Source organism: Marinicrinis lubricantis, assembly GCF_042658665.1.
GTDB classification, from domain to species: Bacteria; Bacillota; Bacilli; order Paenibacillales; family KCTC-33676; genus Marinicrinis; species Marinicrinis lubricantis.
The window spans coordinates 1-57671 of the sequence record NZ_JBHSQV010000028.1 but is presented as its reverse complement, the minus strand read 5'-3'; the positions used below and the strand labels follow the sequence as shown (position 1 = coordinate 57671).

The 57671-nt window shown below is 46.6% G+C and carries 53 protein-coding genes, 1 pseudogene and 1 other annotated feature (1 of these 55 running past the window's edge); of the genes and pseudogenes, 43 read left to right on the top strand and 11 right to left on the bottom strand.

Annotated elements, in window-relative coordinates; all coding sequences use genetic code 11:
* The 16 genes from ACFPXP_RS04090 to ACFPXP_RS04015 all read left to right on the top strand — a co-directional run.
* A protein-coding gene (locus tag ACFPXP_RS04090) for a sensor histidine kinase (RefSeq protein WP_379892636.1) crosses the window boundary here: on the top strand, window positions 1-680 show its 3' end. 1018 nt of this gene lie to the left of the window's left edge; only the last 680 of its 1698 coding nucleotides appear in the window; the start codon falls outside the window, past its left edge; its stop codon occupies window positions 678-680.
* 18 nt (window positions 681-698) lie between these two features.
* Window positions 699-2306 (top strand): helix-turn-helix domain-containing protein, encoded by a 1608-nt coding sequence (locus ACFPXP_RS04085; RefSeq protein WP_379892634.1) that lies wholly within the window; start codon window positions 699-701, stop codon window positions 2304-2306.
* A gap of 168 nt (window positions 2307-2474) precedes the next feature.
* Window positions 2475-4007, top strand: coding sequence for an ABC transporter substrate-binding protein (locus ACFPXP_RS04080; RefSeq protein ID WP_379892632.1), 1533 nt, complete (start codon window positions 2475-2477; stop codon window positions 4005-4007).
* Between the two features lie 62 nt (window positions 4008-4069).
* Entirely contained in the window at window positions 4070-4987 is a 918-nt protein-coding gene (locus tag ACFPXP_RS04075) for an ABC transporter permease (protein ID WP_379892630.1), read from the top strand.
* Between the two features lie 14 nt (window positions 4988-5001).
* Complete coding sequence (locus tag ACFPXP_RS04070; protein ID WP_379892628.1) at window positions 5002-5895, top strand: carbohydrate ABC transporter permease; 894 nt, start codon at window positions 5002-5004, stop codon at window positions 5893-5895.
* 20 nt (window positions 5896-5915) lie between these two features.
* Window positions 5916-6722: a Nif3-like dinuclear metal center hexameric protein gene (locus ACFPXP_RS04065; RefSeq protein WP_379892626.1), complete on the top strand. Its 807-nt coding sequence runs from the start codon at window positions 5916-5918 to the stop codon at window positions 6720-6722.
* A gap of 22 nt (window positions 6723-6744) precedes the next feature.
* The gene (locus ACFPXP_RS04060) at window positions 6745-7539 is read left to right on the top strand and encodes an alpha/beta hydrolase (RefSeq protein ID WP_379892624.1); all 795 of its coding nucleotides are present in this window, start codon (window positions 6745-6747) and stop codon (window positions 7537-7539) included.
* A 183-nt stretch (window positions 7540-7722) separates the two neighbouring features.
* Entirely contained in the window at window positions 7723-9060 is a 1338-nt protein-coding gene (locus ACFPXP_RS04055; protein ID WP_379892666.1) for an ABC transporter substrate-binding protein, read from the top strand.
* A 102-nt stretch (window positions 9061-9162) separates the two neighbouring features.
* Window positions 9163-10044, top strand: coding sequence for a carbohydrate ABC transporter permease (locus ACFPXP_RS04050; protein ID WP_379892622.1), 882 nt, complete (start codon window positions 9163-9165; stop codon window positions 10042-10044).
* Entirely contained in the window at window positions 10044-10868 is an 825-nt protein-coding gene (locus tag ACFPXP_RS04045; RefSeq protein WP_379892620.1) for a carbohydrate ABC transporter permease, read from the top strand. The genes ACFPXP_RS04050 and ACFPXP_RS04045 overlap by 1 nt, the downstream gene beginning before the upstream one ends.
* A gap of 74 nt (window positions 10869-10942) precedes the next feature.
* Window positions 10943-11932 (top strand): LacI family DNA-binding transcriptional regulator, encoded by a 990-nt coding sequence (locus ACFPXP_RS04040; protein WP_379892618.1) that lies wholly within the window; start codon window positions 10943-10945, stop codon window positions 11930-11932.
* Window positions 11933-12152: 220 nt separating this feature from the next.
* The gene (locus ACFPXP_RS04035; protein ID WP_379892616.1) at window positions 12153-13109 is read left to right on the top strand and encodes a carbohydrate kinase family protein; all 957 of its coding nucleotides are present in this window, start codon (window positions 12153-12155) and stop codon (window positions 13107-13109) included.
* 11 nt (window positions 13110-13120) lie between these two features.
* Window positions 13121-14590 (top strand): sucrose phosphorylase, encoded by a 1470-nt coding sequence (gene gtfA / locus ACFPXP_RS04030; protein ID WP_379892614.1) that lies wholly within the window; start codon window positions 13121-13123, stop codon window positions 14588-14590.
* Between the two features lie 14 nt (window positions 14591-14604).
* The gene (locus tag ACFPXP_RS04025) at window positions 14605-15537 is read left to right on the top strand and encodes an alpha/beta hydrolase (RefSeq protein ID WP_379892612.1); all 933 of its coding nucleotides are present in this window, start codon (window positions 14605-14607) and stop codon (window positions 15535-15537) included.
* Window positions 15538-15974: 437 nt separating this feature from the next.
* Window positions 15975-17219 carry an MFS transporter gene (locus ACFPXP_RS04020; protein WP_379892609.1) on the top strand — a complete coding sequence of 415 codons (1245 nt, stop codon included), beginning with the start codon at window positions 15975-15977 and terminating at the stop codon, window positions 17217-17219.
* A gap of 286 nt (window positions 17220-17505) precedes the next feature.
* Window positions 17506-18327 (top strand): methyltransferase domain-containing protein, encoded by an 822-nt coding sequence (locus ACFPXP_RS04015; protein WP_379892607.1) that lies wholly within the window; start codon window positions 17506-17508, stop codon window positions 18325-18327.
* A gap of 57 nt (window positions 18328-18384) precedes the next feature.
* Here the strand turns inward: ACFPXP_RS04015 and ACFPXP_RS04010 are convergent, their stop codons facing one another.
* Window positions 18385-19227 (bottom strand): serine/threonine protein kinase, encoded by an 843-nt coding sequence (locus ACFPXP_RS04010; RefSeq protein ID WP_379892605.1) that lies wholly within the window; start codon window positions 19225-19227, stop codon window positions 18385-18387.
* Between the two features lie 815 nt (window positions 19228-20042).
* Between ACFPXP_RS04010 and ACFPXP_RS04005 the strand changes: the two genes are divergently transcribed.
* Window positions 20043-22427 (top strand): polyprenyl synthetase family protein, encoded by a 2385-nt coding sequence (locus ACFPXP_RS04005; RefSeq protein WP_379892603.1) that lies wholly within the window; start codon window positions 20043-20045, stop codon window positions 22425-22427.
* 117 nt (window positions 22428-22544) lie between these two features.
* On the opposite strand, the gene ACFPXP_RS04000 is transcribed toward ACFPXP_RS04005, so the two are convergent.
* Together ACFPXP_RS04000 and ACFPXP_RS03995 are read right to left on the bottom strand one after the other, a co-directional pair.
* On the bottom strand, window positions 22545-23459 hold the full coding sequence (locus ACFPXP_RS04000; protein ID WP_379892601.1) for an NAD(P)/FAD-dependent oxidoreductase: 915 nt from the start codon (window positions 23457-23459) through the stop codon (window positions 22545-22547).
* Window positions 23460-23552: 93 nt separating this feature from the next.
* The gene (locus tag ACFPXP_RS03995; protein ID WP_379892599.1) at window positions 23553-23951 is read right to left on the bottom strand and encodes an RrF2 family transcriptional regulator; all 399 of its coding nucleotides are present in this window, start codon (window positions 23949-23951) and stop codon (window positions 23553-23555) included.
* A 340-nt stretch (window positions 23952-24291) separates the two neighbouring features.
* Between ACFPXP_RS03995 and ACFPXP_RS03990 the strand changes: the two genes are divergently transcribed.
* The 3 genes from ACFPXP_RS03990 to ACFPXP_RS03980 all read left to right on the top strand — a co-directional run bounded on the left by ACFPXP_RS03990 (window position 24292) and on the right by ACFPXP_RS03980 (window position 26164).
* Complete coding sequence (locus ACFPXP_RS03990) at window positions 24292-24912, top strand: hypothetical protein (RefSeq protein ID WP_379892597.1); 621 nt, start codon at window positions 24292-24294, stop codon at window positions 24910-24912.
* Between the two features lie 81 nt (window positions 24913-24993).
* A complete protein-coding gene (locus ACFPXP_RS03985; RefSeq protein ID WP_379892595.1) occupies window positions 24994-25650 on the top strand; it encodes a TetR/AcrR family transcriptional regulator in 657 nt (218 codons plus the stop codon).
* Window positions 25640-26164: a DinB family protein gene (locus tag ACFPXP_RS03980; protein WP_379892593.1), complete on the top strand. Its 525-nt coding sequence runs from the start codon at window positions 25640-25642 to the stop codon at window positions 26162-26164. Before ACFPXP_RS03985 ends, ACFPXP_RS03980 begins: the two co-directional genes overlap by 11 nt.
* Before the next feature lie 65 nt (window positions 26165-26229).
* Here ACFPXP_RS03980 and ACFPXP_RS03975 read toward each other — a convergent pair whose 3' ends face one another.
* On the bottom strand, window positions 26230-26697 hold the full coding sequence (locus tag ACFPXP_RS03975) for a MarR family winged helix-turn-helix transcriptional regulator (protein ID WP_379892591.1): 468 nt from the start codon (window positions 26695-26697) through the stop codon (window positions 26230-26232).
* A gap of 150 nt (window positions 26698-26847) precedes the next feature.
* On the opposite strand from ACFPXP_RS03975, the gene ACFPXP_RS03970 reads away from it, so the two are divergent.
* Window positions 26848-27474, top strand: a complete 627-nt coding sequence (locus tag ACFPXP_RS03970) for an FMN-dependent NADH-azoreductase (protein WP_379892589.1) — start codon at window positions 26848-26850, stop codon at window positions 27472-27474.
* 92 nt (window positions 27475-27566) lie between these two features.
* Here the strand turns inward: ACFPXP_RS03970 and ACFPXP_RS03965 are convergent.
* A pseudogene (locus tag ACFPXP_RS03965) lies at window positions 27567-27910 on the bottom strand (VOC family protein).
* Between the two features lie 240 nt (window positions 27911-28150).
* On the opposite strand from ACFPXP_RS03965, the gene ACFPXP_RS03960 reads away from it, so the two are divergent.
* The 3 genes from ACFPXP_RS03960 to ACFPXP_RS03950 all read left to right on the top strand — a co-directional run bounded on the left by ACFPXP_RS03960 (window position 28151) and on the right by ACFPXP_RS03950 (window position 32236).
* The gene (locus tag ACFPXP_RS03960) at window positions 28151-28774 is read left to right on the top strand and encodes a hypothetical protein (protein WP_379892587.1); all 624 of its coding nucleotides are present in this window, start codon (window positions 28151-28153) and stop codon (window positions 28772-28774) included.
* Window positions 28775-28864: 90 nt separating this feature from the next.
* On the top strand, window positions 28865-29800 hold the full coding sequence (locus ACFPXP_RS03955) for an aminoglycoside phosphotransferase family protein (RefSeq protein WP_379892585.1): 936 nt from the start codon (window positions 28865-28867) through the stop codon (window positions 29798-29800).
* Window positions 29801-29995: 195 nt separating this feature from the next.
* Window positions 29996-32236 carry an AraC family transcriptional regulator gene (locus tag ACFPXP_RS03950; protein WP_379892583.1) on the top strand — a complete coding sequence of 747 codons (2241 nt, stop codon included), beginning with the start codon at window positions 29996-29998 and terminating at the stop codon, window positions 32234-32236.
* A gap of 86 nt (window positions 32237-32322) precedes the next feature.
* Here ACFPXP_RS03950 and ACFPXP_RS03945 read toward each other — a convergent pair whose 3' ends face one another.
* Window positions 32323-33207 carry a carbohydrate ABC transporter permease gene (locus ACFPXP_RS03945; protein ID WP_379892581.1) on the bottom strand — a complete coding sequence of 295 codons (885 nt, stop codon included), beginning with the start codon at window positions 33205-33207 and terminating at the stop codon, window positions 32323-32325.
* Between the two features lie 343 nt (window positions 33208-33550).
* Here ACFPXP_RS03945 and ACFPXP_RS03940 point away from each other — a divergent pair, with 343 nt between their 5' ends.
* From ACFPXP_RS03940 to ACFPXP_RS03920, 5 genes are all read left to right on the top strand, one after another.
* Window positions 33551-34471 (top strand): ABC transporter permease, encoded by a 921-nt coding sequence (locus ACFPXP_RS03940; RefSeq protein WP_379892664.1) that lies wholly within the window; start codon window positions 33551-33553, stop codon window positions 34469-34471.
* A 113-nt stretch (window positions 34472-34584) separates the two neighbouring features.
* A complete protein-coding gene (locus ACFPXP_RS03935) occupies window positions 34585-36093 on the top strand; it encodes an extracellular solute-binding protein (RefSeq protein WP_379892578.1) in 1509 nt (502 codons plus the stop codon).
* A gap of 154 nt (window positions 36094-36247) precedes the next feature.
* On the top strand, window positions 36248-37588 hold the full coding sequence (locus ACFPXP_RS03930; RefSeq protein WP_379892576.1) for a glycoside hydrolase family 28 protein: 1341 nt from the start codon (window positions 36248-36250) through the stop codon (window positions 37586-37588).
* Window positions 37589-37869: 281 nt separating this feature from the next.
* Window positions 37870-38634 carry an HAD-IIB family hydrolase gene (locus tag ACFPXP_RS03925; protein WP_379892574.1) on the top strand — a complete coding sequence of 255 codons (765 nt, stop codon included), beginning with the start codon at window positions 37870-37872 and terminating at the stop codon, window positions 38632-38634.
* Window positions 38635-38740: 106 nt separating this feature from the next.
* Entirely contained in the window at window positions 38741-39547 is an 807-nt protein-coding gene (locus tag ACFPXP_RS03920; protein WP_379892571.1) for a Nif3-like dinuclear metal center hexameric protein, read from the top strand.
* Between the two features lie 205 nt (window positions 39548-39752).
* Here the strand turns inward: ACFPXP_RS03920 and ACFPXP_RS03915 are convergent, their stop codons facing one another.
* The 5 genes from ACFPXP_RS03915 to ACFPXP_RS03895 form a co-directional block, all read right to left on the bottom strand.
* Window positions 39753-40160 (bottom strand): helix-turn-helix domain-containing protein, encoded by a 408-nt coding sequence (locus ACFPXP_RS03915; RefSeq protein ID WP_379892569.1) that lies wholly within the window; start codon window positions 40158-40160, stop codon window positions 39753-39755.
* Between the two features lie 230 nt (window positions 40161-40390).
* Window positions 40391-41080: a hypothetical protein gene (locus tag ACFPXP_RS03910; protein ID WP_379892567.1), complete on the bottom strand. Its 690-nt coding sequence runs from the start codon at window positions 41078-41080 to the stop codon at window positions 40391-40393.
* Window positions 41073-41222: a hypothetical protein gene (locus ACFPXP_RS03905; protein WP_379892565.1), complete on the bottom strand. Its 150-nt coding sequence runs from the start codon at window positions 41220-41222 to the stop codon at window positions 41073-41075. The genes ACFPXP_RS03910 and ACFPXP_RS03905 overlap by 8 nt, the downstream gene beginning before the upstream one ends.
* On the bottom strand, window positions 41176-41874 hold the full coding sequence (locus ACFPXP_RS03900) for an ATP-binding cassette domain-containing protein (RefSeq protein WP_379892563.1): 699 nt from the start codon (window positions 41872-41874) through the stop codon (window positions 41176-41178). Before ACFPXP_RS03900 ends, ACFPXP_RS03905 begins: the two co-directional genes overlap by 47 nt.
* A gap of 77 nt (window positions 41875-41951) precedes the next feature.
* Complete coding sequence (locus ACFPXP_RS03895) at window positions 41952-42320, bottom strand: GntR family transcriptional regulator (protein ID WP_379892561.1); 369 nt, start codon at window positions 42318-42320, stop codon at window positions 41952-41954.
* Window positions 42321-42618: 298 nt separating this feature from the next.
* Between ACFPXP_RS03895 and ACFPXP_RS03890 the strand changes: the two genes are divergently transcribed.
* From ACFPXP_RS03890 to ACFPXP_RS03825, 14 genes are all read left to right on the top strand, one after another.
* On the top strand, window positions 42619-43815 hold the full coding sequence (locus ACFPXP_RS03890; protein WP_379892559.1) for a GTP-binding protein: 1197 nt from the start codon (window positions 42619-42621) through the stop codon (window positions 43813-43815).
* 153 nt (window positions 43816-43968) lie between these two features.
* Window positions 43969-44907, top strand: coding sequence for a carbohydrate ABC transporter permease (locus ACFPXP_RS03885; protein WP_379892557.1), 939 nt, complete (start codon window positions 43969-43971; stop codon window positions 44905-44907).
* Window positions 44904-45737 carry a carbohydrate ABC transporter permease gene (locus ACFPXP_RS03880; protein WP_379892555.1) on the top strand — a complete coding sequence of 278 codons (834 nt, stop codon included), beginning with the start codon at window positions 44904-44906 and terminating at the stop codon, window positions 45735-45737. The genes ACFPXP_RS03885 and ACFPXP_RS03880 overlap by 4 nt, the downstream gene beginning before the upstream one ends.
* 129 nt (window positions 45738-45866) lie before the next feature.
* Window positions 45867-47267 carry an ABC transporter substrate-binding protein gene (locus ACFPXP_RS03875; protein WP_379892553.1) on the top strand — a complete coding sequence of 467 codons (1401 nt, stop codon included), beginning with the start codon at window positions 45867-45869 and terminating at the stop codon, window positions 47265-47267.
* 174 nt (window positions 47268-47441) lie between these two features.
* Window positions 47442-48032 (top strand): hypothetical protein, encoded by a 591-nt coding sequence (locus ACFPXP_RS03870; RefSeq protein WP_379892551.1) that lies wholly within the window; start codon window positions 47442-47444, stop codon window positions 48030-48032.
* Complete coding sequence (locus ACFPXP_RS03865; RefSeq protein WP_379892549.1) at window positions 48017-49273, top strand: sensor histidine kinase; 1257 nt, start codon at window positions 48017-48019, stop codon at window positions 49271-49273. The genes ACFPXP_RS03870 and ACFPXP_RS03865 overlap by 16 nt, the downstream gene beginning before the upstream one ends.
* Window positions 49266-50888 (top strand): response regulator transcription factor, encoded by a 1623-nt coding sequence (locus tag ACFPXP_RS03860; RefSeq protein ID WP_379892547.1) that lies wholly within the window; start codon window positions 49266-49268, stop codon window positions 50886-50888. The genes ACFPXP_RS03865 and ACFPXP_RS03860 overlap by 8 nt, the downstream gene beginning before the upstream one ends.
* 289 nt (window positions 50889-51177) lie before the next feature.
* Window positions 51178-51465 (top strand): hypothetical protein, encoded by a 288-nt coding sequence (locus ACFPXP_RS03855; RefSeq protein WP_379892545.1) that lies wholly within the window; start codon window positions 51178-51180, stop codon window positions 51463-51465.
* Between the two features lie 162 nt (window positions 51466-51627).
* Window positions 51628-51893, top strand: a binding site (T-box leader).
* Window positions 51894-52047: 154 nt separating this feature from the next.
* Complete coding sequence (gene asd / locus ACFPXP_RS03850; protein WP_379892542.1) at window positions 52048-53136, top strand: aspartate-semialdehyde dehydrogenase; 1089 nt, start codon at window positions 52048-52050, stop codon at window positions 53134-53136.
* Window positions 53137-53279: 143 nt separating this feature from the next.
* A complete protein-coding gene (locus ACFPXP_RS03845; protein WP_379892540.1) occupies window positions 53280-54356 on the top strand; it encodes an acyl-CoA dehydrogenase family protein in 1077 nt (358 codons plus the stop codon).
* Window positions 54357-54512: 156 nt separating this feature from the next.
* Window positions 54513-55562, top strand: coding sequence for a sigma-70 family RNA polymerase sigma factor (locus ACFPXP_RS03840; protein WP_379892538.1), 1050 nt, complete (start codon window positions 54513-54515; stop codon window positions 55560-55562).
* Window positions 55563-55695: 133 nt separating this feature from the next.
* Complete coding sequence (locus ACFPXP_RS03835; protein ID WP_379892536.1) at window positions 55696-56592, top strand: aldo/keto reductase; 897 nt, start codon at window positions 55696-55698, stop codon at window positions 56590-56592.
* A gap of 119 nt (window positions 56593-56711) precedes the next feature.
* Entirely contained in the window at window positions 56712-57131 is a 420-nt protein-coding gene (locus ACFPXP_RS03830) for a GNAT family N-acetyltransferase (RefSeq protein ID WP_379892534.1), read from the top strand.
* Window positions 57132-57238: 107 nt separating this feature from the next.
* Window positions 57239-57559, top strand: a complete 321-nt coding sequence (locus tag ACFPXP_RS03825; RefSeq protein WP_379892532.1) for an NUDIX domain-containing protein — start codon at window positions 57239-57241, stop codon at window positions 57557-57559.
* Window positions 57560-57671: the final 112 nt, after the last annotated feature.

Here is a 57671-nt window from a genome sequence, read left to right as displayed (position 1 = left end):
AGATCAAAACGTATGAAGAGAAAATTGAGCGGAGTATCGCCGAATTGAAATATTTACAAATGCAAATTAGGCCGCATTTCTTCTTAAACGCCATCACTACCGTCTCGAGTCTCACCTACCACGGTAAAAACGAAGAGATTCGTCTGCTCATTGATCGGTTGTCGGTTCATTTACGGTATATGTTTCATGGTGGCTTAGTGAAAGTGCCCGTTAGTCAAGAGATTAAACATGTTGAGAACTACATTCGCATGCAGGAGATTCGATATCCTGACCAGGTATTCTATGTGACCGATATCGATCCAGAACTGTCGGATCTTCCTCTGCCGAAATACATGATACAAACCTTTGTGGAAAATTCATTTAAACATGCCTTGGCACATCGTGAAATGTTGACCATATTTATCAAGGTGGATCAGATGATGCTCAACAACCGCAAATGGTTGAGGATCACGATCGAAGACAACGGAGAAGGCTTCCCTCCAGAAGTCATCGAACTGGTTCAAAATTCTGAAATGATGACGAATGAAATGGGGGACAAAGTGGGCATTGGCAACATTCAAAGGACATTAAAGCTATTGTATAAGGAGGACGGACTGCTGAAGCTTTCAAATTGCCAACCTTCCGGTGCCCGGGTGGTTGTGGTTCTCCCTCTCGAAGAAACAGATTTTCAATCAGCCTAGAACAAGGAGATGGATCGTGTGCATTGCCTATTGATTGATGACGATATACCTACACTTAACGTGCTGCATGATTTTATTGACTGGCATTTATTTGGAATTACGGAGGTCATGATGGCTCATAACATTCATGACGCGGTCCTGCACTTTGATTCCTATGTTCCGGATATTATCATTTGCGATATTGAAATGCCGAAGGGCTCGGGGATGGACATGATCAAATGGGTAAGGGATCACAACCATGACAGCGCATTTATATTTTTCACCTGTCACGAGAACTTCGAGTTTGCAAAAACGGCGATCCAATTTAAAGCGGATGCCTATATCGTGAAGCCTTTTGACAAGGACAAGCTGGAAACCTCCTTGTTGAAGGCAGTGGAAGCCGTTAGACGCAGGCGGGAGCAAGATACTTTTAGCCAATACGGTCAAACTTGGTTAAAGAACCGCGATCTTGTTGAGCAGAGTTTTTGGCGCGATGTTTTGTTTGCAACCATTGTCCCCCGTAATGATCTGATACAAGCGGAAATGAACAAAAGGGGACTGGATATCGATCTGAACGAACACTATGCGTTAGTGCTATGCTCTGTTGATAAGGCAGATATGGAGATCGTCTGGAACGATGCTACTCTAAAATATGCACTGCATAATGTGAGTTCGGAAATCATGTTCGGAACGACAGATCACCCCCGCCTTGTAACTTATGAAGTGGATAATGTATTTTACGCGGCATTTATTATCACCTCCGATATGGCAGCAGAAACACTGGGAGAAAAGTGTCGAGTGCTCGTTGATAAATGCCGAAGATTATTTAGATGCACAGCGACCTGTTATATCTCAAAGGATGTGCCGGCTGCACAATTGGCGAAGGCGAAGAGCGATTTAGAGGAGCTGGATAAACAGAATGTTATCCACAAAGGGAAGGTACACTGCTCCAATCAACAATTTGTTCATGTTTCACCCGAATCGTATACGCTTCATGCGGATCAATTAAACTTATGGTTTGTCGAGGGTGAGAGAGTCAAGATCGTAAATCAATTGAAAAAGGAACTGGAAGTGCTAACGGCACAAAATAAGCTGGATTTACCGACAATGCGAGCTATACAGCAGGATTTTGTCCAAATCGCTTACTCACAGCTCTATAAAAACAACATTCAGGCTCGCCATTTGTTTTCCGATGATGTATCTCAGGAGCTGTTCACGAATGCTGAACACAGCGTGTTTCATTTTCTGAAATGGGCAACGTTCGTCACGAACAAAACAATTGATTGTCTGAAGGAAATTGTGGAATCAGAGAGTATCGTGGAAAAAGCGAAAAGATTTATTCATGATCATTATAACCGGGATTTAAGTAGAGAGGACATTGCTGCGGTCGTTTACTTAACCCCTGATTATTTAAATAAGCGATTTAAATCAGAAACAGGCTTGTCGATAAAAGAGTATCTGATAGAATACCGAATCAAGATGGCACAAGAGCTGCTGCTCCAAAGTCAATCAAGCGTGAGCCAGATTGCAGCGGAAACGGGATTTGACAGCGTATCTTATTTTTCCACGGTATTTAAGAAAGTAACGGGGGAAACACCTAACGCTTATCGAATGAAACATAAGTTAGGCGTACATCAAACAACATGATGATCTTACCGCAACTTTGTTCGCAAAGTTGCGTTTTTTTTCCACAGGGAATGTGATGTTAGGACGGATTATTAAAAAAACAGATCGGATTCCTTAAAGATTGTCGAAATAACGATGATTATAATGAACTTGTATCCACATAACACATGGAAATGGGGGCAATACACAGTGAGAAATAGAAAAAGCGTGTTGGCATTGGTCATGGTCATTGCGATGATCGGATCATTATTAGCTGCGTGTGGAAGCAACAACAATAAGGAATCAGGGAGTAATTCTTCCACTAAGCCGGAGAAGGTAACTTTTGCAACATTGTCATTTAATCGAATTCCGAACGATCTTAGTCGGATTACAGAAGCGGTCAATAAGATTACACGCGAAAAAATCAATGTTGAAGTGGACTTGAAAATTTTCGGCCCTGCAGATTACGCGCAAAGAGTCAACTTGGCCTTGCAGAGCGGCGAGAAGCTAGACTTGTTTACTGCTTGGGAACAGTTTCCTAATTTTGCTTCAAAAAATCAACTATATCCATTGAATGATTTGATCGATAAGTACGGCCAAGAAATGAAAGCGATTTTAGATAAGGATTTCGGTGAAGATCTTCTTACCGCGACGACAATTGACGGGAAAATATATGGCATTCCCGCCAATAGAGGAATGTCTATACCGGTAAACTTTGTTTATAACGCAGATATGCTAGCGGAGATCGGGTTTACAGCGGACGATATCCAATCGGTTGAGGATCTTCCAGCTATTTTCGATGCACTGCAGGAGAAGTATCCAGAGGTCGTGCCTTTCGGACCTATTAACGTAAACCCAAGCGACACAGCATTAATGCAATTGTTAAAAGGGGTCAATAAAATTGATTATTTAACGGATAGTTCGGGAGTTGGCGTCGTCCTTGGTGACAGCGGCGAAGTTGTCAATCTCTATGAGACGGAGGCTTTTAAAGAAGGCGTCGCAATGATGAGAGAATGGTATGAAAACGGGTACTTGCAAAAGGATGCCGTCGTCGCGACGAATCCATTCTCCGAAATGGTATCCTCCGGCCGTGGTTTCTCCTTTATGGGAGGCTATGGCGGTATGGCTGCAGGAGAAGCGCTAAGTGCCCAGACAGGGAAAAATGTGGACATGAAGCGAATTGCACCGTTTTACTTCGATACGAATGCGGTCATCGCGGTAACCTGGATGATGTCCAGTACAACCGACGTGCCCGAAGCTTCCATGAAGTTCTTAAATTTGCTTTTTTCCGATGAGGAGCTTCTCAACACACTTCTTTATGGAATTGAGGGTGAAGACTACATCAAAGTAGACGAACATCATGTCAAATTCCCAGAGGGTAAGGATGCATCGACAGTTGAGTATACAGCACACTTAAGCTCCGGCCTTCTCGGTTCCGAATCGCTGCAGTATCAATTAGAAGGTATGGACTGGTCGGATATTGAGCTGAAGCTAAGGGAAAACAAAGAAACCGAAAGATCGCCTTATTTTGGATTTATTTTTAATCAGAACGAGGTGAAAACGGAAGTGAGCTCCGTAAATAATGTCGTCAATCAATACCTTCCAGGATTGGTGACCGGTTCGTTGGATCCGGATAAGGCAATTCCACAATTCGTAGATGCGTTGAATGACGCAGGTGCGAAAACCATCATTAAAGCGAAGCAGGAGCAGTTAGATGCATGGCTGGCAAACCAAAATAAATAAGCAGCACAATGCAAAGTGGAGTGGCTGCCAGCGCTCCACTTTGCATTAAAGGAGAGATTTCATTGACACGAAAGCGCGGATGGTTCCAGAAATCGCTGCCCTTGTTCCTGCTCGCAGCACCGGGCTTGCTCTATTTGCTAATTAACAATTATATTCCGATGTTAGGTGTCTTTATTGCCTTTAAAGAAGTGGATTTTACAAAAGGAATTTTCGGCAGCGATTGGGTAGGCTTTGAGAATTTCAAGTTTTTATTTCAGACGAACGATGCCTACATTATGACGCGGAATACCTTATTATACAATCTGGCTTTTATCGTATTAGGAACGATCATGTCCATCTTTATCGCAGTGTTAATGTCAGAGCTGCTGAATAAAGTGTACTCGAAGTTTTTTCAATCGGGGCTGGTTTTGCCGAATCTCATATCGATGGTCGTCCTGTCCTACATCGTGTTTGCGTTTTTGAATGCGGACAGTGGATTTATTAATAACTCCATTTTGCGGCCATTAGGTCTGACCGAAATAAGTTGGTACTCCGAAGCGAAGTACTGGCCTTATATCTTAATTATTGTTCAGCTGTGGAAAACTGCGGGTTACGGGGCGATCGTATATTTTGCGTTCATTGCTGGAATTAACAAAAGTGTCTATGAAGCGGCAAAGATTGACGGTGCGGGAAAGCTAAGACAAATTTTTACGATTACCTTGCCCCTGCTTACACCAACGATCATCATCATGGTGCTGCTTTCGCTGGGAAGAATATTCAATTCCGACTTTGGCCTGTTTTACCAAGTTCCTATGAACTCCGGAGCGCTTTACAGCACCACGCAGACGATTGATACCTACGTATATCGTGCACTTACTCAGTTGAATGATATTGGGATGTCCGCAGCGGCCGGATTATATCAATCCTTGGTTGGACTTGTCCTGGTGTTAGTGGTGAACGCGATTGTAAGAAAATTCAACTCTGATAATGCACTATTCTAAAGGAGGAAATTGCGTTGATACAAACACGGGGAGAGCGAACGTTCGTCGTTTTTTCAGCAATCGTGATGGCCATATTGACCTTAGCAGCATTCCTGCCTTTTATATTAATTCTGATTGCATCGTTTACGGATGAGTCTGCCTTGATTCGTAACGGATACAGCTTTTTTCCTGAAAAATTAAGCTTAGACGCATACGTCTACATGTATTCCACAGTCTCTATATTCATCCGGGCCTACGGCGTCTCATTTTTCGTTACAATCGTAGGCACTGTAGTCAGTACATTAATAACGGCAATGCTCGCATATCCGATGGCTCGAAGAGATTTCAAACCGCACAACGTGTTGGCCTTTATCGTGTTTTTTACGATGCTGTTCAGCGGTGGCGTGGTCCCCTCTTACATGATGTGGACTAAGTTTTTCCACATTAAAGATACAATCTGGGCGTTAATTGTACCGAATTATTTGATGAGCGGGTTTAACGTACTCTTAGTGAGAAATTATTTTAAAAATAATGTCCCGGTTGACTTAATTGAATCATCTCAAATGGATGGTGCTTCAGAATTCAAAACATTCTTTAAAATCATGCTCCCTTTATCGATTCCGGTGCTCGCTACGATCGGACTATTTACGACTTTGTTATATTGGAACGATTGGATTAATGCACTGTACTACATTACGGAGCCGAAATATTATGGTATCCAAAACTTATTGATTCAGCTGTTGAACAACATTCAATTTTTGAAATCCAGTCAAGCCAGCAGTATGCTCGGCTCAGGTGCCGTTGAACTCCCTAGTACAGCGGTCCGAATGGCGATGGCGATTGTAGGGATATTACCGATTCTCATATTGCTTCCATTCCTTCAAAAGTACCTGACCAAGGGTGTTGTGATGGGAGCAGTTAAAGGATGACATATAGGGAGGGGTTATGAATGAAGGTCCAAGAGGTAATTGACCGCGTAATATTTGATACATGCGGTACGAATAAATTAGAAGTGACGGCGGACAAATTGATGAGCGGGAGCGCGGACATGGAAGTGAAAGGCATCGTTACGACGTTCATGGCAACGGTCGATGTCATCAAACAAGCGGTTGAGCTTGGGGCCAATATGATCATTACCCACGAACCGACGTTCTATACCGGGATGGATGACATCGAATGGCTCGAGAGGGATCCGGTTTACTTGGCCAAAAAGAAGTTGATCGAAGAAAACGGTATAGCGATTTGGAGATTTCACGATCACATGCATATGGGGCACACGGACCGAATCTATGACGGATTATTGAATGATATTGGTTGGGAGCCGTTCCTGATGAAGAAACATCCACCGCATACTTACACCATTGAAGAAACGACGTTAGGGGAACTGGCATCCTTTTTTAAGAAAAGGCTCAATATGCAGGTGATTCAAATCATTGGGGATCCTGCAATGAAGTGTTCCAAGGTAGGTATCTTGGTTGGCGGAGGCAGTTTAGGTCTTGGTAGGGAACAGATGCCGATGGAACTCATGCGAGATCAAGACCTCGACGTGATGGTTTGCGGTGAAATTCTGGAATGGACGCTGTGTGCTTATGTGAATGACGCTCAAATGCTCGGTATGAATAAAGCGATGTTAGTGCTGGGGCATGAGCGCAGTGAGGAATCGGGCATGAAACATATGGCACAATGGTTGTCCCCTTTGGTGAGCGGAATTCCTGTAACTTTTGTGGAAGCTGGGGAGCCCTTTACTTATCTATAACATCAGTTTGGAGGAAGGTAGTATGGCACTGGTCACCGTAGATTTCTTCGCAAAATCGTTGAAACGGACCGTATCGTTTCAGGCACTGATCCCTGGGGACACGCCCGGGTTGTTTGGTCATGAGGCTCAGGAGAGGGGCCCGCTGAAGTCATTATATTTATTGCACGGCTACTCTGGCAACTCTAGTGATTGGATGACCTTCACCAATATTAGGGAACTCTCTGATAAACATCGTATCGCCGTGTTCATGCCGTCCGGTGAGAACCACTTTTACTTGGATGATTCAGATTTAGGGGCATGTTACGGGGAATTTATAGGAAAAGAATTGGTCGAATATACGCGGGAGATGTTTCATATTTCGTGCGACAGGGATGATACTTTTATCGGTGGACTGTCTATGGGTGGATATGGCGCAATCCGCAATGGACTGAAATATGCAGAACAATTCGGCAAAATTATCGCATTGTCATCGGCCATATTACCTTATCGCATAGCGGGCGTATCGAAGGATTATAGTGACGGTGTTTCGGATTATAAATATTTGACCCGAGTGTTCGGTGACTTGAACCAATTAAAAGGGAGCGATAAGGACCCCGAGGCTTTGATAATAGGATTAAAAGAAACTAACCGCAAAATACCGGATCTGTATATCGCATGCGGAACCGAGGACTTCCTGCTGGATGTAAATCGGAAATTTCATGAGTTTCTAGCTGCTGAAAAGGTGAAATTCTCGTACCTAGAAAGTGCTGGGGCGCATACTTGGGAGTTTTGGAGAGAGAAGATCGAAGAAGCGATCCTATGGGCGACAGAGGATTAAGTTATATTTGAACTTCAAAAGGATCTGCATAAAAAAGGAGTTCAACGTTACGATGATGGACGAATCAAGAAAATATGGTAACCGGTTGACACATAATATGTAAACCGGTTATCATATACTTGAATTCAGTATGAATGCGCATTCAATATATGATGAGATTAGGGGGAAATGGATTTGAAAAAGATGAAAAGTTTGAGTATGCTGATTTGTTTGACGCTGATGATAGGCGTATTTGCTGCGTGTTCCAATAATAACAACGCTAAAAGCAGCGATGCCAATGCTGACTCTCAGGGATCCAAGGAGGTAAAGTTAACATTCTTTAACACTTCTGCTGAAGTCAACACGGTGTTTGAAGAGCTTTTCAAAACCTACAATGAACTCCATCCGAACGTCAAAATAGAATTGATTCCGACGCCGATCGGCGGTGCACAGCTGGAAAAGTTCCAATCGTTGTTAGCGTCGAATAATCCGGCCACTATCGCAAATCTGGATGCCGGCACCGTACTGCAGTACAGGGATTCGTTTCTGGATTTAGAATCGGAGAAAGCCAAATATGAACAACTGACGAAACCAGGCGCAGTAGAAGGAGCATTGCTGGATGGTCAATTTTTGGGCGTTCCATGGACTGCCCAAGGCTATGGTTTGCTGTATAACAAGCGGGTGGTCGAGGAATCTATCGGCGGTCCATTTGATCCGGCATCGGTGAAAACACGTGATGATTTGGAAGCGTTGTTCCAAAAAATCGAAGCAGCAGGAACTGCACCGGTAATGATTCACGGAGCAGATTGGTCCTTAGGATCGCATTATTTAGGATTAGCTTATTCGCTCCAGTCTGAGAATGATGTGGAAGCGAATCGAGCGTTTGTTGAAAGCCTTAAGGGTGGGGAGGTTGACCTTTCCGCGAATCCGCAATTTATGGGTCTAATGGATACGTTTGACCTGCTTAAGAAGTACAATGCTCGGAAGAATGACCCGCTTGTCGCTGATTACAACAAAGATAGTGCAGACTTTGCCAATGGGGAAGCGGCATTCTACTTCATGGGCGATTGGACGTGGGCCGTGATTGGCACGCTTGAAGGAAGAGACGAGGAATTCGGCATTTTACCTGTGCCGATCAGTAATAACCCTGATGATTTCGGCAATAGTCAAGTGGCGTACAGCGAACCGAAGCTGTTTGCGATTGATAATTCGGGTTCTACTCCAGAACAGCAGGAAGCGGCCAAGGCGTTCATCGAATGGTTGGTGACAAGCGAGCAGGGCCAGCGAGCAATCATTGAAGATATGGGGCTGTCTATGCCATATAAGGATTTAAAAGCGACAAGCACGAACGTCATATCTAACGCTGTTACCGAGTATGTCGATCAAGGCAAGTTCATTAATATTGGTGTGATCAATTATTTGCCGCAGGATTATTGGGCGAAGACAGGCGCTTCCATGCAGAAGTATTTGGTTGATCGAGTGGATCGAGAAGGTTTTATTCAGGAGGTTACAGATTACTGGAAGTCCCAAGCTGGAAAGTGATGGGGTAACTAGTGGTGAAAGATGGGTTTGGGGCCCTGCTTCTGCCCATCTTTTATTTCATTTACAGGCAAGCAAAATTGGTTGAATAAAGGGAGCAGCATCATGAATAAAAAGATGTTTTTGAAAAACGCTGGGACGTTTTTTCTATTTGCCGGTCCCTCCACGTTGGCGTTCGCAGCAGTTGTATTGGTTCCGTTTATCCTTGGGCTGTATTTGACGTTTACGAATTGGGATGTAAGGACGAATGATGGTACGCTTATTGGATTTTCCAACTATGTTGAAGTGTTTCAAGACAAAGCGTTCCTTACCCAGTTATGGTTTACGATCAAATACGTGTTTTTTACGGTCGCGATCTCCAACCTGATCGCTTTCTTCATTGCTTTGGTGTTGAGCAGCGGCTTAAAAGGGGAGAAATGGCTTCGAACGGGCTTTTTCACTCCGAATCTCATAGGCGGAATTGTACTCGGTTATTTGTGGCAAACCCTCTTCTCCCAAGTGATGCCTTTTCTAGGTCGAAAATATGGGTGGTCGTTGTTTGAAACGTCTTGGCTAACAGACACGAATACCGCATTTTGGGCGCTTGTTATCGCAACGGCTTGGCAGCTGGTAGGCTACTTAATGATTATTTATATCGCGGGTTTTTCTGGGGTCCCTGCCGATGTATTGGAAGCCGCGAGCATTGACGGTGCAGGCCGTTCCACCATTCTTCGGAGGATTATACTGCCGCTTAGTGTACCAGCAATCGTGATTTGTATTTTCATTTCTCTCTCGCGATCTTTCCTGACTTACGATATTAACCTGGCCTTGACGAAGGGCGGCCCGTTCAATTCGACAGAGCTGGCATCCTATCATATTGTCCAGAAGGCTTTCTTATCCAATGAGTACGGAATAGGTCAGGCTGAAGCCATTGTCCTCTTTGCTGTCGTGGCGCTGATTGCTCTGACGCAATCCTATCTGCTCAAGAGACTGGAGGTCGAATCGTAATGAACGCTAGGCAGCCCCTGTCTATACTGAAAACGGTCATTCTTTACTTGACTTTGATCGGCTTTTTATTTCCATTTATATTGGTCGTGATGAATTCGTTCAAGAAAACGCAGTACTTTGTAGAAAATCCTTTATCGCTGCCGAGAAGCCTTGATTTTGAAAACTATATCAACGCATTTAGAAATATGGGTTTTATGGATGCATTTTTCAACTCCATGCTGATTACGCTTATTTCGGTGTTTCTTATTCTCATTTTTTCTTCAATGACAGGATATTTGTTCGTTCGTTTTAAATGGAAGCTGAACGCCGCATTATTCTTTATTATGCTGGCGTCGATGGCGCTTCCGTTCCAGGTATTGATGATCCCGCTTGTGATGATGTACGGAAATATGGAACTGCTGAACATGAAATCGACTTTAATATTTATGTACATCGGTTTTGGTATTCCGTTCGGCGTATTTACATTCCATGGATTTATTAAAGGGGTGCCCTTGGAACTAGAGGAATCCGCGTTCCTTGAGGGAAGCTCAAGACTAAGAACCTTTTTCCAAATCATCCTGCCTTTGCTCAAACCGGTAATTGTGACATTAGTTGTGCTGGATGTGCTTTGGATTTGGAACGACTATTTGCTGCCTAGTCTAGTGCTGTTATCACCGGAGCACAAGACACTGCCGCTTTCAACATATTCATTTTTCTCAAGCTATTCGGTTGACTATGGACCGCTAATGGCAGGACTCGTAATGACGGTCATTCCTGTGTTGGTGCTCTATCTTTTACTGCAGAATCAAATCATTAAGGGGATCACGCAAGGCGCACTAAAATAGATTGAGTACGACTGCGGCTGAAATCGAGCAGGGATTGGTTTATAATGGGCTTAAAACATACAGGGTGGTAATTTATGCCTAAAATTGAAGACGTAGCAAAAAAGGCAGGGGTATCCGTTACCACGGTTTCACGCGTTCTGAACAACCGAGGGTATATTAGCCAGAAAACGCGCGAAAAGGTATCTCAAGCCATGAAAGAACTGAACTACCAGCCGAATGAAATGGCCCGCGCCTTGTTCAGGAGAAAATCGAATATGATCGGTCTGATTATTCCAACGGTAGCGCATCCGTTTTTTAGCGAATTAACGTACCATCTCGAGTATTATGCTGACCAAAACGGATATAAATTACTGCTATGCAATTCTAATCGCGATATTATCAAAGAACGTAAGTATATTGAAATGCTGAAGAAAAATCAAGTCGATGCTATTATTATGGGCAGCTCTGTATTAGATGTGGAGCATTATCTCGATCTAAATTTGCCTCTGGTCTCTTTTGACCGCATTTTGGGAGACAACGTTCCTCTGGTTACTTCCGATAATTTCATGGGAGGCAAGCTTGCAGGACAACTGTTGATTAAGAAAGGCTGCCGAAAGACGGCGATCCTATATCGAGGAATTGGCGGCCCCCATCATCAGGCGATGTTGGCGAGCAGCAGAGTACAGGGCTTTAAAGAGGAGATGATGGCAGCTGGGCTAGAACCGTTCTATGTGCAATTGGATGCATCTGACGAGGACGATTTAAAAACGAGGGAAGATATTGCTCAGTTCCTAAAGGAGTATCCTAATGTGGATGGTATATTTGCCAGCAGTGATGTGATTGCCGCTGAAGTACTTCAAGTTTGCCATCAGTTGAACAAGCAGATTCCAGACGATATTAAAATCATCGGTTATGACGATGTGAAGATCGCTTCTTTGTTATCTCCGAGTCTTAGTACAGTCAGGCAGCCCATAGAGGATATGAGTCGGTGCACGATTGAAATGATCGTGAAACAAGTTGAGGGAGAGGAAATTCCGAAACTGAGCTCTTTTCCTGTTACGCTTGTTGAACGAGGGACGACGTAATTGCAGAAAAATCCAATTGCGCGGCTTTGGCACTTACAGGCGGTACAAAAGACGGCCGCGCATAATGCCTGTTTATTTATAAATGGTTAAGTCCGTATTTTTTAAAACAAACTGTCAACCGGTTGACACTATAGATTTGGTTCGTCCGTATGATGGCTTTACAATACATTTCCGTTGCCCGAATTTTCTGCCCAAAATAAAAGCTCTAGGAGGAACTGATATGTTTGAATTTCAAAATGTCATTACCTTTCAAGATCGAGCCATTGATGTGTTAACGATCGGGGAACTGCTGATCGACCTGATTGCCGCCGAGTATGACGATGCCTTGGAGGATACAGCATATTACAGGTTTTTTGGGGGATCGCCTGCCAACATCGCTATGAATTTACGGAAATTGGGCATAAACTCACAAATTGCGGCGGCAGTTGGGAAAGATCGTCTTGGTGATTTTCTGATTCAACGTTTGCAATCAGTAGGCATTGAGCCTGATCTCATTGAGAAGGTCAGTGAATCAACAAGTATGGTCCTGCTAAATAAAAGCAAGTCCAGCCCGATCCCTATTTTTTATCGAAGTGCTGACTACCAGTTAACCTCTACTTCAAAGCTTGAAGAGGCGGTACGAGGTTCTAAAATATTGCATTTCTCTTGTTGGCCGATTTCGATGCCACCGGCGCGCCAAATGATTGAAACGATGATCGAGGTGGCTGCACAACATCATATTCGAGTCGGATTTGATCCGAATTACCACCCCATGTTATGGCCGAAGGATGACGACGGCGTCGCTTACGTCAAATCGATGGTTGGCAAAGTGGATTTCGTGAAGCCTTCCGATGATGATGCTGAGAGATTGTTTGGCAAAGACAAGCCGATGAATCAAGTCGAGAAGTTCCTAGAATTAGGTGCCAAACTAGTGATTTTGACAATGGGTAAGGACGGGGCTATTGCTTCCAATGGAAGTGAAACCGTGACATTCCAGACATTGGCTACGGAAGTGGCGGATACGACTGGAGCAGGAGATGCGTTTTGGTCCGGGTTTTATGCGTCACTCGTAAAAGGGAATTCCGTACAGGAATCTATATCTTTAGGGTTTGCAGTCAGTGCATATAAGCTGAGATATACTGGCGCGGTGGTGGATTTGCCTAGTTTGGAAACGATAAAAGGTATGTACTCAGTATAGGAGGTATCGTTATGGCGGTCAAAAATCAAGTGCAGCTCATCACTTATCCGGATTCTCTTGGAGGAAATTTACATACGCTGCATGAAGTGTTGAATACACACTTTTCGGATGTTTTTAAAGGAGGGGTGCATATTCTGCCTCCTTTTCCCTCCTCAGGAGATCGAGGATTTGCCCCCCTCACCTATCTGGAGATCGAACCAAGCTTCGGCACGTGGGAAGATATAAAAAAGATCGGTGAGGATTTTGATATTCTTGTCGATTTGATGGTCAATCATATTTCCCGGCAGTCTCCGTACTTTCAAGACTTCCTTGAAAAGGGGCGGGATTCAGAATATGCGGACTTATTCTTAACCTTGGACAAGATTTGGCCGAACGGTGAGCCTGTGCAGAAAGACATCGATCAAATGTTTTTACGCCGTCCTCGCCCATACTCGACCTTTAAGATAGAACAAACCGGCAAGGAAGAAAAGGTATGGACTACCTTCGGAAAGTCAGACCCGTCCGAACAGATCGATCTTGATGTGCATTCTGAAAAAGTGAAGCAGCTGTTTACAGACTTTTTTCTAAATTTCAAGAAAAACAACGTGAAGATCGTAAGGCTCGACGCCGTCGGTTATATCATTAAAAAGCTTGGCACCAGCTGTTTTTTTGTGGAACCTGAAATCTATGAGTTTCTGGATTGGATCATGAAGCTGGCTCAATCACTTGACATTGAACTGCTTCCGGAAGTGCATGCTCATTATACGACACAGTACAAGCTGGCTGAACGTGGTTTTTGGATCTATGATTTTATTTTGCCTTACCGGATTCTTGATACGATGCTGAATAAAAGTAGCAAAGCGTTGATTCAATATTTAAAGACCAGGCCGCATAACCAATTTACAATGCTCGACTGTCATGACGGCATCCCGGTAAAGCCGGACTTGGATGACTTGATCGACACGATTGAAGCCCGTAACGTAGTGGACGTATGCGTATCAAGAGGTTCTAATCTCAGCCTGATTTTGTCGGATGAACACAAGGCGGCTGACGGTTTCGACGTTCATCAAATCCGGTGCAGCTATTATTCAGTTTTGGATTGCGACGACGATGCATATATGGCAGCCCGTGCCATTCAGTTCTTTACCCCAGGTGTACCGCAAGTATATTATGTGGGACTGCTCTGTGGAGAAAACGATGATGATGCGGTGAAGAAGACTGGAGAAGGACGGGAAATCAACCGCCACAACTTTAGCTTGGAAGAAATCGAAACATCGCTGCAAAAAGCGGTGGTTCAAAGGCTCCTGAAGCTGATTCGCTTCCGAAATGATTACATAGCTTTTCAAGGGGAGTTTGAAGTGCTTGAATGTTCCGATACAGAAGTTCGCCTGAGATGGAAAAAGGGAGATAAGCAGTGTACGTTATTGGTGGACTTGCTCGCGAACCGATCGAGTATTGATTATATCGATTGCGATGGATCAATTGTTGAATATATCATCTAGAAGGGGACATGACAATGGATTTTATTAGCAGGATAAATCCAGAACTAAGACAAGGGTTAATGCAGCTGCCGCCTCTCCAATTGCCTGAGGATCTCCAATCCATACGGGAACAGGCTATTCCTCCAACGAGTATGGCTGAAGACGTTCGTACGAAGGAACGGATCATTAGCGGAGCCGATTCCCATGATATGCTGATCAAAATATATGAGCCTATCCATCGGGATGAGCGGAAATTGCCTGCGCTGCTCTGGATTCATGGCGGAGGGTACGTGTTAGGGCATCCGAACGGGGAGGATATGATCTGTGAAGGCTTCGTTCAAATCGCCGATTGTGTCGTGGTTTCGCCGGATTATCGCCTTGCGCCCGAGCACCCTTTCCCAGCAGCTATCGAGGATTGCTATGCTGCTTTACAATGGATGACCGATGCAGCTGCAGAGCTGAATATCGATCCAGCCCGTGTTGCGATCGGCGGGGCGAGCGCAGGAGGAGGGTTGACAGCGGCATTAGCATTAATGGCTCGAGATAAAGGAGGCCCTCCAATATGCTTTCAGCTGCCGCTGTATCCGATGATTGATGATCGCAATGTGCTCAGTTCCAGCTTCGAGATTATGGACAATCGGGTATGGAATCGAACGAACAATCTGGCTGCCTGGAGTATGTATCTAGGTGAACACGAACAGAGTAACATATCGCAATATGCAGCACCGAGCCGGGCGCGAGACTTAGTCGGACTCCCGCCTGCATATTCCTGTGTCGGTCAGATGGATTTGTTTCGCGATGAGACGATCGAATATGTTGCACGGCTTGCACAGGCAGGTGTCGATGTGGAGTTTCATTTGTATCCCGGAGGCTACCACGCCTTTGAACATGTCGTACCCGAAGCGGAGATCAGTCAGCGAGTCAAGAAAGGATATATGGAGGCGCTGAAGAGGGCTTTTGAGCGATAAGTGCTGCCTTATAAATATATAATTGCATATTGGATGATGTTGACCCACCTCTGCTGCTGGATCCTTCCGGTTGGCGGAGGTTTTTTCTTGTGACTTTTAAATGCAAAATGATCTGAAAGCCACTGTAAACAGATCTCCCTTTTTGCTATGATCAGATCAACGACAAAAGAAATGGAGGTTTCCCTTTTGACAGCATCGATGAGATTGAGATTCCCAAGTAATCATTCGTTAATTTAATACGTTTGAAGGCTCTGCCTACGTTCAGAGCATACGGGATAGGTCTGTCTATTTTAAGGGAACCAGCATTTATACGGTGATTTTAAAAGAGGGGATGAGACGCGCCCCTCTTTTTTTGGTGTCTTTAAACATAGGTATAGATCGAGTGAATGCAGATGAAGCGTACTTTACCAATTCATATAGAAAAGGGTTGTTAATAGATGAATATCGTAGAAACGAAGGAAAATTGGCTCAGGAACATCGTACTCTTTTTAAGCAGTCAGACGATATCCCTATTTGGGTCCTCTCTCGTGCAATATGCCATCATGTGGTATATCACGCTGGAGACGGAATCGGGTTTGATGATGACGCTGTATATTATTTGCGGGTTTATTCCGACCTTTATTTTGTCCCCCGTTGCAGGAGTATGGGCGGATCGCTACCATCGTAAAATGCTCATCATGCTGTCGGACGGACTTATCGCTACAGCCACCCTTATTCTTGCGATTCTCTTTTTCATGGGATACGATGCGACGTGGCTTCTGTTTGTGATGGCGGCGGTTCGCGCTTTTGGGACTGGAATTCAAACACCGGCGGTGGGAGCGATTTTGCCGCAAATCGTTCCGAAGGATAAACTGACGAAGGTGAACGGAGCGAATGGAAGTATCCAAGCGGTGATCATGTTCGTGTCCCCGATGGTCAGTGCAGCACTGCTCTCGATGGCCACGATTGAAATCATATTTTTGATCGATGTCATTACAGCGGCGATTGCGATCATCACGCTGCTGGCTTTTTTGAAAATTTCGGTACATCAGAAGGCGGCGGAACAACAAACGGCGAGCTATTTCAGCGACTTTAAGCAAGGCTTGATCTATGTGAAGAGCCATGCTTTTCTGAAAAGATTCTTCTTATTTTTTGCTGTTTTCTTTGTATTAATGGCGCCAGCAGCCTTTCTAACGCCGCTCCAGGTGACACGCAGCTTCGGCGATGACGTGTGGCGGCTGACCGCCATCGAAATTGCTTTTTCCATTGGTATGATGGCAGGGGGAGGATTAATCGCTTCCTGGGGAGGGTTTCAAAATAAAGTCAAAACGATGGTTATCGCAAGTCTTGTAATGGGAGCTTGTACATTCGCTCTTGGGATTGTGCCTGGCTTTTGGATTTATTTAGCCTTTATGGCTTTATTCGGCATTGCCATGCCGATGTTTAATACACCGACTACGGTTCTATTACAGGAGAAAGTCGAGGAAAACTATTTAGGAAGAGTCTTTGGTGTGATGGGGATGATATCTACCTCGATGATGCCTATTGGAATGCTCATCTTCGGTCCGATTTCCGATATCATTCGCATCGAATGGCTGCTCATCGGAACGGGTATGTTTATGATTGTGCTTACGTTCTTTTTAGCTAAAAATAAAGTTCTCATCGAAGCGGGAGAGCCTGAACCGGCGAGAAGCGCAGGTTAATGGTGCGGAGCAGTGAGAGCACCTCCCTAAAACAAGTCAGTTCTCCATTTATGCTAATTGAATAGAATAAGAAGGGACCGTTCACTTGAAAGAAGTGTTCGGTCCCATTTATGATATCGGTCTGATAGGGATGTTCCATTCAAGCAGCCCGTCAAAGAAGGGCTATTTGAAATTCCTATAAAGATCATCATTCCCATATATTGGACCGCCCTCTTTCCATGCGATATGATGACAAGGAAGAGTAGATGCGGGAAAGTTCCAATCGAAGTGAAGGGCAGGATGCGATATGATGGGGAAAGAGGCACGAAATCGGACTGAGTTGTCAGGGAAGCTAACCAACGTTCTGGATGCCAGGTCGTTAACGGGGTCTCATAAGAGGCTTGCGGCACTCCTTTCTGAAGGGATGCATGTTCTGGATGTAGGCTGCGGGACAGGAGCTATAACGCGGGGAATTGCCGAAGCCGTCGGTCCGAGCGGACGTGTTGTCGGCGTCGATCATAATTCTAGTTTGATCGAGAAGGCGCGTTCAGCTCATGGGGATGTACCCGGGCTAACGTTTGAAACAGGGGATGTTTATGCGCTCTGTTATGATGGGGAATTTGATATCGTCACCTCTGCCCGTGTGCTCATTTGGCTGTCAGATCCTCTAAAGGCATTACTAAATATGATTTCAGCCGCAAAAATAGGCGGACGAATCGTTGCAGCCGATTATAATCATGAAAAGATACAGTGGGAGCCGCAGCCTCCAGCCAGCATGCTGCATTTCTATGATGCTTATTTAAGATGGCGCTCCGATGCCGGGATCGATAATAGGGTGGCCGATCATCTTGCGGACATGTTTGAGCGTTGCGGGCTTCGTGAAATCTATGTAACTCCCCAACATGAGGTCATGAAACGAACAGATCCGGATTTTTCAGCACGCATCGGAATTTGGGCGGATACGGCGTCGAGCCGAGGACCGCAAATGGCAAGGGACGGGTACATTACGGAGCAGGAATATTTGAAGGCGGAGAATGAATACCGGGAGTGGATGGTACAAGATGCTGGCATGTTATCGATGTATATGCTGGCAGTAGAGGGACTTCGAAACAGTGAGTCGATCAAATAACAGCATCATCTCAGAATAAAAGGATAGTCCTGCTTAGGAGAAGGGCTATCCTTTTATTTACAGCGTGACTCCCTTTCTGTGAGCTAGTGCCTTTAATTCATAGAAGAATTCCAGCGAGCCTGAATACGGTGCTTGGATGCCTAACAGCCTTTCGATCATCGCCCTAAGCTCATCGGAGAGGGTCAATTCATCCTGCCAGCTGCGCTCCTCGCCGTTGGCGTTAGGATCTGGCTCATAGTTCGAATATAGGATGAACAGCATCCAGTGTCCGATGTCCTGCAGATCTGATTGTTCCTCCGCATCTTTACTCGGTCTGGAAGAGGAGGGCTTGTGTGGAAATCCTCTTCGTACAGGCTGATGAGGAAGAGTCTCACCCACCCTTCTGGCCAAACCGAAATCGATAATATATAGCCTCTCATCCTGAAAGATGACATTCGGAATACGCAGATCGAGATGGACAAAGCCTTTTTCATGGATATATGTAACGATATCGAGAAGCTGCAATGTCATATGAATACAATCGTCTTCTGCATACCGGCGACCCTTTTCAAAGATTAAATCTTCTAGCGTATCCCCGCTTAAATAAGACATGACCAGGTAATCACTTCGGCGTTCTGTGAAGAAATGATGAAAGGCGGGAATCTGGGCATGATCAAGGGATTGCAGAATCGAAGCTTCCCTTTCCAGCATTTTCCCGGCCTCATTGCCTTTGCTGGGCCGTGCTTGTTTTACCGCTACGAGGGTCCCATCCCTCTGATCGATACACTTGTAGGTTAAGCCATAGCTTCCTTCACCCAGCCACTCTTGAACGAGGTACCTCTTCCCAAGCACGGCGCCCACTTCGGCCGGATAATCCCGCCATGCTGCCGCAAAAGAGGCCAAAGCTGCAAATAAACGCATAGAGTGCATTCTCCTTTTATTATGGTCCCATCTATTATATCATGACGCGCATACAATAGGCTGCGATTCAGGTGAGACGATGCTTCAACGATGGATTCATTTTCTAGGAAGTCTATCAACGATTCTAGCCATATCCATGTTACAATGAGCCCATAGATTTTTTTGATATAATTTGAAACGAAAACAGAACTGAGTCGTATATGTTAATATCAGAGCAACAGATGTAATCATTACGAATAAGGTGGTTGATCACATGTTCAGGAAGCTGGTAAAAAAAATTCTTCATTCTTCGTCATCTCATCGAAGCGGCAGACACTACGGCAGCAGCTCCGCAAGGAAATACAGAAGATACAGCAGCAGCGCTCATCGACATTCTTATCGTAAGTACTCTTCATCTGATTACAAGCATAGACACGGACATCACGGTCACGGGTATTATAAAAGCAGAAAGTACAGCTCAAGCTAGCACATCCAAGCATGGTTTACACCGTACTTCAGGAATGCCCGAAGCGATTACTTTCGTTCAGTAAGAGTTTTTAATGACGCGGATCCTAGACCTAGGGCGGGTTCAAATCACGGGCTGGGGTCCGTATTCATTTATTTTCACGTATCATACACTATCTTAAAGTAGCCATGGATAATAGACCGTCAGGAACGTTTTCAAATCTTCGTATCAGCATGGTGTACATCATGGGTTATATATGGTTTATAATATCCCTTAGAACTAAGTCCTTTAGTCTAAGGGTGTTTTTGTAACACAGTCTATCTTGGTTCATGGAACTAGAGGTTAAATTGGAAATTGGGGTATTTCACACATGGGCATGAAGCTAACAGACCGTACAGAAGCATGGTATTCAATGGCTGAACAGAGAGCCGCACAATATTTTGCTGTACTTCAAGAGCAGGTCACAGGGAAGACCTATCTCCCAAAGCTGCTCGAAGATATTCAACAGTGGAAAAGAAAGCATATGCATCATGGTTCATGGCTCTCCTTCTTTTCCCGGAGAAAGGAAGCCCCTGATGCATCGGATTATTATAAGTATATAGGTTGGCTGAAGTATACCGGCAAGCTGGATGACTACTTGGAACGAAGCATATCGTACCTTTATTTGAGGGATTTAGGCCAAGACCTGCGTTCCCCCCATACACAGATCCGAATGAAGAGAATGATGGGGGATATGAAAAAACTTCTCATTCGGCCGGATCAATCCAGCGGCGGGAGTGGACCGGAGTTTCTGAGCCTGGCTGCCCTATACAGGTGGGCGCAGAGTGAAGGGGTGGAGAAGGACGCGATTTGGGTCATTCATAAGCTGCAGCGGGTCAACGCTCATATTCCGAGCGGAATGAATGGGGCGGAAGCGCAGAGAAAGCTGATCAAAATTATTGCCGGCGTGGTTCTGCACGTTGTAGATGAGATGGATGACAATGTATCGCATGAGATACGTGCCCGCAGACTTGGCGAAGCGATCCGTTTAGGATATTACTACGGTCTGACCTATCCGTTTATTGACGATCTTCTGGATTCGAACGTACTGGATCCGAAGGAAAAGGAAGCTTACTCCGAGCTGATTCGTACCGTACTGGTCCAGGGGACGGTACCCGAATTTGGCCATTGGAACGGAAATCATGCGGAGATGATTCAGTTTGTATACCATGAGCTGGGGGAAGCTTATGAGTACATTAAGAATTATCAGAGCTTGGAAACACAGCTGACCTTTTTCGAGCAATCCTATGTTTTCTTTCATTCGCAGGACGTGGATCGATTCAAGGATCTAAATAACCCGAACTACACGAATGATGAGCTCTACTTGCCGATTATCATTAAGTCTTCTTCCTCGCGGCTGATTGTCCGGTCTGTCATTCGTGCCAATAAGAATGAAGGCTTCGATCAGCGGGTGTTTTATTTTGGATTATATAATCAGCTGGCCGATGATTTTGCCGATCTGTTTGAAGATATGAAGGATGGAGCGGTAACGCCGTATACGTATTACTGGACATACCGTAACGAACGCCCAGATTTGATCAACCCTTTCGAATTGTACTGGGCCGTGATCGGACATTTGATCTATCATGTCTATCAATCGGATGCGGAAATCCGTGAGATTATGCTGGGTCGTGCTGCGAACGGGCTGAAACGTTTGAAAAAGCGGTTAGGGGCGGAAAAGTTCAATGAGATGATGGAGGTCTTTTCAGTCGGCAGCCCGGAATTGAATGGGCTGATCGAACAAATGGCTCATAAAGCAGAGAATGTGGATTTCTTCGATAAACTGCTTCGCGATCAGCTGCTGATCTCGATGCAAAAACAGCGTGAAGAGAAGCAGCAGTTTGAACGGATCGTTCAAAACGCGCGGGAAGAAATCAATCAGCTGCTGGAGATTCAAAAGCCTGAACATATGCCTTCTATGAAAGAGTTGCTGATCGATACGGCGAATTACAGTCTCGCCGGAAGCGGGAAGCGAATTCGACCCGTGCTCGCTTGGATCATGGGGGTAAGCGGATATGGGCTGCAGGCTTCATCACTTACTCCGCTGTTTCGAACGCTGGAATATATGCATACGGCGTCCCTCATCTTTGATGACCTGCCTTCACAGGATAATTCATCCTTTCGCAGAGGACGACCTACGCTTCATCAGGTGCATGACAGTGCGATTGCAGAACTAACAGGGCTTTATCTGATCCAAAAGGCCATGGAAGAATTGGCGTCTATTCAAGGCTTTGATCGAGGAGCGGTTCTTGAACTATTGCGCTACACGTCACAAAAGGCGGGAGAAATATGTATGGGGCAGGCCATGGATTTGCAGTCCAAGGGCAAAGTGATGACGCCTGAGCAGTTGAACATGCTTTGCTATTACAAAACCGGAATTGCCTTTGAGGTTTCCTTGGTGGCTCCCGCCATTCTTGCCCAGGTGAAAGAGTCGGAAATAGCGGTATTGAAAAAAATTGCCTACCATGCCGGAATTGCCTTTCAGATCAAAGACGATCTGCTGGATGCGGACGGAGATCTACAATTGCTCGGTAAACCGGCGGGCAAAGACGTGGAGAATAATCATTCCACCTTTGTGACGGTACTCGGTCAGGAAGGTGCCAGTATGGCGATGTGGGAGCATTACTGCCTTGCCATGGAGGCACTGAAGGAGCTGCCTCGTGAAGTTGGCTTTTTGAAGCACATACTCAGTTATTTGATCATTCGGGAAAATTAATAAGCTGCTGGGAAATGCCTCAGCGGAAAGACAACATCCCCTCACTGCAGAAAGTCTAGGGACTTTATTTTGCGGGAGGGGATTTTTCTTATTGGAGACGGCGGCAGATTGGAGCCGCTACAGAGAAATCTGCTTTGTCCATGCCTCTTCATTCAATTCATTATTTATCGCTGCTGCGGCAATGGATCCTAAGGAAGCGGCCGTTATGGCCTGATGAAAATGCGTAACGCTATCGCCAGCGCTGAATACGCCGGGTACGCTGGTTTTGCCGAATAAATCGACGTCGATGGTCCCGGATTCTGTCATTTGGCAGCCGATGGCCTGCGGCAGATCCGATCCGATAGTAAGCTTCGGTCTAAAAAATATGCCTCTGCATGAAATAGGAGTACCATCATCGAGCAGGATTTGCTGGACGATCCCTCCCTTCGATTGGATCGATTGAATCGGTGAATCATATACGGGGATCTGATGCTGTTTCAGTTCCTCACGCTGTGGTTCCGTCATTTCATCCGGTCCATTCGTACAGATCGTGAACTGCTTCGTCCACCCCGATATGATTTTGGCCATATGCAGTGCGTCCGCTCCTTTGTAGATTAAGACCAGGTGCTGATCCTGAAGCTCCCACCCGTCACAGTACGGACAGACGAAGGCACTTGAGCCATATACCTCCGTAAGTCCCGGAATATCCAGTGGAAAATCCTTCATGCCAACGGCAAAGAGCACTTTTTTACTTTGGTAAGTCTGCCCCTGTGATGTCTTGATGTGAAATTGTCCATTCGTACCTGAAATCGCGGTCGCTGTATCCTCAGTGAACGAGACGGAAGGGTATAAGGAAATTTGCTCCTTTGCAATACGCTTTAGTTCACTGGGATGAATTCGATCCCTTGTCAGGAAGCCGTGTGCTTCGTGCGTGACTCGGTTGCGCGGATGTCCTTCATCGATCACGATTACATTTTTTCTTGCTCTGCCTAATACAAGCGCTGCATTCATGCCTGCCGGCCCTCCGCCGATAATGACACAATCGTAAGACATTGGAATGCTCCCTTCATTTGTAAAAGTAAGTTTATATTAAAGATATTATAGACTTTCAATATCCTTAATGATGCCGAAAGAACAGACGGAACGTCATTCCGTCTTCAGCTGAGGAACTAGATCTGCTAATTTTTTGTTCTGCAAATATTGCTCCATGTGATGCTCTGCGTCTAAGACCACCTTTTGAATTAAGCATTCGCTTTCATGCTCTAAGCTGCATTCGAACAAGGAAGCATTCCCTTCAATGGCTTGAATAACATCAAGAAAGGAGATTTCCTCCTGCTTCCGTCTAAGGCGATAACCGCCACCTGAGCCGGGAACGGATTGAATTAATCCGGCCTTTACCAGCTTCGTCATCATCTTGGACAGGTAGGTTGGCGAAACCCCCAGCTTCTCTGCCAATAATTGCACCCCAACAGGCTTATCAGGCACCGCTGATATTAGATAGAGCATCGCATGAAGCGCATAGTCGGTTGCCTGGGAATATTTCATGCTGTACCTCCATTAAAGACTTTATGGGTCTATAATAGATTTAATTCGTCAAAAATGCAAGGGGGATTTTCGTCTCTCTGGAGGTTATGCATCATTTGTCAAATTTGCGCGCAGCCGTTTGCTTTAGGTGTGCTAATCCCTTACGGCGTTAATGTTCTGAAGTGGTGAGAATAGCAATTCATGATCGTATTTCTTGGATAGCCGAACCTCCGTATTCAAGGTATACTAAAAATATGAGTAAACTCATTTATTGGAGCGAATGGATCCATGCGTGAAATGCGTCTGAAGCGGAGAAAGCATGAACGAAGTGTTGCAAATATAGGAGTAAACTCATAGTTCGATGGAAACGGAGCTGATTCTGTATATGAAACGCGAAGTCCGTATTGAATGGGAGTATGATGGAAAGCCGGATTTCTCTTCGGGAACGGGAGCTTATGCTTCCGAAAAAGCACTGGGACTGTTGTCCGCTCTCGTTGTTCCACTGATCCTACTGTATGTCCTGTGGCAAAAAGATCCAGGCTGGAGTGTAGTGGAGTGGATCGTCGCGATGGTGATTGCACTCGATATAAGTGGAGGACTGGTATCCAATGCATTAAATTCATGCAAAAGGTTCTACCATACGCCCCCGAAACGGGAGGAAGGCAAGCTCGGCGTGTGGCTGAAGCATCCCGTCCTGTTCACGGTATGCCATGTTCACCCGATCATCGTCTACTGGGTGTTCGATGACAAGAATTGGCTGCTTGGCTTGCTGTGGTACGGGCTGTTATTAGGTTCTGCAGCAATGGTGTTATCCGTCCCTCTGTATTTGCGGCGTCCTGTTTCCATGCTCCTCATCATGATTTGTATACTGACGAATTTTTACGGGATCGAACCGGTCCCCCTCTTTGAGTGGCTCATGCCACTGCTATTTATAAAAATCGTTTATGGACATCTTGTTCGGGAAGAGCCTTACCGGAAATGAGCAGTTTCATTGCGATCGCTTTAAAAATGAGTGTACTATAACAATAAATGGATGATTTCAAGCGGATAGCAGGTGAAGCGATTGGGATGGCGTGAACAGAAGAAAGAAGAGACGAGAAGAACGTTATTGAATAAAGCAGCGGAATTGTTTGGGACGAAGGGATATCAAGCCGTGACGACAGCCGAAATTGCACGCGCCGCCGGGATCGCAGAAGGAACCTTGTTTAACTATTTTCGGGGAAAAGGGGAGCTGTTTATCGCAGCGATGATGCCGGAGTCGTCCATTGAAGAACCGCCGGAAATACAGATAGAAGAGATCAGTCCATCTGATTTGGCCGCTGTGATGGTGGAATTGCTCGATCGGCAGCTCTCTTCACTCATGCAAGTGAATAAGCGGCTGCTGCAGGATTATTTCTCCATTGTCTATGGAGGAGGCCTTGCGGAAGGGGCAGAGGCACGGGCTAGCCTGCTTACAGCGGATGAACGCATGCTTTCCCTCATCAGCCGTTTCCTCGTCCAACAGAAAGAAAGGCATCCTGCACCATTTGCGAATTTCGATGTGGATGTGGCCGCGTCATGCATCTTCGGCTGTACAGTGACGTTATTGAATCAATATGTAATTGCAGAGGACTGGACCTACGAACAGCTTAAACAATCCTTATATGATCAAATCTTATTTGTGTTGACGGGGCATGTAAAATCATGGAACGAAGAAGGGAGTGGTCAGGATGAACTTTGATATGGGAGAAGCTGCCGAGGTGCTGCAGCGAACGCCTTACAGTCTTAAAGCTTTATTATCGGGTCTATCTGAAAGCTGGCTCCATTGCAACGAGGGCGAAGGAACATGGACCGCAGCTGAGGTGATCGATCATCTGATAGAGTCTGAGCGAACGAATTGGATACCGAGACTGGAAATGATTCTTCGAGAAGGGGAGAAGAGGCCGTTTCCGATATTCGATCGTTTTACACACTTGCAGCATGCGCCCGATGTATCGATGGATCAAAAACTTAAGGATTTCATTAGGTTTCGCACTGAAAATATAGCTAAGCTGAAGCAGCTGATTGATCCGGCCCTGCACTTGGAATTAACGGGAGTTCATCCCGCATTTGGAGTCGTAAAGCTGAGGGAATTGCTTTCCGCATGGGTCGTCCATGATTTTACGCATATGGCTCAAATCGTTCGCGTAATGGCCAAGCGCTATACAGAGGACACGGGGCCTTGGATTGAATACTTAAGTATATTGAAAAAGTAAAAGCTGCACGGAGGCAGCTGATGGAATAACAGGAGCTCTGGAACGTATTCCAGAGCTCCTGTTGTTTAACAAACAAAATCGAAGTCATGATCTTGGACGATGTGAGTAAGCAATTCATACAGCTGCTCCCGCTGGCTTGCCGGAAGATGCGCAAGCAGCTTCTCGGAGATGTCCTGCTGAATCGCTTTCACCTTTTCCATCTGACACTTGGCTGTATCCGTCAACAGAAGAAGGGTAGCTCTGCGGTCCTCCGGATCCGGCCGTCTCACAATAAGTCCGTCCCGCTCGAGTGCATCGACAAAATCCGTAACGGTCCTCGGTTTAATCCCAAGCTTATGTGCCAATTCGTTCATACGGATTTGCTCAGCTTGCCATACGGTCAGCAGCAGTCGAAGGCGCGGACCGGATAGATGAAAGGGCAGCTCTAATGCTGATAATTGGTTTTCATAGGCTTGCTGTACAAAATGCGTCGTTCGCAGCAGCATTTGGATGATTTCCGCAGCCTGCGGCTGTTTCGGTGGGACGGTCGTCATGAGTTACATGCTCCTCCTTGACAGGCACAATTTTGCAGAGTAAACTCTTAAAGAGTATACTCACTATATTATATCTTAGTAAATTGTTTTTATGAACATTTTACTATTTGCACTAAATAAAAACAAAGAGAAAAGATGGAGGGAATCATCATGAGTACTGTTTTATTTGTTAAAGCGAATAACCGTCCGATGGAGCAGGCGGTTAGCGTGAAATTGTATGAGGCGTTCTTGGGAAGCTATAAGGAAAGTCATCCGGAAGACACCATTATCGAATTGGATTTATTCCAAGTGGAACTTCCTTATATGAATGCAGACCTCATTAATGGGAAATTCAAAGCCGGCCGCGGCATGGAATTGACTCCAGAGGAAGCAGCAGCATTTGAAATTTCCAGCAAATACTTGAATCAGTTTTTAGCTGCGGATAAAGTGGTTTTTGCGTTCCCATTGTGGAACATGACCATTCCTGCTGTGCTGCACACCTATATTGACTATATCTATGAAGCAGGAAAAACGTTCAAATACACGGAACAAGGACCAGTAGGCTTGATTCCGGACAAGAAAATCGCTCTGCTTAATGCAAGAGGCGGGGTTTATTCCGAAGGACCGGCTGCCGCTGCTGAAATGTCCTTGAATTTTGTTCGCAACATTATGATGTTCTTCGGCGTAACGGACATCACGACGGTCGTGGTTGAAGGTCATAATCAAATGCCGGATCAGGCGGAAGCGATTATTGGACAAGGTATTGAGAACGCGAAGAAAGCGGCAGTAAGCTTCTAATTGGCAGACAAGCTTAACTTTGTGTAAAGTAAGAAGAGGCGGATCTTCCCTGGCGTACTCCGGGAGATGCCGCCTTTATACATAAGTAATGGTTAACTGCTTTTCTCCATGACAGCAAAGTAATTTTCTTCATCATCCGCAAAGTTAAATACTTTTCCAGAAGACAACCTTTTACTCCTTTGTTGGAAAAGTCGTTGTATAGTTCATCTAGATTGTTTGTGAAAAACATTAATGAGGGTGTGCCGAGATTTAGATCTGTTTCCATCTTCGCCACGAATTCCTTATTGTGCAGAATGATGCTTGTTTCCGCGCCGCTCGATGGAGCAATTTCAATCCATCTCATTCCTTGGCCGTTATCTTCCTCCGCAATGACTCGAAACCCTGCTTTTTCCGTCCAAAATTTCACTGCTTGATCTTGATCATTGACATACAGCATAATTTGACCGACTTGAGAGTAATCTTCGAATTATTCTTCCTGTATTCACATCATTTGCTTGAATTTTAGCATAAAAAATGGAATATATTTCTTTTGAATTTTGATTTAATGATTATATATATCATAAAACAAGGCATTAGAGCATGATTATATTAGGCATATATTGAATATGACGGAGAAGAAGGGATGGTATGATAGTAGAAGAGATGTTATCGTATGGAATAAAAAGGGGGAGATGTGGTGGAGCCAGTGAAAAGGAAGATTCCTGCCGCAGCGGTGCGGGCAACAGCATCTGGAGTTATTTTTATGGCTTTGTTCGGCAGTATTTGGGCATACACAGGAACGATGGGCTTACAAGGGTGGAATACACCATGGCTGCTTGTTGCAGCAGCTGTCATAGGACTTGCGCTAATTGCTGGTGCGATTGCATTAATCCGTGCTTCAAAAGCATTACAGCATGATCTTCCGCAGCAAGCTGCAGGTTACCGAAAACGTATACTTTTCTGGTTCAATGTCATTTTCGCCGCAGAAGGTTTAGCTATCGCCGCCACGGTGATGGCTTGTATCGCTGCCGAGCGTACCGATTGGATACCTATCTTCATCGCAATCATTGTTGGCATTCATTTTTTCCCGCTCGCTTCTCTTTTTCGAGTGGACATCTACCATTACACGGGTGCATTGCTCTGTGTGCTTGCCTTGATCACATGGCTGGCTGTGCCGGCTGAATTGAAGATTGGCGATCAAGAAATAATGGCCTATATGACTTTTGTCGGCTTTGGATCTGCTCTGATTTTGTGGGCAACCGCCCTCGTGATATGGAATGTGGGGAGAAGATTACTGCGTGATGGCCGGAAACAACAGTAATTTAATGTCTTCTTAAATGAATCGAAACCGTTTGAAGAACTGCTCTTCATAAGAGCAAGTTACGTATGTCGGGACGGGAGGATTTTGGTGATGGATGCGAAATTGAACATTTTAAAAAAATATAATATAAGCGAATTAAATATGTTGGGCATGGGTATGGAAGCGGAGGTGTATGCTTACGGAACTGACCGTGTTCTGAAAATATATAATGGTTTAACCAATACGCGTAAGCAGGAAACCTTAAAAGCATTTTACGACGCTCTTCGAAGGGAGGAAGCCGGCCCAGAACTTCCGCGCACATATTCGATCTTACAAGAAGAGGGCCGAGTCGTCACGATGGAGAAGCGGATCTCCGGCAAAAGCCTGCAGGATGCTCTACCGGCAATGACTAGGGAACAACAAGAAGCAGCCATGAAACATTATCTGATGGCACAACTTCAGCTGCAGAAGATCACCATATTTCCTCCACTTGAAGGGTATAAGCTGTTCAGCGATAACAAGCTGTCCACAACACGCCAGAAGGATTGGTATCACTTTCTTAAGCAATACATCATGATCAAGCATGAAGAAGCGGGATTCTATTTCGCAAGAGATGTGGAGCAGTATGAAGAGAAGCTGCAGCGATTGCTCAGTCTGCTTTCATCCGATTATGATGGGCCATATTCGTTGATTCATGGAGACTATTATCCGGGGAACGTGCTAGTGGATGATGAAGGTAAAGTGACCGGCGTGATCGATTTCGGCATTATGACGATGTACGGTGATCCTTTATTCGACATTGCTTGCGGCTGGCTCTATTTTGATATGTATAACGTACTAGAGGCTAATCTGACGGAAAGATACTTGAACGTAATAATGAATACGTTAGGAGAGGGAGTAAGAGGGAGGCTGTACCTTTACGTCTTGGTGAACAGCATCTTAACGGCGAATCTGTATTCCCAGCAGTGTAATGATGGGCACTATCTGTGGTGTGTAGGCCATTTAAACAATCCTCGCTACCTAGATGGAATGGCGAACTTTCGATAGATCATCATGTAAATCTAATCACAGATATCGGACACTTCCATTTATCTAAATGTAAGTGTTTTTTTATTCATTTTTTGAAAATATAAGCTGCAACTTGAAAGATGATGCTATACTAATATCTGTATATGAAGCAAGCTGCGAATTTTCTACAATTGATTAGGCTGGATACGACAATGCTTCTAAGGGAGTCTGGAAATGAGAAAGAGTAAAACCTTCTATAACATTTTTATTCCTATTCTAATCCTTGGGCTGGGATTAGTCGCGAGCTTTGGAAGCTATATTTACTATTCGACGACGCATTCGGTTGCGGACAGTGTCAGTGAAAGTCAGCAGAGCTTAATTACCCAAATTCGAAACACGATGGAGCAAAAAATACAGACGATTGAATACGCTTTCGATACTTACAGTACAACGAAGTCGTTCAGTGATGTCATCGGGCATCCTTTGACAGAACAGGACTTCGAGACGTATCGGGAATTGAATACACAGCTCAATTATATTGCCACCATGGGGCTGGAAGGGGTGCAGTATTCCTTAATCAGCCTCGATCAAAATTGGGAAATTACGAACGGAACGTTGACCCGATTAACCGAAGAAGAAAAGCAAATGCTTTATCAGGAATATATCGATGCGTCAGGCCGTGAGCTTTTTTGGGTGAAAATGGATGACGGCATACGAATGGTGCAAACGCTTCCGGTTTATTCGAAGAATAAACAAGCGATAGCCTTGTCCGATATTTCGCTCCATACCTTAAACCGTACACTTCAGGTGAAGCCGGGTACATCGGTCTACATCATCAATAAGCAGGGAGAATTGCTCTATGCCGCTGACGGTGAGGGACAAGCATTATCGAAGCAGCATATGGATGAACTCACCGCAAAGGCCGCCGATTTGCCGGAGAGCGGGGAAATTTCGATAGGCAAGGATGATGAAGCTGTTACCGCTTTGTATTCGAAATCATCCTACAATAATTGGTTGTATGTGACGGTGCTGGACGAAGGGAAAGTCAGCGAAGCGTTGACGACGACACGGATCGGTCTGATCGTGATGGCCGCTTTCATCATGCTCCTGATCGTTATTATGGCGTATTTCTTATCCGTCCATCTGGCGAAGCCGATTCGTAAAATTCAGAACAGTCTTGCTAAAGGTGCCGATCCGAAGCCGCGAGATGAAGTGAATTGGATTATCCAATCGATTGATTCGATCATGACAGAGAAGGAAAATCTAGAGAATCTCATCGAAGCGGAGAAGCCGAAGCTGGAAACTCAGTTTGTGCTGAATTTGCTGCACAGCCGGCTTAATCGAGCAGAAGTCCAAAGAAGCATGGAACGCTTTGGTTACCGAATTGATCCAAGTGCTTTGTTCGTCACGATGCTCATTCAATTGGACAGCTACGGTGATAAGCAGCCATCAGATAAGGATGTATTGCTGCTGACGATTAACAAAATGATGCAGGAAATCGTGCCAGCCTCTGCACGCATGCTTCCTGTTGTGCTGAACGAACGGACGCAAGCTACGCTTCTCATCTTTGAACAGGATAACGAAAATGAAATCCGCAAGCAGATACTGAATTATGGCAAGGCGATCATCAGGTCAGCCAGAGAGTATTTGAAATGCTCTGTCAGCATAGGGATCAGCAATCCGTACGAAGATATTATGAACAGCAAAAAGGCTTTTGAGATGAGCTTGGAGGCGCTGCATCAGCGGCTGAATTTAGGCAAGGAATCGATCATTTTCTTTGATGACATTTCAACCGTTATCGCAGGACCGACGATGCTGCATTACCCATCGGATCTGGAGGCGCAGCTGTTTGACGCGATTCGGCTTGGAGATGAGCAGGAGGTGTCGCGCTATCTGTATCCGCTGCTCGCCGAGATGATGAAGCACAGCAAGAAACCGATGGATCTTGAAGCGACGTTAATTCGCTTCGTTAATAACTTGATCCAACTGGAACAGCTGATTGGGGCAGAGGTGCTGCTGACACAAGACAATGCGGATTTATACCACAGGCTGCTCGACACACGCAATCCGGAAGAAATTGAACGCATCCTGATTCAAGAGGTTATTGAGCCGATGGTTCGGATGATGAAGGAAAAGACGAATCAGCAGTTCCGATCGATCGCCGATAAAATCGCAACCATTGTCCGCACAGAGTACGATCAGGATTTATCGCTGGATGTGATCAGCGAGCGGCTGCATTACAGTCCGAACTATTTGAGCAGCATTTTTAAGAAGGAGTACGGTACGACGTTCAGTGAATATGTGATGACCTATCGTCTTGAAATCGCGAAGAAATGGCTGATCGAAACAGATATGACGATCAAGGATATCGCGGAGCGTCTGCGATATCAGAATCCGCAGAACTTTATTCGATCGTTCCGAAAAAAAGAGCATGTTACGCCAGGCGCTTATCGAAAAATGAAGGTGGAGCTGTAAAACAAAAAAAGAAGTTCTGGATGATGCACGAGATGTGCACACCAGAACTTCTTTTCATTTCGCCAGGAATTGTTGCTCCCGCCCAATTAACCTTTCACCGCACCGAGCAAAGCACCCTTCGTAAAATGCTTTTGTACGAATGGATAAGCAATCAGCATTGGAACCGTCGCCACGACGATAACCACCATCTTGATCGTCTGTGCCGGAGGGATAATATCGACGGAAGAGTTATCTCCCTGCATGCCGCTGGAGACGAGCACGATTTGGCGCAGCAGGATTTGCAGCGGCCATTTCTCCGAATCGGTAAGGTAAAGAATAGCGCTCGTATACGTGTTCCAGTACGTGACGCCATAGAACAGCGAGATCGTCGCAACCGATGGGAGCGAGAGCGGGAGCATAATTTTCCAAAGAATACGGAAATCGTTCGCCCCATCGATCTTCGCGGATTCTTCCAGACTCTCCGGCAGCGCTTGGAAGAAGTTTCGCATGATGATCAGGTTAAAGGCATTGATCGCTGTCGGGATAATGAGTGACCAATAGGAATCGATGAGTCCGACGGATTTAACGATGAGGAACGTCGGAATCATGCCGCCGCTGAACAGCATCGAGAACACGATAATGAAGTTGATAAAGGTTCTTCCGAACAAATATTTACGGGACAAGGCATAGGCCATTAATATCGTAAGCGCCATACTGACGAAGGTACCTACCAGCGTCGTACCAATCGATACGGCAAGTCCTTTGAACAGCGTCGGCGTAGAGAAGATAAATGTGTAGGCGTCTAGTGAAAAGGTCGTTGGAAAAAGCAAAAATTTCTTCTCGACAACCTCCTGCGTGGATGCGAATGAAGTGGAGATGACATTCACGAAGGGCAGGAGACACGCCAATGCGAAAAGCAGAAGAAGTGTATAGTTTACTACATTAAATAGACGGCTTCCGAAAGATTCTCTTTTTAGTGCGGATCTAGTCATTTCGAGTACAGCCTCCTCAGGTACATTAATATGTAATCACCTTACCAAGCCAACCATCATTCCGTATATAATCATGTTTTACGACGTTCCAAATGGAATCGGCCGGAGTGGGAAGCAGGGATGAACACGGTATAATCCTCAAGGTGAAAAATAATCATCAGCCACAGCAAGTCCGGCGGAATCCCTTGATACAAAAGGGTTTCGGGCAGTGGGTATGGATAATGATTATATACGTAACGAGGAAGAAACGGCTATGCTTGGTTCAAGCAGACGATGTACATAAGGAGGTTCACGAGCCGTGAAGGAAGCCTATAAAACCGCTCTTCCTTCCCAGCCCAGATCGATGAAGAAAGAACAGCTGCTTCATGGATTGAGGAGCATGGGGAAAAATAAACTATTATATTTGATGATACTTCCCGGTTTTCTTTTTTTTGTAGTGTTTAAGTATTTGCCGATGGGCGGACTTATTATTTCATTTCAGGACTACCAGCCTTATTTAGGCATTAAGGATAGTCCGTGGGTGGGGCTCAAACACTTTATACGTTTGTTCACAGAGCCTACCTTTGGAATGCTGCTTCGCAACACACTCACATTCTTCGCGCTGGAGCTGATCTTCTTCTTCCCGCTGCCGATTATTCTAGCGTTGATGCTCAATGAAGTAAGGCATAAATTGTTTAAAAAATCGATCCAGACGATGATTTATATTCCGCATTTCATGTCATGGGTCATCATCGTTTCCATTACGTATGTGTTTCTGAATGTAGATGGAGGCGTCATGAATGAAATGCTGTCTGCGATGGGTTTCCAGAAAATCAGCTTCCTTACCGAGCCGGATTGGCTTCGTCCGATGTATATACTGCAAATCATATGGAAGGAAGCGGGCTGGTCGACGATTATTTATTTAGCGGCGATCACCGCCGTTGATCCGCAGCAGTATGAGGCAGCAGAGATGGATGGTGCAAGCCGTCTCCGGAAAATTTGGCACGTTACGCTGCCAACCATCCGCCCGGTCATTATTACGCTGCTAATTCTGAAAATCGGTAATACGCTGGAACTGGGCTTTGAACATATGTACCTGCTCCTGAACTCGCTTAATCGCGAGGTAGGTGAAATATTCGATACCTACATCTATACGGCCGGTTTGAAAAATGGTCAGCTCAGCTTTAGTACAGCGGTAGGTCTGTTTAAAGGATTAGTAGGACTTGTCCTCGTCATGCTCGCTAACAGGCTGGCAAAGAAATTCGGGGAAGACGGCGTCTATTAAGAGGTGTTCAACAAGTTGAACCGGGATGGGGTCGCCGCCCATCCTTTCTATGAATTCTTCCTTTCGTATTTACGGAAGAAGATATACTATTATAATAGAAGAGGGGTAATGATATGAAACGAAAGTCTATGTTGTTCTTAGTGCTTTTACTTAGCGTCAGTATGCTGCTCAGCGCATGCGGAAGCGGAAATAATGGGAATTCAGAAGCGTCTGGCAATAAGGAAGAAACGCCGACAATTACTTGGTTGAACATGCTTCACACCCCATCGCCGCCAACGGATACTGTGCTGAACAAGATCGAAGAGGCGACCGGTGTGAACATCGAGTTTTCCTGGATTCCCGACGCATCGAAAGAGGAACGTTTAAATACGTCTCTTGCGTCAGATTCCCTAGCGGATATCGTGACGATCACGATCCTGGACAATGCTTCGGTCCGCAACGCGTTGAAAGCGGGCGTATTCTGGGAGATAGAGTCGTACTTAGATGAGTTCCCGAACTTGGCTGCGATCTCGGATGATTTCCGCACTTCGGCTTCGATTGAAGGCAAGCTGTATGGAATCCCGATGCAGAAGCAGGTAGCAAGAAACGGCGTTGTCATTCGTAAGGATTGGCTCGATAAGCTGGGACTACCCGTACCGAAGACAACAGATGAGCTGATGGAAGTTGCGAAAGCGTTTACGGAGCAGGATCCAGACGGTAACGGTGTAGATGATACGACAGGCTTCATGGACCGCAGCGACCTCGTCTACGGTGCATTCAAGACCTTAAGCTCTTACTTCGGCACACCAAGCGTATGGGCCGTTGATGAAGATGGCAAAGTCACACCGGAATTTGAAACCGAAGGTTATATCAAGACGATGGATTACATGAAGCAGCTTTATGAATCCGGTTACATTAACCAGGATTTTGCGGTAACCGCAAAAACCGATCAACAGCAAAATTTTGCCCAAGGAAAAGCAGGCATCTATGTCGGCGCGCTGTTTGGCAGCAAAAACTTGAGAAACTTAGCTAAAGGCGTTCAAGACGATATGGAGCTGGTGCTGGTCAATGATATTACATCGACCGGCAATGAAAGCGATCGGGCGATTTGGTCGACGACAAACGGAGTCGGGGGCTTGCTCGCATTTCCGAAGTCCGAAGTGAAGGACGAAGAGGAGTTAAGACGCGTTCTGAAATTCGTCAACGATTTGATGTCTGAAGAGGTATACGCGCTGATGACATACGGAATCGAAGGTGTGCATTACACGCTCGATGAGAATAAGGCTGCCACCATTATGGATACAGACCTTTGGAAGCAGGAGGTTCAGCCGTTCGCAGGATCCCGTCCAAGTGAATTAGGCTATGAAATTCGCGAGAATGATCCGCTCAAAGCGGAAGCCGATCGATTAATTGAGGAAAATACGAAATATGCGGTGCTGAATCCGATGTTCTCGTTGGAATCTCCGACCTTCACAGCACAAGGCTCTGAGCTGCAAAAGATCATTACGGATGCAACGTATAAGTACATTCTTGGCAGAATCGATCTGGATGAATTCCAAGGTGCAGTCAACAATTGGAGAAAATCCGGCGGTGATAAAATCATCGAGGAGTACGAGGCAGCATATAAGCAGGTAAACGGCTAATCAACTCTATCATAGAACCGCGTTATGGCGCGGTTCTATGGCCATTTTTACCCCTGTGTTTACAAGTGTTGACATATTCAGTGTGGTCCAGCAGGCTTGAATCCAATACGAGATGCCGTAATTTCCGAATGGGATGATAAGGGAGGAAGGGAACATGTACTATAACATTGATGATTTTGGGGCGAATAGAAACAGTGAACAGCTTTCTACAGAAGCCATTGCCCGAGCTATTGATGCGGCTGCGAAAGCGGGAGGCGGAACGGTGTATGTGCCAGCAGGGCGGTACCGTACCGGTGCCATTTTGCTAAAGAGCAACATCGAGCTTCGCCTCGGCCCAGGGGCTGTGCTTTCCTTTACCGACAACCCGGATGACTATCCTGTGGTCGTATCGCGCTGGGAAGGTGTAAAGCGTGAGGTGCACGCTTCCTGTATCTATGGCGAGGGGTTGGAGAACGTGTCGGTGACAGGCTCCGGCCAGCTGGAAGGAAACGGGCAGACGTGGTGGGATAAGCAGAGGAACCGTCCTGAAGAGCTTCATTACCCGCGTCCGAAGCTGATCAGCTTCGACAGCTGCCGCCGCGTGACGCTGCGGGATTTGACCTTAACGAATTCGCCGAGCTGGACGGTGAATCCGATCCTGTGTCAGGATGTGACCGTTGAGAATGTATCGATTCTAAATCCGGCCGATTCGCCGAATACAGACGGAATTAATCCGGAATCGTGCAAAAACGTCCGCATCAGCAATTGCCATATCGATGTAGGGGATGACTGTATTGCCATTAAGGCCGGAACCGAAGATACGGCAGAACGGGTTCCTTGTGAGAATATTACGATCTCCAATTGCACGATGGTCCATGGTCACGGCGGTGTCGTCATTGGCAGCGAAATGAGCGGCGATGTTCGTCATGTTGTCATTACGAACTGCGTGTTTCAGCATACGGACCGAGGCATCCGCTTGAAATCGCGGCGCGGACGCGGCGGTACCGTGGAGGATATCCGCGTAAGCAACATCGTGATGGACAATGTCATCTGTCCATTCATTCTAAATCTGTACTATTTCTGTGGACCGCGGGGCAAAGACAAGTATGTATGGGATAAAAACCCGTATCCGGTCACAGAGGAGACGCCTTGCTTCAGACGCATTCATTTTAACAGCATCACCGCCCGCAACGTGCATGCTGCAGCTGGCTTCTTATATGGATTGGCCGAGCAGCATGTTTCGGAAATTACGTTCGATGACATTGATATTTCGATGGCGGAACAGGCCATTCCGGGACATCCTGCCATGATGACGGGCATTGAGGAGATGACAAATCGCGGCTTCTTTTTAGGAAATGTGCGGGATATCCGTTTCCGCGGCGTTACGATTGAGAACCATGAAGGTCCAGCCTTTTATGTGGAAAATGGCGAGCGGGTGACGGTCGAAAACTGCGAATCCAAAAATACGAAGAAAGCGGAGAAGCTGTTGGAGCAGGTGAATACGCAGGAGAGCTAAGGGATCGTTAATATCCCCTGATGGTAGTTGAATGGTCGTATCGTATATATATAACGCGCACGGAGCACTATTCCAGCCGGACCTATTTGCACGAATGTGCAGGGGGTCTGGCTTTTTATATGAAACCCAAAGAATGAAGCCCGATCTTTGCTTGAGGGGCCGGAACAGCACATCCGTATTTCCTATATTCCTTATACAGCTTAAAATAGAAGCAGCGCACGAGAAACACTTAGATCAGAAGCTGCCAACCATGAACTGATTATGAAAAGGAAGTGCTCGGATTGTATTTTATTTTTGATTTAGATGGAACGATTTGTTTTGGGGGAAAGCCGGTATCTGAAAAGATACTCCGAGCGTTAGACCATTTAAAGCGAGAAGGACACGAAGCCATATTCGCCTCTGCCCGGCCCATTCGAGATATGCTGCCGGTCATCCATGAACGTTTCCACCTTCACCGAATGATTGGCGGCAACGGTTCACTCATGAGCGAGAATGGAAAGGTGGTAGATGCGCAGTCGTTTTCCGAGAATGAACGTCATGCCTTGCTCGATTTGATCCATAAATACCATGCCACCTATTTAATCGATGGAGATTGGGATTATGCGTATACAGGTTCCAGTAATCATCCGATTCTGCGTAATGTAGATCCTGCAGGACGCGCTCGCTCTGTTAGCTTGGATCGTTTGGATGCCATGGTCAAAGCTTTAATACTCACCTCTGATGATCAGGAAAAACTGGCGAAAGAGATCGCTGTGTTAGGGGTTACGATTCACGAGCATCGCAACGAGGGTGTTCTTGACGTAAGTCCTGCGGGCATCCATAAATGGAGTGCTATAAAGCAGCTAGGTGTGGAACAGGGGAGCTTCATTGCCTTTGGAAATGATGCCAACGATGTCACCATGTTCGAGCATGCGGGGTACAGGGTCAGGATAGGTGATCATCCGCTGCTGTCGCAGGCCGCAGACGAAAGTATTTCATTAGAGGGGGATTTCGAACAGAGCATTGCAGAGCGAATCATGGAACTTTCCCGGACGTTTCGAGAGTAGAATGTCGTTGCGCCTAAGGCGTTGTTCCTTGCCATCATGTGGATGCTGCTCGCAAGCTCGAGCCGTTTAACATTTGGGCACGAAAGCAAAGGGAGGGGGAGCAGGAATGAGTGTCAAAGTACAGGATGTGATAGAGATATTATTAGCGCCATTAGCGCAGGTTGAGCGTTTGGAACAGACGGTCGATACACTGAAGTGTGGTGATCCCGCCATGGAAGTAACCGGTATTGTGACGACATTTATGCCTACGCAGCGGGTACTGGAGGAGGCGGCCTCGGTCGGAGCCAACCTCGTGATCGCTCATGAAGGGCTGTATTATCATCATGAGGACGCCACCGAGCAGAAGCTGAAGCACGATCCGGTGTATGAAATAAAGCAGCAGTTTCTTCATCGATCGGGTGTGGCTGTTTTCCGCTTTCATGATTATTTGCATCGGTACAGGCCTGACGGCATTATGGAAGGCTTGATCGACGCGCTTGGATGGAGAAGCTTCGTCGTCAAGCAGCAGTACGCATGGACGATCGTCGAGATGCCGGCCACAGCCGTGCAGGATATTGCCGCACACGTGAAGGCATCGATCGGAGCGCCTTTTGTCCGCATCGCAGGAAACGCATCAGCCCGCTGCAAGCGAATCGGTCTGCTTGCGGGGTACAGAGGAGGCGGAGAGCTGGCTATTCCTTTGTTTGAGCAGGAAAAAGTGGATTTAGTTGTGTACGGGGAAGGTCCGGAATGGGAGACGCCGGAATATGTACGTGATGCTGCTCATCAAGGCAGAGAGAGGGCAGCCATTGTACTCGGCCATGCGGAAAGTGAGATGGCGGGAATGAAATGGCTGGCAGAGCGAATAGAACAGAAATTTCCTAGTATCCCCGTAAGATTTATTCCGAATGAGCCTGTCTTTCGAATTTTGTAGGATATTAGGGGGGAAGCAACGAATTACAGGGTTTTCGTTCCGCTTCGTTTCATTGGAGAGGCTGCAGGGCATTTGTCGTGCGGTTCCCCTACAGCATAAGATGAAATAGTTGAGTCCCTTATTCGGTTTATCATGCTACTGCATTCGAGTCGGAGGGTGACAGCTCGTACCATTGACTTACGGTACCACGAAAATATGCCTTCGATTATTTAAGATTTTTTATAAATGATCGAATGGATTGGATGATATCTGTAAAAAACACCATGACCAGCATGCCGATGATCAAGAGGCCGCTGGAGTTATCAAACACGAATAAACCTAACAGAATGATGACGAGTCCAAGATAGAAACCGGGATCGCTGAGCTGCTCGAACGATTCTTCATCTTCGTCGATGGATATTTTATTCTGCAGATCATGATCCTCCCGAATCAATTCGTCGATCGTCACTTCGAAGAGGTCGCTGATCGCAATGAGATTTTGAATATCGGGATACCCCTTATTACTCTCCCATTTGTATACGGCCTGCCGAGATACGTTTAATCGCTGGGCCAAATCGTCCTGTGACCAACCTTGTTGTTCACGCAGATGTTTCAGTTTATTTCCGAATTCCATGATGTACCACTCCTTTAGATTCAGCTTACAACAACCGCATCAAAAACGAAATAAACGGTTTGTTGCATACGTAAACGGATGGTTTACACAGAGCGTGAGACGCGCAGCGGCAGCAAGTTCCGGTGAAAAGTAAAAGGCCGCGGTGGAAGCACAGTACGTTGAAGCTCATACCACGCAGACTGTTCGCGGCCTTATCCAACGAACTTTTTTGCTGACTGCAAACCGTTCGTTTACGCTATCGGACGTCTAACCGTGAACCACCAGCCTCCTGCAAACAGCAGGATAGATAAGATGATACTTATTGTGAAGCCTTGCAGCAGCGAATCGTTCAGAAGCAGCGCGGATAATCCGTCGGCTAAAATTTCCCGCAAGGAAGGGATCGACGTGAAAATCGGAATTGCCGCAATGAAGATGACCCATACGACCCATCCGGCGACCTGCTGCAGCCCGGAGAACAACAGGTTCAGCAGCGATAACAGCAGCAGATAAACGGCGAATTGGTACAGAAACGTGCCCGGTATACTAAAATCATCCCAATGAAATACAGTGAGTATGTTCAAATTTTCAGTATAAAGTTGACCGAGCACTCTGTCTTCAACTTGAAGCCAAATCACATTGATGAATGCGAATACGGCGGATAAGACCATGTAAATAGATAATAACCCAAGATAGTATTCTTTTCGGGAAGCTCCAAGGTTGATCACTCGTTTGAAAAAGAGAGAAGGAAGTACACTGCCTGCGAAGAGAAGGAAAATGGATAGAAAATTGGCATAAGAAACATTGCTCGACTCCCCCTCACCTAACGCGAGGCTGACGATCGTATTGGAAATAACGGAGACCGCGATCGCCCCTAGAATAACCCAAAGATAGATTCTCATTTGTATAAATGACGCTTTAATCAGCACAGTAGTCTTATTCAACCTGCTCGCCTCCTTCGATCAAATAGGAGAAAAACTTCTGCAGCGGCAGGCTGTCCATCGAAATGCCCAGTTCGCCGGCTTCAATTCGGTCCGCTTCATCGATTGAGCCGTAAATGGCGGCTATGTTTACCGAAGGATTCACGGTAAATGACGCGCTTATTGTGCGTATACTGCTTTATCGCATCCTGACTTCCGGACAGCAGGTGGGACTGGAGGCGAATATGTTCGACATGATCATGCAGAAGAATGCTGCCCGATTCGATAATATAGACCTGCTCAATGACGTTCGCGATTTCGTCGATGAGATGGGTGGAAAGCAGAATCGTTCGGGGATGATCAGCATAATCCTCTAATAAAACACGGTAGAACTTCTCCCGCATGAGCACATCCAAACCAAGGACAGGTTCATCAAAGATCGTAATCGGCGCGCGGCTGGCTAAACCGATAATGTTGCCGACGAGCGACTCCATGCCTCTGGATAACTGACGTATTTTTTTATTCGCATTGAGCTTGAACTTTTGGATTAGCTCATGGGCGAGCGGCCAATCCCAGTTTTCGTGGAAGGCAGAGGAAAATTGCAAAATTTCGATGACTCGTGCGCCTCCGAAGAATAAGTTCTTCTCTCTAACAAAGCAGACGCCTTTAGGTGTCTCGCCTTTAGAGAGCTTGGATCCGTGAGCAATAATATCTCCATAGCTTGGAAAAATTCCGCCCGTGATCATATTCAGCAGCGTTGTTTTTCCCGCGCCGTTTCTGCCAAGCAGCCCGCAAATTGTATTTTCCTCCAGCCGCATATTAAGCTTCGGACGGCTTCGCTTCTGCCATAATGCTTGGTTAAATTAGAACATTCCAGCACCGCATTCATCGGTTTTCATCCCCTATCCTTTTGTTTAATCATTTCAATCACATCTTGTGTCGTAATATCCAGCTTTTTCGCTTCTTCCAGCAGCTTCGTGACCAGCTCGTTATCGAACTTTTCCCGCCGCTTGCTCTTGATCATGTCTTTGGCACCTGCTGCAACGAACATCCCCAGCCCCCTTTTCTTGTATAAAATCCCTTCGTTCACGAGCAATCCGATGCCCTTTACGACCGTAGCCGGATTAATTTGGAAAGTACCGGAAAATTGCGCCACGGAAATAATCTGCTCATCTGAGTCATACGTTCCGTTCAAAATGTCGTCCTCGATCATCTCCGCGATTTGTTGAAAAATGGGCTGTGTGCTGTCAAAACGAATCTTCATCGAATCACCCTAATGGTATGTTAGTATTGTAACATACTATAATGGCATAGTCAGAATATGTCAATGCTCAACCGTCATATTTCCGCACTCTGAGAGAAAGAAATTCCCTTCGAATGGGAGGTGGATGATTTCGTCAAATAAAATTGAGCATGAAGCCGATATTTGATCTTGTTTTTCCTACACAGACGTGGTAATGTGTTGCTATCTCACATAATAGTAATTATTACGATTAAGTGATGAATACATATTCATCAATTCCAATCCGTTATGGAGGATTGGTTGGAAAGGAGAACAAGTCATGACGAACAAGGTTCCCGTCACGGTATTAAGCGGTTATTTAGGTTCTGGAAAGACGACCTTATTAAATTACATCTTGGCCAATCGGGAAGAGAAGAAGGTAGCTGTCATTGTCAATGACATGAGTGAAATCAATGTGGATGCTTCGTTGGTGAAACAAGGAGGCTTTACACGAACGGAAGAAAAGCTTGTTGAAATGCAGAATGGATGTATATGCTGCACACTGAGGGAGGATTTAATTCAAGAGGTAGAAAAGCTTGCTGCTTTAGGAGATATTGATTACATTGTGATTGAATCCACGGGCATTAGCGAGCCGATTCCTGTGGCCCAAACCTTCACGTATGTGGACGAGAATTTGGGGATCGATCTGTCTGCATTTTGCCGTCTCGATACGATGGTAACGGTTGTCGATGCATATCGGTTCTGGCATGATTTCTCTTCCGGAGAGAGCTTGCTTGATCGTAAAGAAGCTGTGAGTGAGGAGGATACACGGGAGGTTGTTGATCTGCTCGTGGACCAGATCGAATTTGCCAACGTAATTGTCCTGAATAAGATCGATTTGGTGGATCAAGAGGATGTGCAGGAACTGAAGGCTGTGATTCAAAGACTGAACCCGGAGGCACGTATGATCGAAGCAGACCATGCTCGCATTCCACTCTCCAACGTGTTGGATACGCATCTGTTTGATTTCGAGAAAGCGAGTCAGGCCGCGGGTTGGGTTAAAGAATTAAATCAAGAACATATCCCGGAAACCGAGGAGTATGGCATTTCCTCTTTTGTATACCGCAGAAGGATTCCGTTCCATCCGGAGAGGCTCATGCAGTGGCTTGAAAATTGGCCTGTGGATGTGGTTAGAGCCAAAGGATTTATATGGATTGCTACGCGGAACGATACAGCTGCGCTGCTTTCTCAAGCAGGTCCATCGATAACACTGCAGGGAGTTGGAGATTGGATCGATGCACTACCTGTAGAGGAGAAGCTGGAGCGACTGCAGGAGGAACCCGAGCTGGAGGCGCGATGGGACGAGGTATATGGAGATCGTATGACCGAACTGGTCCTGATTGGCATCGAAATGAATCAGGAGGACATCATTCGTTCATTGGACAGCTGCCTGCTAACACCGGAAGAACGAGTCCAAGCATGGTCATCCTTTCGCGATCCGCTGCCGCCATTTTTTATTGAAACCGTTGAAGCATAACCTGGAAGGTCGACTTATTGTCGGCCTTTTTGTTTTGGCTTCCTTTTTTTTGTAACAAGTCAAAATATTTTGGCAACGATCAAAATAACGTTACGAAAGCGATGTGGTTTTTCGGTACACTGGGTCACAGAAGCTTCATGAAGGAGGTGAAACGTGGTGCGAACCGTTCAGACAGCGGCTGTGCATAAACCAGGGTGTCGCCGTTCGAGCCGAATGCAGCGGAAGGAGACGCTTGCAGGCTGGCTGTTCACCATGCCTATGCTCATCGGTGTCAGCGTGATGGTGCTGCTGCCGATCTGCGCCGCTGTGTATTTAAGCTTTTCAGAATGGAGTATGGTGACCGGGGTGGAGGGAATTCGGTGGATTGGATTAGATAATTACGACAAGCTGCTGGAGGATACGAAGTTTCTGAAGGCGCTGCACAACAATGTCGTATTCCTGCTGACCGTTCCCGTATATATGGCGATCTCTCTGCTGCTGGCGATTGTCATTAACAAATTTGTATACTTCAAAAGCTTGTTTAAGGTCATTTACTTCTTGCCGTATATCTCCAGCGTGGTTGCGGTGGCCACGGTTTGGCGAGTGCTGTTTCACCCGTCGATGGGACCGGTCAATCAATTTCTCATGTCGCTCGGCTTCGAAGACCCGCCCAAATGGATCGCTGACCCAGACTATGCATTGTTATCCGTTATGATGATCTCGGTGTGGATTTCGATCGGCTACAACATGATCGTGTACATGGCAGGTCTGCAATCGATACCGAGGGACTTGTACGAAGCCGCTGAGATGGACGGCGCAGGCGGATGGACCCGTTTTTTTCGGATTACGCTGCCGCTGCTGTCGCCAACGACCTTTTTCCTCCTCATCACCGGCATCATTTACACGTTTAAGGTGTTCGATATCATCGCGGTGCTGACACAGGGAGGTCCGGCAGGTTCGACGAACGTGATGGTCTATTATTTGTACGATACCGCATTTCTGAATTTGAAGATCGGTTATGCATCCGCTCAGGCCATATTCCTCTTTTTATGCGTTCTCGTGATTACTTGGATTCAATGGATCGGACAGAAAAAGTGGGTGAATTACGGATGATGAGACGAGTGAGGTGGACCAAGCTGGCAGCAACATTGCTGTTGCTGATTACAGGAACCGTCTTTGTTCTGCCCTTTGCCTGGATGCTGTCCGCATCGTTCAAGCTCGAAGGGGAAGTATTCTCCTATCCGATTCGGTGGATTCCGGACGAATGGATCGGCCTCAGCAATTATGAACAGGTCTGGTTCGGAGACCACCCATTCTGGAAATATTATTGGAACACGATCAAGGTGACGGTCGCGACGACCGCGATCTCTTGCACCGTATCGGCACTAGCCGCTTATGGATTTTCGAAGGTTCGATTCGCGGCGGGAAAATGGCTGTTCTTCATCGTATTGGCTACATTCATGGTGCCCCAGCAGGCGATTCTCGTACCTCAATTCGTGCTTTACCGCATGATCGGATTGTTTGACAGTCATCTTGGACTCATCCTGCTGAACAGCTTCAGCGTGTTGGGGACGTTTATGCTGAGACAATTCTTCATGGGAATCCACAACGATTTTATCGAATCGGCCAAAATCGACGGTGCCGGGCATCCGCGCATTTTTGTATCGATTGCTCTTCCGCTCGTCGTACCTGCCGTCTCCACGTACGCGATTCTACGATTCATCTGGACATGGAACGATTATCAGAATCCGCTCATTTTCCTGCGTACCGATGGCTTGTATACGATTCAACTGGCGATGCAGAAATTCACATCGATTAACGGAGAATTCTGGTCTTTAATTATGGCGGCAGCCGTTTCAGCGATTTTCCCGCTGCTATTGATGTTTATCATCGGCCAAAAAAGAGTGATCGAAGGGATCGCTGTTGGCGGGGTGAAGGGATAGCGGAATGGAACATGGAAGTATACAGCATAACGGAACAGATGAAACTTGAACCGTGAAATCATAGGGGAACGTATTTTTGGGAATCCATTTCAAGTGAATATTAAGCGCTTTCATTATAGGAGGGATACGATGAGGAAAAATGTGTTAAGCATGTTTGCCGTATTCGGGCTGGCGTTCACCTTACTGGCTGGTTGTTCGGGAGGCGGGAATAACCCGGATCCGGAGCCAAATACTTCTGGAAATCAGCAGGATACGACGAATGAGACGCCTTCCGCGCCGGAAAAAGTGAAAATCATGTTCCATACGCATGGGACGGAGGCACAGTATAACTGGCAGGAAACGATCAGTGCCTTCGAAGAGGCGTATCCGAATATTGACGTGGAGCTTGTGACGTTAAGCGAGAAGGGGGATACGACGGAAGCGACACAAAAGCTCGACCTTGCGGCGGCATCGGGTGAGCAGCTGGACGTGCTGATGTTCAGCGATCCGGCATCGTATGCGCAGCGTGTCGGGCTAGGTATGGTGGCATCCATCGACTCCTTTATTGAGGAGGAAGGGTATACGGTCGCAGAGGATTATAAAGTGGATACGTTGATGGAAGGGAAGTATTATGCACTGCCGGGCAAGTTCAACCCGTGGTACGTCCTGCTGAACAAGGATCATTTGGATGAAGCGGGGCTGTCTGTACCGACAGACTGGACATGGGACGAATTTATGGAATATGCGAAGGCGCTGACGCAGGGGGAAGGGGCATCGAAGCGTTACGGAACGTATTTCCACGGGCCGCAAAGCGGCGGATGGATGGAGTTCCTGCGCCTGGCGATGGCGAACCGCGCGGAGAATACGGATTTCCTTCTAGAAGACGGCTCCTCGAATTTGGACGATCCGATGTTTCGACGGACGCTGGAGCTTCGTCTGAAGATGGAGCGTGAGGATCAATCGTCCACGCCGTATGCGGATATGCTATCTCAAAAACTGCACTACCGGACGCAGTTCTTCAACGAATCGGCGAGCATGATATTGATCGGCAGCTGGATGAACAGCGAGCTTGGAGGAACGGAGCAGTATCCGCTGAATTTCAATGTGGCCGTCGCTCCGTATCCGAAGAATGAAGCATCGGACGAAATCGGCTACACGCCGGTAACGACGGATTTCATGGCCGTCGCGGAGAAGTCGGAGCATAAGAAGGAGGCCTATCAATTTATTCGCTGGTATACGACCGAAGGCCTGTCCAAATACGGCCGCAACATTCCGTCATGGAATAACGTTTCGGAAGGAGATCTGGAGACGATCGTCGATTCAATACTCAGTGAAACGCTGAAGCCGGAGAACGTCGACAAAGAATCGCTCATCCATGTGCTGTCGCAATCCAAGTCTGGGAAAATGATCCCGCCGGTGACGTACCAAGCGGAAGTCTACAAAGCGCTCAATGAGCAGTATGAGCTTTTGATTTTAGGCTCACAGGATTTGAACGCGACGATCGAGAATATGAAAGCAGCGGTACAAGAAATTATCGATAATAATTCTTAACAGCTGGCATGGCGGAAGGGGCGTATGGGTTACGCCTCTTTTCGGCAGTTATGGCATATACCTTTCTTAAACATATCCTGATATTGGCCTTGCCCAAGGATGGGGAATGGGTTCGAAGCTTTACTTCACTTCGGCGGGTAAGTGGTCTACGTATCCAAAAGGAGTCGATCATTCGTGATGAAGAAGGCAATTCCATGGATCAGGCAGGGGTCGCTTCGAAACAAATTGTTTTCAGCTTCGATGATCTGCCTGTTAATTCCTACTTTAATCACCTTGTCGGCGACTCATGTATGGACGCGGGACGAAATGAGAGAACAGGCGGAGTCGAACGCCGATGAACAGCTCAAGCTGGTGGAGGGACATGTATCGAATTTGCTGTCATACATGCTTCATATTTCCAACTATATTATCGTAGAGCCGAATATGAATACGATCTTAAAGCAGCAGGCTGCAGGCAAAACCTATACGGGGGAAAACAGCGAATACCGGGAATTCGAGGATCGCAATGAGATTACAAGCCAAATAGATAATATCTCGATCATCGGAGAGAAAACTTATGTCACGATTTTGCTGCCGAACGGCAGGCATTTTACGAACTACCCGATAGATGAGTACGATCCGAGCCAAATGCTCGAACTTCCATGGTTTAAGGAGCTGGATCAACTGACAGGCATGGTGAAGCCTATTGGATTGAATCAGAACCGTCTCCCTTCTTCTATGAAAAGGCGGCAGGACGAAATCAAATCAGCTTGGCGCGAACGTTAAGACGGCCGAATTTTGAAATTTACGCATATGTGATTGTCACGATTCCGGATTATCAGATTTTAAAAATCTTCGAGCAGGTGGCTGGCGGTCAGGAAATGATGCTTGTGGATGGGAATGGCCGAATTATGGCCCATGCCCAACGTGAACGGATGGGGGAGCGTCCGACTTATTTGAAGGAGGGCAGCTTGAATGCACAAATCGTCAAGATTGGTGAGGACGAATATTTGGTTTCCAGCCGCAAGCTTTCTGTGAAGGATTGGAGGCTGGTGATGCTCACGCCGTATGAGGATGCGGTACATAAGTTGAAAACGATCTTTCAATCGGTTTTTGTTATTCAGTTGATCGCTTACGCCGTGTTCCTGCTGCTGCTCATTCTGCTTATACGTACCTTTACGAGACCGCTTGTCAGATTGGGCAAGCTTGCACATACTGTGCAGCGGGGAAATTTAGAGGTGCGTTCTTATATTCAAGGCAGCGACGAGATTGGCAGGCTCGGAAGCTCGTTCGACCAGATGCTGGATCGCATTAAGCAAATGATTCATGAAATCACGATGGAGCAATCACGGAAACGGAAGGCTGAGCTTGCCATGCTGCAGGCCCAGATTAATCCGCATTTTTTATTCAATGTGTTAAATTCGATTCGAATGAAGGTACATAGAAAGGGAGATCAGGAGAGCGCAGAGATGCTTTTATCGTTGTCGAGGCTGCTGCGCATGACGATCGGACATGAAGATGAATCGGTTACGCTTCACGAGGAAGTGAGCACCTTGATCGATTATGTGAATCTTATGAATCTGAGGCAGAAAGAGAAGGCGCAGCTGCATGTCGATATTGCTGCAGAAGCGATGTTCGCGCAGGTGCCGCGATTTTGTCTGCAGCCTTTTATCGAGAATGCGCTCATTCATGGTTTACGGCAGCAATCCGGTACGATATCCCTCTCTGCGCGGCAAGCGGCGCCTCGGACGCTGGAGATTGTGCTGCGGGATGACGGTGCGGGGATGGATGAGGAAACATTACGGAAGCTTCGAAGCAATCTGACGATGGCGGGGGCTTTTCAGGAAGAAGCAGACCTTACACCGAAGGGGTTACGCTTTACCGGTATCGGTACGGCGAATGTGTATGAACGTCTGCGTCTTCGATTCGGAGAAGCGTTCGTACTCATCATAGACAGTGAGGAGGGAGCGGGAACGACGATCACGATGCGTGTTCCGCTTCAGGAGGCAGGTGATCCGCATGTATAAAGTGATGCTGGTGGATGACGATTACCCGGTGATCGAGCTGCTGGAGGAGGCGGTCCGTTGGGAAGCGCTTGGATTGATGCTGATCGGCAGCTTTGAGAATGGTGCGAAGGCCCTCGAGGCGGCAGAGGCGGATATGCCGGACATTCTGATCACCGATATCGGCATGCCGAAGATGGATGGACTTACACTGATTCGGCGGTTGAAGGAAAGAAGTTCCAATCTTAGGGTTGCCATTCTTTCGTGTCACAGCGAGTTTGAATACGCGAAGCAGGCGATGCAGCTGCAGGTACAAGATTATATCGTAAAGGATACGCTCCATCCGGACGATTTAGTGCCCGTATTAGAGCGGATGGTGAAGAGCCTGAACGATGAACAAAGGCTCCATCTGGAGCAGCATCGTCTGCGTCATATGGTCGACCGCTCCAGGGATGCGATGCGGGAGAAATGGGTGCATGGCGCCATGCAGCAGCCTCTGCTGCGAGAGGAGATGTGGTCACAGGAGCTGGAGTCGTTCGGGCTTCCAGCCGTAGGCCGTGTCATTGTGCCCGTCGTCGGCCTTATGCACGATATTCGTAAGGCGCGCAGTCTATTTGTTTCTGATGAAAATTTGCGGTTTGCTGTCACGAACGTATTGGACGAGGTGATCCGGGAGAGTGAGGCGGAGGCGGTTCTATTCCCTTATCAAGTAAAGGAGTGGTTCATCCTTCATTCTTTTCGCCCAACACTGGCGATCAGCACCCAAGAGGAAGTCCGCCGTCTGTTGGAGCGCATCGGGTGGGCGCTGCGCCGTATCTTGAAGCTGCAGATGTCGTTCGTTATCGGAGAACGAAGCCAGGGCGGCAGGCAGATCAAACAGAATATGAGGGCGCTGCTTCACAATGACAGACAGCGGTTTTATATGAGCAGATCGCAGATTGTCCCGCTTTGTCCCGCGACCTATGGCAGTGAAGGGGATATCTTCGTTCATTATGACGAGGCCATCCGATCGCTGCACGAGTGTGTCCTTAAAGAAGAGACGGAGCAGCTGCAATCGCAGGCAGCCAGATGGATGCAGTGGATCGCCGCGGTGCAATATGCACCGGAGACGGTCAAGGACTGGACGCTGAAGCTGCTTCTCGACATTCGTCTGAAGCATCAAGCGGTAAATTCCTTTCGCGGTGTACCGTCGTTAAACAGTCTGCATAAGGAGGCGGCGGACATCGGCTCGCTGCATGAGCTTCAGGATTGGCTGACCAGCCATCTGTTGCATGCAGCCGCGGCATATAAAGAAAGCGGCGCAGGAAAGATGCGCCGAGAGGTGTTGGAGGCATATGAATATGTCGCTCTTCATATGGATCGGCGGATCGGTTTGGAGGATATTGCGGAGCATCTGCACTTGAATCCCAGTTATTTCAGCAGGCTCTTTAAGAAGGAAACCGGGGAGACATTTATTGAATACGTTACGCGAATGAAGATGGAGCGGGCGAAGGAGCTGCTCGATCAGACCGCCCGCTCTGTCGCTCAAATCTGCGAGCTTCTCGGATATGAGAATCAAAGCTATTTTATTAAGCTGTTTAAAAGCTTTGCCGGCATGACGCCGCTCGATTATCGGCATCGAGGCTTGAAGGTGAAATAATGGAGTACACGTAGGCAAAGTTGGAAACTTGATGGATGACGTGATGAATCTAGTAAATCGAGAATGAGCTTGTTCTTGAGCTGCGGGATCAGCTATCTGAGCACCGAATCTATTCGCGGGAACATTGCCGCAACCGCCTAATAGGTGGGTGAGGAATTTTCATATATTGCCGACTGAGCTTGTAAACGAGTATAGTTAAATCTAGACAACGATGAGGCGGCCGACACGAACGGTTCGCCTTTTTTGTTTTTTTACCATAAAATGTGATAAATCCAGCGGGAGGATGAAGATGATTTACTTTGAGAAACTGAATCGATTGGCGAACTGGTGTTTTGCTGCAACAGGTTTGTTATTTGTGATGACGATTATTTTTTTTGCGACGAGCCAGTTCTCCGAAATCATGGAATACAATTTCACGAATGATATGAGAGGCTCGTTTTTCACCGTGGTCTTTTTTGTGTTATCGGTTTTTTGTCTGTTTCTAGGAATCGTGCTGAAATGTTTGGTTAACGAGGCGAACGGTGAAATGCAGTTAATCGAAGCGCGTTTGAGTCAATTGGAAAAACAAATTTCATAAGGGTCGTTTTTTGACTGCGAAGTTGTGAGGGGCATCATAACTGGAATGAATCAGGTTCGTTCACGTTTTCGTATGGGCAGCCCAAACTTCATTTCCCACTTCAGGAATTTCCTGAAATGCTGTTTACGTTGCCGCTCATTTTTGTTAATATAATGGCAATAACCAAATGCGATGAAGAGAAGAGTAGATAAATGAGTTCTTTTACAGAGAGCCCCGTAAAGCTGAAAAGGGGTAAAGAGTTCTTTATTGAAAAAAGTCTCAGAGCTGCACATCGGAACCCGTGAAAGAGGGGATGGTGTGACAGGAGCTCCTGTTACAGAGCTAGAGTATAAGCATTCCTGTTCGAATGCCGTACTCGAAGAGGCTGGAATGGTGACATTTCGGCGAACCTAGGGTGGTACCACGAGCGCAGCAATCTCGTCCCTAAGACAGGAAGTCTTGGGGGTGGGATTTTTTTTTATTGTATACATCGTATAGCAGACGGTTCGCAGTTACTCGCCAAGAGATCATTGCATACATTTTTGCCGCCCGCGTACATCAAGAAAGTGATGAATAGACAACCTTGAAAGGATTTGATCCCTGATGACAGAAAAATTGAAAGTCGGTATTGTCGGTGGAACCGGAATGGTAGGTCAGCGGTTCGTACAGCTGCTGGAAGAGCATCCCTGGTTCTCGGTTACCGCAATCGCTGCTAGTGCCGGTTCGGCAGGTAAAACATACGAAGAATCCGTGCAAAACCGGTGGAAAATGTCCGGTCCGATTCCGGAAGCCGTCAAGAACATCGTCGTACAGGATGCTTCGAAGGTGGAGGAAGTTGCCGGTCAAGTTGATTTTATTTTTTGCGCCGTCGATATGAAGAAGAATGAAATTCAAGCGCTGGAAGAGGCCTATGCGAAAACAGGTACACCGGTCATTTCGAATAACTCTGCTCATCGCTGGACTCCGGATGTCCCTATGGTCATTCCAGAGATTAATCCGGGTCATATCGAGGTCATCGAATCACAGAGAAAACGTCTCGGAACGAGCACTGGATTTATTGCCGTGAAGCCGAACTGCTCGATCCAGAGCTATGTACCGGCCATTCATGCCCTGCAGGAATTCAATCCGACACAAGTGGTGGTATCGACATACCAAGCGATCTCCGGAGCGGGCAAGAACTTCTCCGATTGGCCGGAAATGCTGGATAATGTGATCCCATATATCGGCGGGGAAGAGGAAAAGAGCGAGCAGGAACCTCTGCGCATATGGGGCAGCATCCAAAACGGCGAGATTGTGAAAGCCAGCGGACCGATCATCACATCGCAGTGTATTCGTGTTCCGGTTACGGATGGACATTTGGCTACGGTATTTATTCATTTCGATAAAAAGCCTTCGAAGGAAGAAATCATTGCTCGCTGGCAGGCATTCCAAGGCAGACCGCAGGAGCTTGCCCTGCCAAGTGCGCCAAAGCAGTTTATCACCTATTTTGAAGAAGAGAATAGACCGCAGACGAAGCTGGACCGTGACATTGAACGTGGAATGGGCGTTTCCATAGGCAGATTGCGCGAGGACTCATTGTACGATTATAAATTTGTAGGACTGTCGCATAATACGCTGCGCGGGGCAGCGGGCGGCGCCGTTCTCATTGCCGAACTGCTGAAAGCGGAAGGGTACATTCAGCGTAAAGCTTAATCCGTGTTAAGGATAATAAGCGGGAATTGAAGACAGCAGGCTCTCGAACATGAGGGCTTGCTGTTTTTTTATGATGACCTATATTTTGATACAATCAGAGGAGGTTATTCATGATTCGTGTTGTCTCAAGGGAGGAGAAACTTATGATTTCGGAACAAACGGCGAGGGCTTATTCAGCAGAAATGGAACAGACGAGGAAACTGAACCCCGTGCTGCTGCAGGAAATCTATGAGCAGGGTTGGTTTAAATTATTTATACCCGAGGAACTGGGCGGCCGGATGATGGCGCTGCCGGAGGCTCTATGCATTTTCGAGGAGGTATCCAGGCTGGACGGGAATTTAGGATGGCTGGTTACCATCGGGGCCGGAGGCGGGATGTTCGCGGGGTATATGCAGCCGGAGGCTCGTGCCTTGTTCTCTCCGAAGGAGGCTGTAGTAGCGGGAAGCGGCAGTCCTTCGGGCTGGGCTCGAAAGGTGGACGGAGGTTATTTGGTTTCCGGTGAATGGACATATTGCAGCGGTTCTTCATATGCAACGTTGTTTACGGCGAACTGCAGAATAGTGGAAGGGACGAGTGAAGAGGGGGAGGAGCTTCAGATCCGATCCTTTATATTCATGCCGGAACAGGTGCAGATTGTTCCCGATTGGAATGCGTTCGGCTTAAAGGCGACCGAGTCCCACACGATGAAGGCGGAGCAAATTTTTGTCCCGGAAGAAAGAACGTTCGATCTGTCGGAGCAGCTGGGCTTGGAGGAGTATGCCATCTACCGGTACCCGTTTCTCCCCTTTGCAGAGACGTCGTTTACAGCCGTAACTTTGGGCTTGGCCCGTCATTTTTTGGATGAAGCGGCCGCATTAGCAGAACGAAATCGAGCAAATTGGGAAGCGGCATCGGCAGAAAGGTATTCGTTCGTCATCGATCGGATCCGCCAAATGGAATCGCAGTGGTCCCATGCGCGCGAGACATTTTACCGTGTTGTTCAGCAATCTTGGGAACAGGTGGAAAAGGGAGAAATACTGGCGGAGAAGGAGCAGCTGCATGTCGGCCGGGTAAGTAAGCAAACCGCTGCAGCAGCGGTCCATGGTACCCGTGAGCTGTTTCCATATCTAGGAATGAGTGTGTTGATGGAGGATTGTCCGATCAACCGGATTTGGCGGGATCTGCACACGGTCTCCCAGCATGTACTGCTTGTTTCTTATGAGACTACCGTTACCGGATAATTGGCAGTGCATATGAACATACATCATGAGGGGCTGTCATAAGGCGGCCCTTTTTCGATTTTGATCGAGGCGAAATGGGGTGCAGAAAAGAAATTGCTTTAACCGTGACGGATTAATGGCCTCGGGTGTGTCTTATTAGTGGAGGGGGGATGAGCGTTGGATAATAAACAGCTGGTTGAACGGATTATCAAAGGGGATATGGAGGCCTTTTCTGAAATGGTCGACGTTTACCAAAATGTGCTGTATTCTGCAGCATTTAACGTTTTGGGCGATTTTCACATGGCTCAGGATATAGCCCAAGAGGCATTCATCAAAGCTTACATGCATATGGCAGCACTGAAAAAGCCGGAGCGGCTGGCGAGCTGGCTGTATTCGATTGCGAGCAGGCTAAGCTTGAATGCGCTTCGAAGCCGGAGGCAGATCGATACACTTGAAGATCATACGTGGCTGGCTGATTCTGCCAGTTTAGAGGAGAACGTGGAGCGGATGAATGACAGGCAGCTTGTTTGGAAGGCACTCTCGACCCTTGACCCCAGCAATCGTTCTTCCGTTATTCTCCATTACTTCGGGGGACTATCTATGGTGGAAATTGGACGGATACTCGATGCTTCGCCGTCTGCCATTGAAAGCAGGATCCGAAGATCAAGAAAGCAATTGAAAAAGGAGCTGTTGAAGACGATGGAAGAAGTGTTTGAGAATGAAAGATTGGGTACGGTGTTCAAACAAAGCGTATTGAACAAAATAGTAACAAAAGCCCCCTTTATCCTTGCAGGATACCGTATAGAAGCCCCTTTCCCAGAGCTGGGTAAGCATGTCCGGGCTTCCGTAAGAAAAATATACGATCACCTGCCGGCTCTTCCCGATCATATGAACAAAGACATCATCTGCCTGATTCCGCCACAGGCGCTTAACCCGCAGCGCCCGATGTTGTTTGTCGGTATGGAAATACCGGGGGATATCCGTTTGCCGGAAGGGATGGAGAAAGTATCGATTCCTGAACGAAGATTTGCGCTTTCGACCTTTAAGGGGACGCTGGATCAGTATGATGAATTTCACCGAAGTATCCCTGGAGTGATTACCGAGGAAGGGTATGTACCTATGGATATGTGGCAGGGATACTGCTTTGAGCTGTATCCGGAAAACACCTACAACTGGGCGGATGATGATGCAATACAGGAGATACGATTGTACTGGCCCATTAAATAAGCGGATAGGGGATCGGTGCGTCTGTACCGGTCTACTTTTTTGTGAATGGCCGCGCCGGACGAATAGAAGGCAGGATAGTTTTGAGGCTATGCCGAATACCATAATCTGGGCAGTATAAGCGATAGGAAGATAGATGACGCATCCTACAAGCGAAGAAAGAAGGGAATCCATCATGCGATATCAGAAGCTGGGGAACACACAAGTGAGCATACCGGTGATCGGTCAAGGAACTTGGAAGTTTGGTGAACATGAGAAAAATGAGCAGCAAGAAATAGAATCGCTGCGTTTTGGTATGGCTCAGGGTCTCACGTTGATTGACACGGCGGAGGAGTATGCGGCTGGAGGATCGGAGAAGGTCGTTGGAAAGGCGATTCAGGATGTCCGGAATGAAGTATTTCTGGTGACCAAAGTTTCTGCAAAGCATTGTTCCTATGAAGGTGTCCTCCAAGCGGCAGAGGGAAGCTTAGAAAGATTGAGGACTCAGTACATTGATTTGTATTTACAGCATTGGCCGAGTGAGGAGTATGATGTATCGGAAACGATGGCAGCTATGGCCGAGTTGGTAAACAAAGGTTTAGTTAAGCATGTCGGGGTCAGCAACTTTAACGTTCCATTATTGCAGGAGGCGCAGCGCCACCTGGGCAATGTACCGCTGGCTTGTAATCAAGTCGCTTATCATGTGAATGACAGATATATAGAGACTGAGATTTTACCTTACTGCAGGGAACAGGGAATTACCGTCATGGGGTACTCCCCGTTCGGTTACGCTCCGAAAGTGTTTGGCGGGAACGGTTTTCCGGAAGCGGGTTCGAAAGAACGTGAATTATTGGATGCGATAGCAAACAAGTATCATGCTTCCGCCTATCAGGTGGCCTTGAATTGGGTGCTGAGGCAGGACGGGGTCGTTACGATTCCCAAGGCAGCCAGCAAGGAGCATATTTTAGATAATCTGCATGCATTGGACTGGACATTAGATCAGGAGGACTTAGAGAAACTGGATCTGATGTTTCCTGTTCAACGTAGCGAGTGAGATTCGCAGTTCAATCTATATCGGCAGTCCGGCTGCCTGAAATGGCAAAAGAAACGAGAGTGAATCGATTGTAAATACGAAAGCTTGAGACCAGGGATCAAGAAGAGGTCAAAGCGCTGATGGCGGGACATCCTCTTCAGTTTCCTAAGTTTGTCATAGCGAGGTATCCGCCGCGTTGGAATGATTTCCTGAATACAGGGGATCGCACATCCAGCGGATATGATGTTGCAGTTATGGATACAGGTAAGATCGTCGGCCATGCGGGATATATCTTCAATCCTGAAGTCGATCTCTATGAAATCGTCGGCGTAGTGGTTTCGAAGGATGTTCAGCGTCAAGGCATCGGAAAAGCTTTAATCCAACAAGTGTGTGAGGAACTCCTCCGTCTAGGCACCACAAAGGTCATTCTTTATACCTTAGGTCATTCCGGTAATGAAGCCACATTGGAGTTTTACCGTCAAATTGGATTTGAACAGGTGAACTGGGAACAGGACTTTTTTAAAACCGATTATCATCGAGTTACATTTATCAAGGAATGATGAAGGAGCGGGCATGGATCATGCCTGTTTACGCTCCGATGGAGTCCGCATCATAAGATAGATGTTCCTGGGATGTGGTACAGGATAATAGAAAGAGGCGCATACATATGAGTGAAATCCATTACGAAATCCCTATAAGATGCAGAGGGATTGCCACGGTATTACTAAAAAAATTTCAGCATGACTACAAGGTGCTCTTATTGAAGAGGGCATCTAGTGTGCTCAAGGATACCTGGTGTTATATTGGCGGGAGTATAGAAGAAGGGGAAGCGGCATGGGAAGCAGCTTTACGGGAAATTCGGGAGGAAACCGGGATTGCGAAAGTAGCCTTATATACTTCCAACAAGTTTGATCAGTTTTACTCCGACCAAGAAGATTACATTTACGTTGCGCCCGTATTCGTAGGATACGTGGAGCCATTCCTGTAATGAAGTAATTTGCTCTTTGAAAAGAAAAAGCGCCTCCTGTATGCTGGGTCTCGGAATGGTTCGACATTCACTGCCCTAATTGAAGGAGGACGCTCAATATGAAGTATAAACT

What these genes read in the sequence shown, in the direction of transcription:
- ACFPXP_RS04065 (WP_379892626.1), top strand. Translation starts at nt 5,916, where the DNA reads ATGAAGGTCCAAGAGGTAATTGACCGCGTAATATTTGATACATGCGGT.
- ACFPXP_RS04060 (WP_379892624.1), top strand. Translation starts at nt 6,745, where the DNA reads ATGGCACTGGTCACCGTAGATTTCTTCGCAAAATCGTTGAAACGGACC.
- ACFPXP_RS04055 (WP_379892666.1), top strand. Translation starts at nt 7,723, where the DNA reads ATGAAAAGTTTGAGTATGCTGATTTGTTTGACGCTGATGATAGGCGTA.
- ACFPXP_RS04050 (WP_379892622.1), top strand. Translation starts at nt 9,163, where the DNA reads ATGAATAAAAAGATGTTTTTGAAAAACGCTGGGACGTTTTTTCTATTT.
- ACFPXP_RS04045 (WP_379892620.1), top strand. Translation starts at nt 10,044, where the DNA reads ATGAACGCTAGGCAGCCCCTGTCTATACTGAAAACGGTCATTCTTTAC.
- ACFPXP_RS04040 (WP_379892618.1), top strand. Translation starts at nt 10,943, where the DNA reads ATGCCTAAAATTGAAGACGTAGCAAAAAAGGCAGGGGTATCCGTTACC.
- ACFPXP_RS04035 (WP_379892616.1), top strand. Translation starts at nt 12,153, where the DNA reads ATGTTTGAATTTCAAAATGTCATTACCTTTCAAGATCGAGCCATTGAT.
- gtfA (WP_379892614.1), top strand. Translation starts at nt 13,121, where the DNA reads ATGGCGGTCAAAAATCAAGTGCAGCTCATCACTTATCCGGATTCTCTT.
- ACFPXP_RS04025 (WP_379892612.1), top strand. Translation starts at nt 14,605, where the DNA reads ATGGATTTTATTAGCAGGATAAATCCAGAACTAAGACAAGGGTTAATG.
- ACFPXP_RS04020 (WP_379892609.1), top strand. Translation starts at nt 15,975, where the DNA reads ATGAATATCGTAGAAACGAAGGAAAATTGGCTCAGGAACATCGTACTC.
- ACFPXP_RS04015 (WP_379892607.1), top strand. Translation starts at nt 17,506, where the DNA reads ATGATGGGGAAAGAGGCACGAAATCGGACTGAGTTGTCAGGGAAGCTA.
- ACFPXP_RS04010 (WP_379892605.1), bottom strand. Translation starts at nt 19,227, where the DNA reads ATGCGTTTATTTGCAGCTTTGGCCTCTTTTGCGGCAGCATGGCGGGAT.
- ACFPXP_RS04005 (WP_379892603.1), top strand. Translation starts at nt 20,043, where the DNA reads ATGGGCATGAAGCTAACAGACCGTACAGAAGCATGGTATTCAATGGCT.
- ACFPXP_RS04000 (WP_379892601.1), bottom strand. Translation starts at nt 23,459, where the DNA reads ATGTCTTACGATTGTGTCATTATCGGCGGAGGGCCGGCAGGCATGAAT.
- ACFPXP_RS03995 (WP_379892599.1), bottom strand. Translation starts at nt 23,951, where the DNA reads ATGAAATATTCCCAGGCAACCGACTATGCGCTTCATGCGATGCTCTAT.
- ACFPXP_RS03990 (WP_379892597.1), top strand. Translation starts at nt 24,292, where the DNA reads ATGGAAACGGAGCTGATTCTGTATATGAAACGCGAAGTCCGTATTGAA.
- ACFPXP_RS03980 (WP_379892593.1), top strand. Translation starts at nt 25,640, where the DNA reads ATGAACTTTGATATGGGAGAAGCTGCCGAGGTGCTGCAGCGAACGCCT.
- ACFPXP_RS03975 (WP_379892591.1), bottom strand. Translation starts at nt 26,697, where the DNA reads ATGACGACCGTCCCACCGAAACAGCCGCAGGCTGCGGAAATCATCCAA.
- ACFPXP_RS03970 (WP_379892589.1), top strand. Translation starts at nt 26,848, where the DNA reads ATGAGTACTGTTTTATTTGTTAAAGCGAATAACCGTCCGATGGAGCAG.
- ACFPXP_RS03955 (WP_379892585.1), top strand. Translation starts at nt 28,865, where the DNA reads ATGGATGCGAAATTGAACATTTTAAAAAAATATAATATAAGCGAATTA.
- ACFPXP_RS03950 (WP_379892583.1), top strand. Translation starts at nt 29,996, where the DNA reads ATGAGAAAGAGTAAAACCTTCTATAACATTTTTATTCCTATTCTAATC.
- ACFPXP_RS03945 (WP_379892581.1), bottom strand. Translation starts at nt 33,207, where the DNA reads ATGACTAGATCCGCACTAAAAAGAGAATCTTTCGGAAGCCGTCTATTT.
- ACFPXP_RS03940 (WP_379892664.1), top strand. Translation starts at nt 33,551, where the DNA reads ATGAAGAAAGAACAGCTGCTTCATGGATTGAGGAGCATGGGGAAAAAT.
- ACFPXP_RS03935 (WP_379892578.1), top strand. Translation starts at nt 34,585, where the DNA reads ATGAAACGAAAGTCTATGTTGTTCTTAGTGCTTTTACTTAGCGTCAGT.
- ACFPXP_RS03930 (WP_379892576.1), top strand. Translation starts at nt 36,248, where the DNA reads ATGTACTATAACATTGATGATTTTGGGGCGAATAGAAACAGTGAACAG.
- ACFPXP_RS03920 (WP_379892571.1), top strand. Translation starts at nt 38,741, where the DNA reads ATGAGTGTCAAAGTACAGGATGTGATAGAGATATTATTAGCGCCATTA.
- ACFPXP_RS03915 (WP_379892569.1), bottom strand. Translation starts at nt 40,160, where the DNA reads ATGGAATTCGGAAATAAACTGAAACATCTGCGTGAACAACAAGGTTGG.
- ACFPXP_RS03900 (WP_379892563.1), bottom strand. Translation starts at nt 41,874, where the DNA reads ATGCGGCTGGAGGAAAATACAATTTGCGGGCTGCTTGGCAGAAACGGC.
- ACFPXP_RS03895 (WP_379892561.1), bottom strand. Translation starts at nt 42,320, where the DNA reads ATGAAGATTCGTTTTGACAGCACACAGCCCATTTTTCAACAAATCGCG.
- ACFPXP_RS03890 (WP_379892559.1), top strand. Translation starts at nt 42,619, where the DNA reads ATGACGAACAAGGTTCCCGTCACGGTATTAAGCGGTTATTTAGGTTCT.
- ACFPXP_RS03880 (WP_379892555.1), top strand. Translation starts at nt 44,904, where the DNA reads ATGATGAGACGAGTGAGGTGGACCAAGCTGGCAGCAACATTGCTGTTG.
- ACFPXP_RS03875 (WP_379892553.1), top strand. Translation starts at nt 45,867, where the DNA reads ATGAGGAAAAATGTGTTAAGCATGTTTGCCGTATTCGGGCTGGCGTTC.
- ACFPXP_RS03860 (WP_379892547.1), top strand. Translation starts at nt 49,266, where the DNA reads ATGTATAAAGTGATGCTGGTGGATGACGATTACCCGGTGATCGAGCTG.
- ACFPXP_RS03855 (WP_379892545.1), top strand. Translation starts at nt 51,178, where the DNA reads ATGATTTACTTTGAGAAACTGAATCGATTGGCGAACTGGTGTTTTGCT.
- asd (WP_379892542.1), top strand. Translation starts at nt 52,048, where the DNA reads ATGACAGAAAAATTGAAAGTCGGTATTGTCGGTGGAACCGGAATGGTA.
- ACFPXP_RS03845 (WP_379892540.1), top strand. Translation starts at nt 53,280, where the DNA reads ATGATTTCGGAACAAACGGCGAGGGCTTATTCAGCAGAAATGGAACAG.
- ACFPXP_RS03835 (WP_379892536.1), top strand. Translation starts at nt 55,696, where the DNA reads ATGACGCATCCTACAAGCGAAGAAAGAAGGGAATCCATCATGCGATAT.
- ACFPXP_RS03830 (WP_379892534.1), top strand. Translation starts at nt 56,712, where the DNA reads ATGGCGGGACATCCTCTTCAGTTTCCTAAGTTTGTCATAGCGAGGTAT.
- ACFPXP_RS03825 (WP_379892532.1), top strand. Translation starts at nt 57,239, where the DNA reads ATGAGTGAAATCCATTACGAAATCCCTATAAGATGCAGAGGGATTGCC.